We start from the raw sequence: 55,857 nt of genomic DNA, 5'->3' as shown, positions 1-55,857 counted from the left end.
AAGTGGTTCAACCCCGAGAAGGGGTTCGGCTTCATCACCCGCGAGAACGGCGAGAAGGACTGCTTCGTGCACCACAGCGCGATCCAGGGCTCGGGGTTCAGGACCCTGAACGAGGGTGAGCCGGTCGAGTTCGAGGTGGTGCAGGGCACGAAGGGCCCCGCGGCCGAGAACGTGGTGCGTCTCGACGCGCCCGCAGACGGCGGCGAGAGCGGCGGTGGCGGCAGCCGCGGCGGTGGCTACGGCGGCGGTGGTGGCGGCCGTGGCGGCGGCGGTGGCGGCTACGGCGGTGGTGGTGGCGGCCGTGGCGGCGGCGGCGGTGGCTACGGCGGCGGTGGGGGTGGCCGCGGCGGCTACGGCGGTGGCGGCGGCGGCGACCGTGGCTACGGCGGCGGCGGCGACCGCTGGTAAACAGCGCTCCACATCGGGAGAGAGGCCCGGGCAGGTGCCCGGGCCTCCCTTCTTTGGACAGAAGTGCGAGAGTGCGAGAATGCGGAAGTGCGTTGGGCGGTCGACAGACACATCATCGTCCCACCACCAGACGTCATCCTGAGGCCGGCCACACTGTAACATTCGCCGCACCGAATGCTGCAGGCCGAAGGATCTATCGCATGATCGCACGTCAGCCTGTGGATCACGCATGAATCCCGTCTGCGAACGCCGCGCCGACCGCAAGTCCTAAGCTGAATTTCCACTTGGGACTTGGGACTTGGGACTTGGGACTCAGGACTTCGGCTCCGGCACTTGTAGACGGCGGGAGAGTGGTTTACAATCCCTTGGCAGGCGCGACGCAATCCCCACCCGCGCCCCCGCCCCACCCCGCCGTTCGTGCGCGGAACCGCAGGAAATCTTCCGCGCTCCGGCCATCCATCTCCGCACGGCGGCACAGCTTCCCTCCCCTATTTCCGCGCGAGGTATCTCCATGGCAGACGCGATTCCGCCCCTGAGCTCCCGGGGGCTGCGAGTGTTCGGCGAAGGGCCCACCGACTTCGGCATGTACCTGCAGCCGGTCGGCACCATCAAGGCGGTGATGGTCTTCGTGGGCCACCCCGACGCGCCCGGCAAGGACGATCCCGGCGAGGTGGCCGACCGCCTGCTGGGCGGCGGGCAGGCGCAGCGGCTGTTCTTCAACCAGTCGCAGGGGAAGCTGGCGCTGCAGGTGGAAGTGAAGTCCGAGCTGGGATGGCGGCAGCTGGCGAAGCCGTCGGACCAGTACGGCAAGCTGGTCAACGGCGGCGTGGACTTCGTCAGCTTCGACCTGCACCGCGAGTACATCTCCGACGCGGCGGCGCTGTTCGCGAAGTCCGAGGTGAAGTTCTCCGAGTTCCAGGTGGTGATGATCGTGTCGCCGCGCGAGGCGAAGTTCTCCGTCTCGCCCGCGTTCATCGCCGACAAGGGGCACGCGGCGCAGACGCCGAGCGGCACCATCCGCCACGCGGTGACCTTCGGGCGCGACAGCTACAAGAACCGTTTCATCAACCTGGTGCACGAGGTGGGGCACCTGTTCGGGCTGCCGGACCAGTACCCGTTCGGCGCCGCCGCGCCCGCCGACCAGTCCGACGCCGGCTGCTGGTCCATCATGTCCGACATCTTCCGCGCGAACGGGTTCCTGGCGTGGGACCGGCGCAAGAACGGCTGGCTGGACACCTCGCAGATGCGCTACGTCTCCCAGCCCACGCGCGAGGTGGTGCGCCTGGCCCCCGCCACCGGCGGCGACGGCCTGCAGATGCTGGTGCTGCCGGTGGACGACCCCGCCTCGCCGTCGAAGGTGCTGGTCGTCGAAGTCGCGCAGCCCGGCGTGGACGACAAGCTGCAGCCGTCGGGGAGCGAGGGCGTGCTGGTGTACGAGGTCGACGGAACGGTGGACAGCGGCCACTCGCCGGTGAAGGTGGTGCCGCGCGAAGCCGGCTTCGACTCGCGCTTCGGCAACCTCTTCCGCGCGCCGTTCCAGGTGAACGACGACGTGCCGCTGGACCGCGGCAACGCCGCGATCTCCCTGCGCGTGCTGGGGAAGACGGGCGAGTCGTACGACGTGGAGGTGACGTACGACCGGCGGTAGGTCGAGAAGCAGAAGAAGTCCTAAGTCCTAAGTCCCAAGTCCTAAGTCCTAAGTCCTAAGTCCTAAGTCGTAGTTAACTTAGCACTTAGGACTTAGCACTTAGGACTTTTCTTTTGACGGCTCGCTTCGTGCGCCCGCCGGTCCTTCCATGCGCATCCGCCTGTCGTTCCGCACCGCCGCCATCGCCGTCGCGCTCGTGGAGGGCGCGCTGCTGGTTGGGGTGGTGACGTTCCTCGCGATCACCGGGAAGGCGCTCGTCGTCCGCTTCGCGCGGCCCGAGGAGCTGCGGCGCGCGGAGGCGGCGCCGCGGCTGGTGATCCCCGTGGCGGGCGTGCGCGCGGGGGAGCTGCGCGACAGCTTCGGCGCGGGGCGCTCCGGCGGGCGCAAGCACCTGGGGATCGACATCATGGCGCCGCGCGGCACGCCGGTGCTGGCCGCCGCGCCCGGCGTGATCGTGAAGCGCGACTCCAGCGCGCTGGGCGGCATCTCCATCTACGAGCGCGACTTGGACACGCGCACCCTCTACTTCTACGCCCACCTGCAGGGCTACCGCGCGGGCCTCGTCGAGGGCGAGCTGGTGCGCGCGGGCGACGTCATCGGCTACGTGGGAACGACCGGGAACGCGCAGGGCGGCAGCCCGCACCTGCACTTCGGCATCTACACCGTCACCGACCCCAACCGCTGGTGGCACGGCCGCGACCTGAACCCGTATCCCCTCCTCCGCGAAGCCACGCGTTGATCTGCCCCCTCGCCAGCCCCCTTCGAGCCGCCGGGATGCCGCGGCCGCAGTCCCGCAGGGACTTGGTGCTCTTGTTGCCCGCGAATTCCATTCGCCGGGTGCGATGGCCCGGGCTTGCATCCGCGCCGCCGGTAAGCGAGTGTCACCCGGAGCGCGGTCGTGGGCGAACGAGGCAACGGGAGGAGGACGGGGATGAAGGTGATCGTGATCGGCGGGACGGGGACCATCGGCGACCCGGTGGCGGACGCGCTGGTGGCGAAGGGGCACGAGGTCGTTCGCGCCGCCCGCAGCAGCGGCGACGTGCGCGTGGACATCACCTCCACCGCGTCCATCGAGGAGCTGTTCCGCGCGGTGGGGCGCTTCGACACGCTGGTGTCGTGCGCGGGCTCGGGCGCGTGGAAGCCGCTGGAGCAGCTCACCGACGAGGACTTCGAGACGAGCCTGCACAACAAGCTGATGGGACAGGTGAACCTGGTCCGCCGCGGGCTCGCGACCGTGGCCGACGGCGGCTCGTTCACCGTCACCAGCGGCGTGCTGGCGCACGACCCGATGCCGGGGAGCGCGGCGATCAGCCTGGTGAACGCGGGGCTGGAGGGCTTCGTGCGCGCGGCCGCGCTCGAGGCGCCGCGCGGGGTGCGCGTGAACGTGGTCAGCCCGCCGTGGGTGAGCGAGACGCTGAAGGCCATGGGGATGGACCCCTCCGGCGGGATGCCGGCGGCCGAGGTGGCGCGCGCCTACGTGGCGTCCGTCGAAGGGACGCAGAACGGCGCGGTGATCGACGCGAGGTCGTTCCGGTGAGCGCGCAGGATTCAGCGCTCCGCGAGCAGCTGGCGAAGGTGCTGGAGTGGGGCGAGGCGCACGTGGATTTCGACACGGCGGTGGAGGGCATTCCCCGCGAACTGCGCGGGCGCACGCCGGGCGGGCTGCCGTACTCGCCCTGGCAGCTGCTGGAGCACCTGCGCATCACCCAGCACGACATCCTCGACTTCTCGCGCAACCCGGACTACCGCGAGATCCGCTGGCCCGACGACTACTGGCCGGACTCCCCCGCCCCGCCGGACGCGGAGGCGTGGGACCGCAGCGTGGCCGCGTTCCGCGCCGACCGCGCGGCGCTGCAGGCCATGGCGCGCGACCCGTCCATCGACCTGTTCGCGCAGATCCCGCACGGCACCGGGCAGACGTACATCCGCGAGATCCTGCTCGCCGCCGACCACGCCGCGTACCACATCGGCGAGCTCGTGGCCGTGCGCCGGATGCTGGGCGCGTGGAAGAAAGCCAGCTGATCTCACGCGGAGACGCGGAGTCGCGGAGAACTCGGTGAATGCGATGAGTTCTCCGCGTCTGGCCGCAATCGCTGAAGGCGATTCGGCAGTGGTCCCACCCGACGTCATCCTGAGGCCGACGACGACGCAATCCGTGTCCACGCAACAGGTTGCAGGCCGAAGGATCTATCATCCGCACAGCACGTGAGCCGGGGAGACGCGCCTGCGCCTGCCCGCGTCACACTGCATCCGGACGAAGACTCGATGTGCCTCCCGGCTGACGTGCTGGACCGGGTATGGATCCTTCGGCCTGCAAGGTTCTGCGCGGAAACTGGTTGCGGCGTGGCCGGCCTCAGGATGACGTCAGGGAGACGGGCGCGGAAGGCCCGCTCTCCTTGCGGATTCGGTATCATATCAGTCCACCGCGCGCTGATACTGGACCGGCCAGTCCCCGGGCACGCCCAGCTCCTTCGCGGCGTGCAGCGGCCAGTACGGGTCGCGCAGGAGCTGGCGCGCGAGCAGGACCATGTCCGCGCGCCCCTCGCGCACGATGGCGTCCGCCTGCGGGGCGCTGGTGATGAGCCCCACGGCCGCCGTGGCCACGCCGGCCTCGCGGCGGATGCGCTCGGCGAACTCCACCTGGTAGCCGGGGCCGATCGGGATCCGCACGCGCGCCACGTTCCCGCCCGACGAGCAGTCGATCACATCCACACCCAGCGGCCCCAGCATCCGCGCGAGCTCCACCGACTGCTCGGCGTCCCATCCCCCTTCCACCCAATCGGTCGCGGAGATGCGGACGAAGAGCGGGAGATCGTCCGGCCACACCCGCCGCACCGCCTGGACTACGTCGCGCACGATGCGGGTGCGGTTCTCGAAGCTGCCGCCGTACGCGTCGTCGCGGTGGTTGCTGAGCGGCGAGAGGAACTGGTGCAGCAGGTAGCCGTGCGCCGCGTGGATCTCCGCCAGCCGAAACCCCGCTTCGCGCGCCCGCACCGCCGCCGCCGCGAACGCGTCCACGACCGACGCGATCCCCGCCGCGTCCAGCGCCTCGGGGACGGGCGCCTCCGCGTGGAAAGGAATCGCACTCGGCGCCCAAATCGGCCGCCAGCCGCCCTGTGCGGGATCGACGTAGCCGCCGCCTTTCCACGGCGGCGCGGTGCTCGCCTTCCGCCCCGCGTGCGCCAGCTGGATGCCGGCGACCGCGCCGTTGGCCTCGACGAAGCGCGCGATCGGCGCCAGCGCCTCGGCGTGCGCGTCGCTCCAGATCCCCAGGTCCGCGGGCGAGATGCGGCCGTCCGCGGTGACGGCGGTGGCCTCGGCGATCACCGCGCCCGCGCCGCCTACCGCGCGGCTCCCCAGGTGCACCATGTGCCACGGCGCCGCGAAGCCGTCCACGCACGAATACTGGCACATGGGGCTTACGCCGATCCGGTTGCGCAGCGTGACGCCGCGAATCGTCATCGGCGCGAACAGTCCGTCTTCCACCACGTCTCCTCCCGTCAGTCGTTAGAACGAATGCCGCGCCCCCGCGCAACGCCCGGGCCACATGCGGGGCATGAGCCGTAGCCGGCTGCCGAGCCGAACAGCCTCGCGCAGTTTGCGAGGCTTCCCGTGGTTGTTGCTGCGACTTCAGTCGCCGGTGGGAGGCCAGCTCCCATCCCCGAGGTTAGCTTCGATCCGCATCTTCTTGATCATCCACTGCCACCACCACCGCAGCCCGTGCCCGATCCCGCCATCTCCATCCTCCTCCCCTTCCGCGACGAGGCGGCGTTCCTGCCGGAGTGCCTCGCCTCCATCCGCGCGCAGACGGAGAGCGATTGGGAACTGGTCGCGGTGGACGACGGGTCGGCGGACGAGTCGGCGGCGATAGTCGAGCGTTGGGCAGATGATGATCCGCGCGTGCGGCTGCTGCGGCCCGGGCGCGTCGGCCTCGTCGCGGCGCTGAACCTGGCGATCGCGGAGGCGCGGGCGCCGCTCGCAGCGCGGATGGACGCGGACGACGTGATGCTCCCCGATCGCCTGCGGGCGCAGCGCGAGTGGATGGACGCGCACCCCGGCGCCGCGCTGTGCGGCACGCAGGTGGAGCTGTTTCCGCCGGAGGAGGTGCGCGGCGGCTACCTGGAATACGTACGCTGGCAGAACGAGTGCGTCGAGCCCGGGCAGATCGCCGCGAACCTCTACGTCGAGTCGCCGTTCGCGCATCCGTCGGTGATGGCGCGCACGGAGGTTCTGCGCGCGGCCGGCGGCTACGCGGACGGGCCGTTCCCGGAGGATTACGAGCTCTGGCTGCGCCTCCACGCGGGCGGGCACCGGATGGGCAAGGTGCCGCGCGTCCTCCTGCGCTGGCGCGAGCGCGGTGCGCGTACCAGCCGCACGGACGCACGCTACGCCCGCGACGCCTTCGACCGCCTGCGCGCGGACTACCTCGCGCGCGACCCGCGGCTGCACGCCGGGCGCGAGGTCGTCGTCTGGGGCGCCGGCCGCCGCTCCCGCCTCCGTGCGCGCCTGGCGATGGAGCGCGGCGTCGCCCCGTCTGCGTGGATCGACATCGATCCCGACAAGATCGGGCATCGCGTCTGGGGCCTGCCCGTGCACGCGCCGGAGTGGCTGGCGGAGCGCGATCCGCGCCCGTTCGTCCTCGTCTACGTGAACAACCACGGCGCCCGCGGCCTCATCTCCGCGCGGCTGGGGGAGATGGGGTATGCGGTGGGCGAGGATTGGCTGGGCGTGGGGTGATTGCCCTGAGGCTGAGGTTCCCCGAATGGAATTCGGGGGCAACAACGGCACAAAGTCCCTGCGGGACTGCGGCCGCGGCATTCGCGTGGGCTCCGCGAGCTTCTGCGGCCGTTGCGGTTCACCTCTCCCAGCTGTTTGGGAGAGGTCGAAAAATGAGAAGGGAGAGACGGCAGTTTTGTCTCTCCCTTCTCATTTTTTCGGGTGAGGGCCCGCGGTTCAATCCTCCGCGAACGCCGGGTCCGCGCCGACCGTGTCCCGCCCGTCGAGCTTGCGGAGCATGTAGCAGAAGGTCTCGCTCTGCAGCGGGTAGCGGATGCGGTACGCGCGCCGCCAGATGGCGAACAGCAGCCGCGCCACCTCGTGCCCGCTCACCTCCAGGCGCCCGTCGGCGATCGGCTCGCGGTAGAGGATGTACCGGCCCTCGGCGCGGAGCGGCATCCACGGGTGGAAGTAGCCGAAGTCGAAGGGGATCGCGCGGCCGCCGCGCACCAGCGTGCGCAGCCACGCGCTCTCACGGCGCACCTCGCCCACCGTCCACGCGGGCGGGCCGCCGTGCGCGCGCCGCGCGTCGTCGCGAAAGCACTCGACCAGGCGCGCGCGCAGGTCGCCGCCCAGGCGCTGGCCGCGCACCTCCTCGCGCACCGCCAGGTAGGTGATGAACCCCGCGTTCACCGACTCCAGGAACACCCCGGCCGCGGCCGCCACCGGCTCGCCATCCCCATCCACCGACGCGATCAGGTGGTAGTCGCCGCCCGAGGGAAGGGCGCGGCGGCTCTCCTCGATCTCCGAGAGAAGGTCCGCCGCCGGCTGCACGTCGCCGATCGACGTCTGGATGAGGTCGATCGCGGCCCGGGCGAGCTCCGTGCGCTCGTCCCGGACTTCGACGACGCGCGGCTCAGGCTCCGCCATCGTCCTGCTCCACGCGCACCTCGAACCCGAGGCGGAACACGCGCGCCGCGTTGCGCCACAGGATCCCGTCGCGCTCGGCGTCGGTCAGGTCCAGCCGCCAGACGAACGCCAGGTACCCGCCCAGGTCCGAGATCGGCCAGTCGCTGCCGAACATCAGCTTGTCCGGATCGTTCACGTAGGCCACGACCTCGTTGACCTTCTGTACCATCAGCCGCTCGAAGCGCGACTGCCAGTCGCCCACGGTGAAGCCGGAGAGGTCGCCGAAGACGTTGGGGTTCTTGTAGATGACCTCGGCCGCGTCGAGCAGCCACGGGTTCCCCAGGTGGCAGATGACGAAGCTCGTCTCGCGGTGATCGACCGCGATGTCGTCTACTTCCAGCGGGTGGGCGAAGCGCACCTTCGCCTTCGCGTCGAACGTGTCGCCCGTGTGGATCATCACGGGAACGCCGAACTCGGCCGCCAGGTCATACACGGGTCGCATCTCCGGCGCGGAGAGGCGGAAGGGCTCGTAACCCGGATACAGCTTCAGCCCCTTCACCCGCCCGCCCCGCAGCAGGTCGCGCAGGTGCGGCAGGTCGCGCGTGAGGTGCGCGTGCCGCACCCCCGCCACCACGCCCAGGCGCGCGTCGCCCTCCACGGCGGCCAGCACCTCCGCGGTGTCCGGCCGCTCGGGGTTCACGTCGTACGAGGTCAGCACCAGCGCATAGGCGATTCCGTGCGCGTCCATCGCCGCGCCGAGCTGCGCGTGGCGCTCCGCCAGCGTGGCCGGAAGGTCGGGCGTATAGCGGTTGAGATGCGTGTGGCAGTCGATGATCACGGATTCCGCCGGCTGTGGGTACGCCGCCGCCGGTGGCAGGGAGCGTACCAGCACGGCACGCCGGTGATCCGGATCGGCCGCGCGCGCCGCGGAGCATGGCGGTCCGGCCTGAGCGGCGGCATACTGTGCCTGAGCCGGGCCGCGGCGACCGGCTTCCACGGGATGGACCGCATCTCTTCCCCACCCAGGCGGAGAATCGCTCATGCTCGCGTTCCCCTTCCGGGCGCTGCCGGCGGCGGCGCTGGCGCTGCTCCTGACCGGCTGCGGCGGCGAGCGGGAGCGGCCGCGGCAGGACGGCGGCGCGCCCCCGGCACCGCCGCGGGCGGTCCGCATTCCCCATCGCTCGGACTTCGCCGATTCGGCGGCGGCCACCGTGCGGCAGGTGGTGTACGTGCCGGTGTACACGCACGTCTACGCCGCCGACGCGCAGCGCCGCTTCGCGCTCACCGCCATGCTGAGCGTGCGCAACACCGATCCCGACCATCCGCTGGTGGTGACGGCCGTGCAGCTGTATGCGACGGACGGGAAGTTCCTGCGCGAGTACCTGCGCGCGCCGCTGCGGCTGGCGCCCCTGGCCACCGCCGAGTACGTGCTTCCGGAAGGCGAGAGCGCCGGGTCCGGAGCGAACTTCATGGTCGAATGGACGGCCACGCAGAAGGTCACCGAGCCCGTGATCGAGGCGGTGATGGTGTCCGTCGCGGGAACGCAGGGGCTGTCGTTCGTGAGCGTGGGGCGGCCGCTCGTGCGCCGGTGAGATGAGAGTGCTGAGTGCTGAGTGCTGAGTGCTGAGTGCTGAGTGCTGAGTGCTGAGTGCTGAGTGCTGAGTGCTGAGTGCTGAGTGCTGAGTGCTGAGTGCTGAAGCCCCGTCCGATGACGCTGGCGCGTCACCGGACGGGGCTCGTCACGTTCCCGGCAGCGGGTTCGCCCTCGAGCCGGGGGGATGGCTCAGGCTTCGACGGGGCAGCCGATCTCCGTGCAGCCGCGCTCGGAGATGCACGCGTCCACGGCGGACGGGTCGCAGTCCGGGCCCTTGCTGCACCCGCGAGAGGTCGGGCAGTCCAGCGCGGCCGACGGGCAGTTGTCGCCCTGCGTGCGGCGGCACTCGTCCAGCTCGCTGCAGCCGCGCGCCGACGGGCACGCGTCCACCGCCGAGCAGTCCGTGTCCTGCAGTCCGGTGTTCCCCTTCTGCCGCCCCTGCACCGTGCCGAACCCCGGCCTCGCGGCGTCGGTCGCGAACGACTGCACCGCCAGCGCGTTCAGGTTGAGCGTGAGCTTTCTCATGATCTCCTCGCATTCCGGATGTGGATGAAAACCGCTGCCCCCGGTCGGCAGCGATGGTGGGCAGCTGCAATATTCGTCGGGTGACAGCGGGGGAACAAGAACGGCGTAATCGGCCCGACCGGGTGACCTTCACCATGAAGCGGGTCCGTCGAAGACGAGGGGCTGTAGCCCTCCGGCGAGCCGGTAGTGCACCGCCGCTGGCAGAGCGCGCACCAGGGGCGAAGCATCCCGTCCCTACGAAGCCCCGGGGCGAGCGAATCGCCCCGGGGCTTCGGTTCCACCGCGGCCACAGCCGACCAGGATTGCGCTACAGGGCGGTGTCCAGCCGAACGGTGAAGGCCTGATCGAGCACGCTGAAGGGAACCAGGTACATCTCGCCCTTGATGGCGCCGTTCTCCACGCGCAACCGGGTCTGCTCGATCGGGCCCTTCACCACGGCGATGAAGTAGAACCCGTCTGCCGTGTAGAACACCGGAAGCCAGGGCGCCGACCGGTACTCAGCGACGGTGATCCCGGACCAGAGCCGGCTGCACACGGCTGCGTCCTGCGCGTCGTTCAGCACGCGCAGGTGCGACGGGTCGACGAGAGTGGTGCCGGAAGTCTGGCGCTCTTCCTGGAATGCCGGGTCCACCAGGAACATGCCGGCCACGTCCCGCGCCTCGGAGTTGTCGGGCGGACACGCGGACTGCGCCGAGGCTCTCGCAGGCAGCGCCAGCGCGAGTACGGTCAGCATCCCACAGGCTATGTGAATCAACGGATTGCACTTCATTGCCTTCTCTCTGGACGTTCAGTACCCGCGCCGTGGGCCACAGCACGATGGAGTACTCGGCACCGGTCCGCACGATCCAGCCGCCGCAGTCGTGCCGCTCGTCCTCGGGCATGCGCGTGGCCTGCAACGGGGCGGAGACGGGGTGCTCTGGCGCCCGTTTCGCGCTCCCGGCATAGTTGGTAACGGCTCTCCTCTCTGCACGACAACCGCGCCTTCGACGATGACTTTCTCGCGTCGCGATTTCCTCTCGACTCTCAGCCGCACCGCGCCGGCCACGTGGCTCGCCACCGGCGGGCGCGACGAGCTGCGCGACATCGCGTACGAGCTGGCGCGCTTCGGCGGCGGGCCGGACGAGATCGCGCGCGACGAGCGGTTCTGGGTGCCGGTGCAGCAGGCGTTCACGGTCGACCGCAGCATCATCAACCTGAACAACGCCGGCGTCAGTCCCTCGCCGCGGCTGGTGCAGGATGCGATGAAGCGGTACCTCGACTACAGCAACGAGGCGCCGGTGCAAACCATGTGGCGCGTGCTGGAGCCGCAGCGCGAGACCGTGCGCGCCGGTCTGGCGCGAATGTTCGGATGTGAGGCGGAGGAGATCGCCATCACCCGCAACGCCACCGAGGCGCTGCAGATCCTGCAGATGGGCTTCGACCTGCGGGCGGGCGACGAGGTGGTCATCTCCACGCAGGACTATCCGCACATGATCGAGACGTGGCGCCAGCGCGAGCGCCGCGATCGTGTCGTGCTGCGGACGGTGGATCTCCCCATCCCCATCGACGACCCGGCGGAGGTGGTGCGGAGATACGAATCCGCCATCACCCCGCGGACGAAGCTCGTCCACATGAGCCACATGAGCTTCGTGAACGGACAGGTGCTTCCGGTGCGCGCCGTGGTGCGGATGGCGCGCGGCCGCGGCATCCCCGTGATCGTGGACGGCGCCCACGCGTTCGCGCACTTCCCCTTCCGCCACGCCGACCTGGAGTGCGACTTCTACGCGGCAAGCCTGCACAAGTGGATGTACGCGCCGCACGGAACGGGGATGCTGTTCGTGCGGCGGGAGAAGATCCCGGAGATCTGGCCGCTGCAGGCGAGCGACGAGGCGAAGCGCGCCGACATCCGCAAGTTTGAGGACGTCGGCACGCACCCTGCCGCCAACGCGCTCGCCGTCGCCGAGGCGATGGCGTTCACCCACGCGATCGGCGTCGCGAACAAGGCCGCGCGGCTGGCCTACCTGCGCGACCGCTGGGCCACCGCGCTCGCGGCGCATCCGCGCGTGCGGCTGCATACGAGTCTCCGCCCCGGCCACGCGTACGCCATCGCGCTGGTGCAGGTGGAGGGGATCGAGCCCGGGCGGATCTACGACGAGCTGTGGACGAAGCACCGCATCATCACCAGCCCCACGAAATGGGCCGGCGTCGAGGGCATCCGCGTAACCCCCAACGTCTACACCACGCTGGACGAGATCGACCGGTTCGTCGAGGCGATGCACGGAATCCTCGGCGGAGCACGTGGACGCGCCGCGGGCGACGCGGGGTGATTGAACGGCAGCACCGTGGAAGACGCCCTGGAACTCCTTCGAGCCGGACAGTACTTCCGCCCTCGACGACTTCGCGAAGAGCATCTTCCGGGAATCAGCCGAGCCGATCGCGCGCCCGTAGACTTCCCACAGTGCGGGCCGCGGTGACGGCCCAGTCGAACTCTGCCGCGCGCCAGCGAGGGCCCGCGAAGCACCGCCTGAAGGACCTCCACCCCTCCTCCAAAACCGCCTCCCGAACGCCCCGAGCAGCGTCCCCCACGTTCTTGCGCGGGTCTAGGTTCCTGCCGCTGAGAGAAGGGTTTTGACCGACCGGCAACAGCACTTCGGCGAGAGGCCGGCCGCACCACAGAGCCCCCTCTTACAGGTCATCCTGTTACAGGTGCTGTGAGTAGTGTGATCTATGTGATCAACAAAAGGCTGTTTTTGTTACTGTTTTAGCGAGTGGTGTGTTTGATGTTGACACAGTTTTAACTTACTTAACGTTTTTCTAATCTATTGTCCGAAACAACCCCACTCGCCGGGAGTACTGCTCAACGAAGGGCGCTCGCATTACGCCGGGACGTGAAAACGCCTGTTCCGCGCCTCCACCTCCCTCCGCCCTGCCCGTCCCCCTTCCGCTGCCGGCGACTCTCGCCGGCGCGTCCTGCCCCCACTTCACAAGGCAGGTGCTCCATGGCGTTCCCGTGCCCCCCACGAAACCTCCCCGCGGGCTGCGTACCGCCCGCACCCTGCACCACCGACCCGCCGACCCCAGCGGCCATCTGCAACGTGGGGTGCGAGATCGGTCCGTGCAGCCCGGAGGAACGGCAGGACCTCAGCCGGGCCGTGAAGCTGCAGGCGGCCAACGAGGCCAACTCGCCGCGCAGCCACCCCTGCAACTGCGACGAGATCGAGTTCCAGGCCTCGTTCCCCAACCGCTTCATCGCCAGCTACAGCAAGGGGCTGCCGCACAACAACCTGGGCGAGGTCGACAGCAACGAGTACTGCAAGCTGCTGCAGGCCATCGCCACCCGGAACCCCAACCTGTTCGAGGGAATCAACCTGGGGTGCTGCCCCGACTGCATGCCCGCCATCCCGTCGGGGGTGCCGCCGCAGCTGGAGTGCATGGCACGCCGGCGGCTGCTGGTGGACCCGCAGTCGGCGTTCGCGTTCGACCTGGAGGGCTTCGACTCGCACGCCCTCTGCCTTCCCCCGGCGCCCAAGTTCAGCAGCGCCGAGGAGATCTCCGAGATCGCGGAGCTGTACTGGCAGGCGCTGGCGCGTGACGTGGCCTTCACCCAGTACGCCACCGACCCGCTGATCACCGCCGCCCGCACCGACCTGGCCGGCTACGCCTGCATCTTCGCCCCCACCGCCAGCAACGACGTGCTCTTCCGCGGCATCACGCCGGGAAGCCAGGTGGGGCCGTACGTCTCGCAGTTCTTCTACATGGACACGCCGTACGGCGCGCAGCGCATCCCCGGGCGCATCCGCACGGTGCAGCCGGGGATCGACTACCTGACCGCCTACAACGAGTGGCTGGCGGTGCAGGACGGGTGCGACCGCGACCAGACGGCGTGCGACGACACGCGGCGCTGGATCCGCAACGGGCGCGACCTCACGGCGTTCGTGCACGTGGACTCGACCTTCAACGCGTTCCTGAACGCCGCGCTGCAGCTCTGCTCGCCCGCCGAGCCGCTGCGGCGGTGCGAGGAGGCGGCGGGGCGCGGGGTGGAGTACGCGCGCTGCCTGCCGTACGTGAACTCCGCCACGGCGTTCCAGCAGCAGTTCCCGGGGAAGTCGGTCACCCAGGAGGGCTTCTCCACCTTCGGCAAGCCGCACCTGATCTCGCTGCTGGTGGAGACGATGAACCGGGCGCTGAAGGCGGTGTGGTACCAGAAGTGGGCGGTGCACCGGCGGCTGCGCCCCGAGGAGTTCGGCGGGCGCATCCACAACCAGAAGGTGGGGGCCACGGCGTACCCCTTCCACGCCGCCAACTTCGCGCGGCTCGACGCCAACGTGCTGACGCCGCGGATCTTCCCGCACAACCTGCAGCAGAACGCCAACCTGCGGCGCTTCCCCGAGGGCGGCACCTACCTGCTCCCGCAGGCGTTCGCCGAGGGGAGCCCGCTGCACCCGTCGTACGGCTCGGGGCACTCCACCGTGGCGGGGGCGCTGGGAACCATCCTGAAGGCGTTCTTCCCCGGCGACTACCTGATCCTGAACCCGGTGGTGCCCACCGACGACGGGCTGGCGCTGACGCAGTTCGACCCCAGCGGCGACACCGCGCTGACGCTGGAGGGGGAGATCAACAAGCTGGTGGACAACGTCGGGATCGCGCGCCTGTGGGCGGGCGTGCACTGGCGCACCGACCACCAGGAGGCCGTCCGGCTGGGCGAGGACGTGGCCATCAGCATCCTGTGCAACCAGCGCAACGTCTACAACGAGGAGTACGAGATCCGTCTCCGGCGCTACGACGGCACGTACATCCGCATCCGGCCGGGCGGCATCTGCCCCGAGAACCTCGGAACCGACCCGCCGGGCTCGTGCCTGCGCACGCGCACGTCGTTCCTCTGCACCGGCGTTGGCGGAGGCGACCCGGAGCTGTGACCCCGCGCCGCGGCCGAGAATGGCGCGGCGTGACAGGCGGCGCCCCGGCTCATGTCCGAGCCGGGGCGCCGAGTCGTGCCATGCTGGACGCGCGCCTCGTTGCCGTTGCCGGGCGGGGCCGTGCGGGGATGTCGTGCCGCTGTGGAAGGGGCGGATCGGCACCCGGCCCGCTCGCTCCGGCCGTCTCAGGGCCGGTGCGGGCGCGGGTACCGCCGCGGAAGAGGACCGGGTTTGGGCCCGGCGGGGGGCAGGCGGGTGCGCCGGTGAGGAAGGAGGCCGAAGGGAACCGCTCTGGCCGATACCGGCGGCGTGGTCCGCGGAAGCAGTGTTCCGCGTCGGCGAGCCATAGGGCAATCGCCAGACCGGCCGCCGTGCCGTGGCTTCATCTCCATCTCCCGCAACCAGTTACGAAGAAACGGGAGACATCGGGAGATGAGTAGCAGAGTCGAATTCCGTGGCAAGTCTGGTACACGTGGGACAGATGATCCCCATCCCCCGCCGATGCATCGTCTCACCGAACACCGCAAGCTCTCACACCAAATCCGGGGATTCAGTTCGTGCATCCTCGCTGCGCCAACCCCGACGTCATCCTGAGGCCGGCCACGCCCTGACCAGAATCGGCGCAAGCGCTTGCAGGCCGAAGGATCTATCGCCGCCGCAGCACGTGACTCGGCGAGATGCACTGATTCTTCCGCCCGGATCTGGTATCGCAAGGGGCAAAGAGGTGACCTCGTGAGAGCCCTGCTGAAAAACCCGGGAGATGCGAGAAAGGATCGCGCGCGCCTACTCCTCCGCCGCGGCGACCTGCTCGATGCACTCGCCGTCGCGGACCTTGGCGCGGCCGCTGTTCATGGAGCGGCGCTCCTCGACGCTGCCGTCCTCGCGGCGCACGCGCAGGAGGACGTGCGCGGCGCGGGTGAGCGCCGGGTTCCAGGTGGCGGTGCGGCCTTCGTCGCTCAGGCGCGCGGGGATGGGCTCGGCCATGCGGCTTGCGGCGTGCGGGTTGGACGCGACTTGCGCGGGCCGGTATATTCCGGCGCCGCGCACCGTGCGCGCAACTGAACGAGAAAGATCGAGAGACGAAAGATGGCCGACGTCACGTGCGTGCGCTGCGGGCAGACCAGGCCGGGGCTCGCCTGGCCCCCGTTCAACAACGACCTGGGGAAGAAGCTGCAGGCCGAGGTGTGCCAGGACTGCTGGGCGCAGTGGCTGCAGCGCCAGACGGCGCTCATCAACCACTACGGCCTGAACCTGCGCGACCCGGAGTCCCGCAAGTTCCTCACGGACCAGACCACCGAGTTCTTCTTCGGCACCGGCGAGACCGAGAAGGTCGACACGTCCAAGCAGGGGACGGTGCAGTGGTGAACTGCAGGGGATAGGGAACAGGGACAGGGACAGACCACGAACCGCCGCCTCCGGAGCAACCGGGGGCGGCGGTTTTCGTGTGTCGCCAGCATCGGGCACGAGATGCTTGACAGATGTGAATTCACGTTCGCATATTCGATTTGCGAATCTTGATTCACATCTCACGCCCGCCGGAGACACCCCCGATGCTCCAACCGCTTCTCTGCACGGCTCTCCTGGCCGCCACCATTCTCCCGCATCTTCCCATGAGCGTCGCCACGATCGCTTCACCCGCACCGGCGGCCGCCGCGAACACGCTGGTGGCCGAGATCCCGTTCGTGCTGCGCGGCGACCACGTCATGCTGGACGCGTCGGTGAACGGGGTGCGCGGCTGGCTGCTGCTCGACACCGGCTCCAGCGTCTCGTCGCTCGACGCGGCGTGGGCTCCGTCGGCGGCGCACGTGCGGGTGCTTCCCGGGCGGGCGCAGGTGCAGGGGTCCGGCACCTTCGGCATCAGCCTGGGGCAGGCGGACTCGATCGCCGTGGGACCCGTACGGATGCGCGACGTGACGGTGGCGCTCGTCCCGCTCGAGGCCGTTTCGCGCTCGCGGGGCACGGACATCCGCGGCACGCTGGGATACGACTTCATCAGCCGGTACGTGGTGGAGATCGACTACGCCGCGCGCCGGCTGCGGCTGTACGACCCCGACGGCTACGAGTACCGCGGGCCGGGCGTGGAGGTGCCGGTGTCGCTCGCGCTGCGCATCCCCATGGTGCAGGCCCGGATCACGCCGGCGGGCGGCGCGCCGGTTTCCGCGCGGCTGCTCCTGGACCTGGGCTCCAGCGTGCTCGCGGTGCGGCTGACGGCGCCGTTCGTGGCCGCGCACGGGCTGCTCTCCGCCGCGGGATACGAGGCGCCCATCGGCACGGGCGTGGGCGGAACGGTCGTCGGCCGCATCACCCGGCTGGGCGCGCTGGAGATCGGCGGGCTGCGCGTGGCGGCGCCCACGGCGGGGCTGGCGGAGCGCGCCGAGGGTTTCTTCGGCAGCACGATGGCCGACGGCACCGTGGGCGCGCCGGTCTTCCGCCGCACCACCATGGTGCTGGACTACGCGCGCTCGCGGGTGATCTTCGAGGCTGGCCCCGCCTTCGCCGAGCCGTACGACACCGACATGAGCGGAATGGGGCTCGCCGCGGCTCCGGACCAGCCGGTGAGCGTGGAGTACGTCATCGCCGCGGGCCCCGCGGCGGATGCGGGAATCGCTCCCGGCGACGTCCTCCTCGCCATCGATGGCCGCCGCGCGGACGCCGGGTCGCTGGACGAGATCCGGGCGATGTTCAACGCGGACGGCGCGCACCGGCGCCTGACCCTCCGCCGCGGCACCACCATCCGCGAGGTCGTCCTCACCCTGCGGCGGATAATCTGACGGCGGCGGTGGAAGAAGCGGCTCCCGATGCGAACCGCCGCCACTCCGAACATCGGAGGGGCGGCGGTTCTGTGTTGGTGATGGCAACGACTCGGCGTTTCCGCTGTTGAAGCCTCGCGCGGTTTGCGAGGCTTTCCTGGTTGTTGCCGCGGCCCCGCGGCTTCAGCCGCCTTCTGTCCCTCACCCGCCCATCCCCGCTCGGCCCGCCCGCTTCCGCTCCGCCGCGGCCACGATCGCGCCGGCGAGCGGGGACGGGTCGAAGCGCACCGGGTCGGTCGCCGGGAGGCCGGTGGCGTCCTCCAGGCGGCGCGCCTCGTCGCGGGCCTGCTCGTCCGTCAGATCCCAGGTGTTCAGCGCGATCCCGATCACCCGCGACTCGCGCAGCGGGGCGATGGCGCTTTCGCAGATGCGGATCATCTCCGGCACGCTCGGGAGGCGCATCCAGTCGTAGCGGTGCGCGGCGTTCCACGGGCACTGGCGCGACGGCTGGTGGCACAGGATCATCGCGTCCGGCATCGACCCGTGCAGCAGCCCCAGCGTGACGCCCGAGTAGCCCGGGTGCACCAGCGAGCCCTGCCCCTCCACCAGCACCACGTCGTTCCCCTCCGCCGCGCGCAGCACCAGCTGCTCCGCCGCGCCGCCCACGAAATCGGCGACCACCGCATCCACCGAGATCCCCCATCCCTCGATCAGGATCCCCGTCTGCCCGGTGGCGGCGAAGCCCACGCGGGTGCCGCGGGCGGCCAGCGCGTCGCGGATCTGCAGCGCCGCCGTCATCTTCCCGATGTTGCAGTCCGTCCCCACCGTGTGCACCACCAGCGCGTCCACCAGCCGCGCCCGGCCGGTGGAGACGGGGAGTTGAGCCGGCGGCTTGCGCAGGTCGTGGATGCGCACGCCGCGCGCGGCCGCCCGCTCGCGCAGCTCCGCGTCGTCCGACAGGTGGAAGTGCAGCCCGCTGACCACGTCGAGCCCCGCGTCGATCGCCGCGTTCAGCATCGGCCGCCAGCTCCCGGGCAGCTGCCCGCCCTGCGGCGCGATCCCGATCAGCAGCGCCGTCGCGCCGCGCCCCAGCCCCTCCTCCACCGTCGCCAGCACGGGAATCGTCCCGCCGAAGCCGAGCACGTCCCCCACGCTCTCCCCGGCGTGGCGCGAGTCGATCACCGCCAGCACGCGACCCGGGAGGTAGCGGACCGCGCTGTTGGCCGTCTTGCTGGTCTGCGGGCCGAACATCCCCTCGGCCAGCACCAGGTAGCGGTAGCCGGACAGCGCGTCCTTGGCGTCGAGCATCGGGCGGTCGTCGTTTCGGTCGATGGAGACGTCAGCGCGGCGCGGCGCCGGCTTCCTCGAGGATGGCGGGGATGCTCACCAGCGCCGGGTCAACCCGCTGCACCCCGTCGGGGAGGCGGATCTCGGTGGGCGCGTCGCGGACGAAGCGGCGGAAGCCCTTCCCCTCCAGCAGGCGGTGGATGTAGATGCGGCGCACGATCACCATCGTGGTGGCCAGCACGGGGACGGCGACCAGCAGGCCGATGAAGCCCAGCAGCTCGCCCATCACCAGCACGCTGGTGATGGAGAGCACCGGCGGCAGGTGCACCCGGCGCTCCATCACGATCGGGTGGATGATGTTCCCCTCGATCACGTGGATCACCACGCCCAGCACCACCACCCCCAGCGCCTGCACGATCCCCCCCTGCCCGACGACCAGGATCGCCGGGAGGAGCGTCGACAGCAGCGAGCCGAAGAAGGGGACCAGCACGGCCACGCCGGTGAACACGCCGAACGCCAGGGCGAACGGCACCTTCAGGATCGACAGTCCCGCGAAGGTCAGCACGCCCAGGAAGAACATGGCCATCATCTGCCCGCCGATCCACGCGCGCAGGCTGCGCTTCAGGTCGGCCAGGATGTCGCGCACCAGCTCGCGGTGCACCGGCGGCGACAGCGCGATGATTCCCTCGCGGTACATCTCCGGGCGCGACGCCAGGTAGATCCCCATCACCAGGATGCCGCTGAGGTCGATGAACCCGTGCATGAAGTTCAGCACCGCGGGCACCAGCTTGGAGGCGTTCGCCATCATCCCCGAAAGCTGCCGCTGCACCTCGTCGGGGTGGATGACCGACTGCAGGATGGGGTAGCGCCCCACCATGGTGCGCAGCCCCTCGGTCCACCCGGTGATCTCGCGCGGAAGCGCGGCCACCAGCTCCTGCGTCTGCTTCAGCACGGGGGGGATGACCAGCCAGCCCACGCCGGCGGCCAGCAGCACGGTCAGCAGCATGGCGCAGGCGAGCCCCAGCCCGCGCGGCATGTTGGCCCGCGCCTGCAGGAAGTCGGCGATGGCGCCCAGGTACAGCGAGAAGAGCGCGGCCACGAACACCATCAGCAGCACGTCGGCCACGCTGTACACGAACAGCAGCAGCAGGACCGCGAAGATGGTGGCGATCAGCACGCTGTAGGGCGAGGGCGATTCCGACGGGTGCCGTGCGGGCATTGGGCTTGGGCGTGTGGGGGAGCCGGGCTGGCGCTGGCGAAAGCTATCGTACCCCGCCCGGCCACGGAAGCCGCGGCCGGATTTCGGGCGCGTGCCTGAGCACGGTGCAACTCCGCCGCCACGCCGTTCCCCCGCTGGCGCATTCCACCCGTCCGGAATCCCCATTGCGCCACCGGTGGAACAGCTTTATCTATCGATCAGATTAGTACTTGACGCGAGCGAACCACAGCCTTACCGTCCACTTCCGGCAAGCGAATCGACCATGGCGAGGAGGAAGCGGATGCGGATAGGAACCGTTCGATCGAGGTGGAGGGGATCCACGCCGGGCACGCGCGATCTTGGCCTGCGAAGGCCGCGCCTGCGCGGGCGCTGGCGGGACGAGACGGCCCACCTGCTGCGGAATCCCGCGAGCGCGAAGCTGCTGCTGGATTCCATCGCGGAGCTGGACCGCTGGGCGGCGATCCTCGATGCACCTCCCGCGCATCGCCACGATGACGCCGCCTGGCCGGCCGCGCACCGACGGTCCGGAAGAGGAAACGCCGCTGGTCGTATCTACTCAGTTCCTGCTGGACCTGGCGAAGTGGGTCGCCGAGGCTCCGCGGACCGCGGCGAAGGTGCTCCACCTCATGCTCGAGATCGCGCGCGATCCGCGGGAGGGGATCGGAAAGCCGAAGCCGCTGAAGCACTCGTTAGGCCGCTGACAAACATCGCGGCAGCCGCAGGGAGCGCGTCCCGCGGCTGCCGTGTGTTCTATCCTAATAGGTAGGTGCGCAAAAGTCTTGTCGACTTTCAGGGGCGAGTTTCCGCAGCCCGCTCCAAGAATTGCCGCTGACGGGATACTCCATGGACGACGTTGCGGCCGCATTTGGAGTGAGCCTCAACCTCGCCCGACGGTGGCGGGCGGAAGGCGGCCGTCATCGGCCGCGCCCTGGCTGGGAGCAGACGCTGGCAGAGATGGCGCGTGCTGGGGCGAAAGCAAGCCGCGAGCGGGCGGATGCTGCCGAGGCACTTGCGATGGAACTTGAAGGCTCGTAGATAGCTTGGAGAATCGCAAAGATTGCCTGTAAAGCAATCCGCGACTACAATCGAATTGGGTTACTTCCAGTGAGATCGCCATGAGCAACGAACTTGCCCGGATCATGATCATCACGTCTGCACAGGAGCTACATACGGGCTCCGACACGCGTGGTGTACTCTCTCAAGCGCAGCGGCTGGCGACTACGATCGGGATAGCGTCTCCTGACGTTCTCGCACAGAATCTTGTTGCGTTCTGCGGCAGTATTGGAGCAGTATTAACGAGGATCGAAGATTTCGGGTCCAACTTCATTCTAGACCAAGTTGAACTACAAATCGAAGTGACTGCCAAAGGTGAGATCAGGTTGATTGGATCTGCATCGACAGAACTTGCAGGTGGTGTCAAGCTGTTGTTTCGGCGGAACGAGAGAAAATAGTGGGTGTTGTCGGCACGAACCATGTTCTCCAGAGAACTCAAATGAACTGGGATGATCATGCTGTAATCGTAGGGATCAATAGGTACCCCGGCCTCCGGGATCTACAGGGGGCTGAAAATGACGCCCGAGCATTCGAGAATTGGATTCGCCAGAGCGCTCGCGTTCCTGCCGAGAACGTGAAGATGATTCTATCTTCACAATTTCCTCAACCACTCAAGCCTCAGGATGCTCGGCCGATGGTTTCAGAAATCGACATGGTTTTTGATAATATCATCGAGCGATCTGAGGAATTGGGTTTTGGGGGTCGTCGACTTTACATGTTCTTCGCGGGCCACGGCTTCGCAAGGACATATGAAGATGCATCGCTTCTTACCGCAGAAGCGCGGCCTCGTAGCACCGGATTTCACATCCCAGCGCGCGATTACGCTAATTGGTTTCGTGCGTCGGGCTATTTTCAAGAGATTGTTCTCATTATGGATTGCTGCCGGGAATCTTATATCACTGCACCGGCCCGCCCGGTTCCTTGGGAACCTAAGGTAGATAGACGTGGAACCTCGGTTAGGTATGCTTTTGCATTCGCGACGCGGTGGTCCATGGAAAGCCGAGAGAAGTTTATCGCCCGGTTCAGTGAGATCCGCGGCATTTTCACGGTTGCGCTTTTGGAAGGCCTCAGTGGAGCTGCAGCAACAACGTCGAGTTCTATCACGACAGAGCGGCTGGACACGTTTGTGCATCAGTACATGCCGGAGCTTTGCGCACCTTCTGAGTATATCGAACCGAGGTTTGAATACGACCGTCGGAATGATATCATCTTGGTCGAATCTGAGACCCCCCGGTCGTTAACACGGGTTCACACCGATTGTTGGGCTATTGAGTTATACGACCATCGGAATATGTTGATTGATCTTTATCCATCTAGGACAGAAGCGAATGTGTGGGAACAGGAGCTTACGCCAGGATTGTACGTCCTTCGATGCGATCGGAAACCAGATAAGGTCATTCAAGTGACGGGAACGGAGGAGCAAAATGTCGATTTCTGAACCGCCTCCTTACACGCCCACAATTCGGGGGGCGCCAGCCGATAATCAGGTCCAGCTTACGGTTACGGCGGATACACCTCTGACAGAGATTTCGGTGTTTGATGGGAGCTTCACGCTCTTGTCACGTGCCATTGGCAAAATCGCGATCGGACTCAACCCAGGCCCATACAAGTTACGATTTCGAATCGGCTCATCAGTACAAGATGAACTTGTGTACCTTTCGCCTGAAATGGATTCCTATCCCGTTTCGGGGCCATATATGGAGATATTCTCGCCTTTTCCGCTGGACCGCCACTCGATGAGCGCGCAACAAGCACAGCGGCTGACGGATCTCGCCAGAGTTCCAGGAAAGTCTCTGGGCCATGGTGGCGAATTGGTAATATTCATCAGACAGCAGGGAGAAGTCAATCCTACTCTTTCCCCACCGAACGCGAGCCTATTGAGACCAGATGGCTCCCTCGTCGATCACCTTCTGCTAGATGGAGCCGGTACGCGTTGGGGAACGGAGGGCTGGAGCGGCGCTTCCACCAGCCTTAATCCGGGATATTATTTCCTACGTTGGACGCAGCAGAATGGTCACCAAGTGGACCAACCTCTATTTATCCAGAATGGATGGCAATCCTCGGTTACATACCTAATGAGTTCGGTGGGAGCCCAAATGGTCGGGGCGATTCCGGAGAACGTCGCTATTTCGTATGTCGAGCTGGGAGCACGCGTTTCCTTGGAGTCGCGAGAAGTCCGGTGGACAGAAGTCGCACGCCAACGGTTGCTAAACGGGGAGAAGCTTCCAGCCATTGATAGGATCGGAGAACTCGACGATACCGCTCGTCGTTCACCGATGCTCGCCCTATTCCTCCACGCCCTATCAGATCATCAGTACGCGTTAGTGAACAACGCTACAATCTCTCAATTTCACGATCATCCTGACGTGCGTGCTTTACAACTTCTTGCTACGGATACTCCGTTCTTGCGCTTTTCCCTTCCACCCATGCTGCGATCAAGTTGGGACGCCGTTGTGAATCAGTCGTGCACAGATATTTCCTTGGTACCGCTTGGATCTCCATCAGCCGTCGCTGCAGAAACTATCTGGGGTGGTGGACCATGGCTGCAGTGGCTTCCATCAACCTCACGACGCAAGCACCACATTCGCAGCGTGCTTGATATAACACATTTGGATATCGAACTCTATTTTCGAAAGCTAATCCGATCTCTCCCGGGTGAGTTTCGGATTGACGCTGTTGGTGGGACAGTCGGGCGAGGGGAATCTGCGGAACGGCTACAGCGTTTCGCCCATGGTGCTCGTTTAACCACCCTAGAGCTACACCTGTTGGATTTCGCACTCTGGCATTCTCGAGCGGTGAACTCTCGTACCGCGTCGGCGTTAGATGCTACGAATATTGGATCGCGCGAAAGTCTTCGTGATACTCTGGTTACGAAATCTGGCGTTCCAAGCAGTGTAATCGGTGCGCATTTGTTTACGTTACGAAGGAAAGTTGCCGAATACACTCGACGTTCAGGGTCTTGACAATCATCAGGTCTTCGCGCAGAGGATTTGTTGACCTAAAGGCAGGATGTGTGTGTGCGTAGTTTCTGTAGTTTCGGAAAATGGCAAGCACTTTCGCGAGGCTCGCGGCGGTTCGCTGGGCGTATAGTGCCTTAGCTTCGCCGAACACGGCCTAACAATCGGCTGCAGGGGATGCGGGGCCATCTATGATTTCGCTGACGACAGGTTTTCGCGCCCGCCCCGCACCCCTGACCCTTGGGGCGTTGGGCGGCTAATGGTCGCGGCGCATCACGGACGAGCACCGGCTCGTCTACCGGATGCGCAACCACCGGATCGAGTTCGCCCGGGCGCGCGATCAGTACACGTGAGATGATGGAACGAGAAGAAGCCCCTCGACCGCGAAGATGCGGGCGAGGGGCTTCCTGCGTGGGGAGATGCCGATCGGGCCGGCGCCGGATCAGGCGCGGCCGCGCTCCTCCTCTTCCAGCGCAGGACCGCACGACCCTGGTGATCAGGCGTCCCCCCGCTGGCGCATTCCACCCGTCCGGAATCCCCATTGCGCCACCGGTGGAACCGCTTTATCTATCGATCAGATTAGTACTTGACGCCAGCGAACCACAGCCTTACCGTCCACTTCCGGCAAGCGAATCGACCATGGCGAGGAGGAAGCGGATGCGGACGGGAACGATTCAACCGGGGTGCCGGAGAACGCCCCCGGGCGGGCACGACCTCGGCCTGCGGCGCCCGCGCCTGCGAAAGCGCTGGCGGAGCGACTGGGAATATCTGATGAGCTCACCCGCGAACCGGGCCTGGATCGAGGAATCAATCGCGGAGCTCGACCGCTGGAGGGAAGCGCGCGGCGCCCGGCCGTTCCCTGCGCGCGATGGCCATGAAGAGGCGCGCTGACGCGAAAGAACGCGGTTCCGCCCGCAGGCCTCACACGCTGGTCGTGGCAATACGATTTCTGCACGACCTCCAGCACTGGGTGGCAGTCGATCCGAGGACGGCGCTGCGCATACTGCGGATCATCCTCGACATCGCGCGGAATCCGCGGGAAGGGATCGGAAAGCCGGAACTGCTGAAGCACGACCGATCGGGCAACCGGTCGCGACGCATCGACAAGACACATCGGCTGCTGTACCGGGTCGACGACGAGGCGGTCGAGTTCATCTCCGCCCGATTCCACTACGAGTGACATGCCGGAGCGTCACGGGAGATGGGTCGTCGATTACGCCCTGCGCAGGCTGCGGCCGCGCGGTGACTCGCAGTACCTCTTCAGCAGCCCGGAAAACGCCGCGCGTCTCCACCGCGCAATCGAAGACTCGCTCGCCGAACGGACGCACGAGTTCACGATGGACGAGCTGTACGCGCTCTTCGGCAAGCGAAGATTCGGCGAATGAGGTGACCTCGCCCGCCGACGAAAAAACCCCTCGCCCGCGAAGATGCGGGCGAGGGGCTTCGTGCTTCGGGAGATGCTGGCGCGGGTGCGGCTCAGGCGCGGCCGCGCTCCTCTTCCTCCAGCGCCTCGAACTCCTCCAGCAGCTCGGCCTCGTGGATGGGCGGGCCGCCGGCGGGCTGCGCGATGGGCTGCTGCGTGGCGGGGGCGCCGTTCCCCGCCGCGGGCGGCGCGGGGGCGGACGCGGCCGCCGCGGGGGCGGGCTCCGCCGGGGCCTGCTCGCCGGCGCCCAGCGCGCGCTGCTCGGCGGGCGCGGCGGCGGGAAGCATCCCCATCTTCTGCTTCATCTCCAGCAGCCGGTAGTCCACGTCGGTGCCGTCGCCCTTTTCCAGCTGCTTGAAGTCGCGCTCCAGCTGGTCGCCGTGCAGCTCCTCGCTCACCGAGGCGGCGGCCAGCGCCATCCGCTCGTTCTGCTCGATGCGCTCGGCCATGCGGTCGAACGCCTCGAACGCCGACGAGTCGCTGAGCCCCGACATGGTCTCGTGGATGCGCCGCTGGGCCTGCGCGCGCCGCTGCTTGGCGATCAGCAGGTTCTTCTTCCGCTGCGCCTCCTGGATCTTCTCGTTCAGCTGGCGCAGCGCGTCGCGCAGGCGGTCGGTGTCTTCCTGGTGGCGCTGCCAGGTGCCGAACAGCTCCTGCGCGCGCACGGCGTGCTCCTGGTGGCGGATCAGCGCCTGGCGGGCCAGGTCGTCGCGCCCCTGGCGCACCGCCAGCATGGCGCGCTGCTCCCAGTCCTGCGCCTGCTTCTGCTCGTCGTCGGCCTGCTTCTTGAGCTTGGCCGCGTCGGCGATGGCCACCGCGACTTCCTGCCGGGCCTTGGCCAGCTGGCCCCGCATGTCCTCGATGACCTGGTTGAGCATCTTTTCCGGGTTCTCGGCCCGGGCGATCAGGTCGTTGATGTTCGACCTGAACATGGTGGAGAAACGATCGAAGATTCCCATGTGGATCCTTCCGGGGGTTCAGGCCTGGGCCGGGGCGCAGTCGCGGAAGCCCGACAGCGCCTCCAGGTGCGAGGCGAGCGCCATCTGGAACGAGTCGATCGTGGCCTGGAACTCGTTGAAGTCCAGGTTCTCCACCTCCAGCGACTCGGTGAGGATCACGTCGCCCACCTCGAGCGCGTAGGCCGCGTGCACCAGGTCGGTGGCGTTCAGCTCCAGCAGGCGGCGGAAGAGCGCGGCGCAGCGCGGCTCCTCGGCGGGCAGGTCCATCACCTTCATGCGGAACACCAGCAGCGGCGGCGACAGGTGGATGACCACGCCGGCGTCGGCCGCTCCGGCGCGCACCAGCCACATCCCCTCGCTGATCTCTTCGTGGTCGAGCCCTGCGCGCAGCAGGTAGCTCTCCACGTCGTCACGTGTGACCATGGGTCAGCCCTTCTCGGGTTCGTCGGTCGGGACATCGGGGTCCTCCTCGGCGGCCGGGAGCGCGGCTGCATCGCCGCGGCTGCCGTCCGTGAGGAGGCGCATCATGAACGACTGCTCGTCCTGCATGCGCACCACCTGGGCGGTGAGCGTGTCCACCTCTTCGCGGAGCCGCGCCAGCTCGGCGGTGTGCTGCGCCTCGAGCTGCTGGCTGCCGCCGCCGCGCGCCAGCCACCCCGACGCGGTCCAGCGCGTCAGGTAGGCGACGACGAAGAGGATGAGGATCAGTTCCCACATCGGTCGTTCGGGTGAAGGCTACGCGCCCGGAACGCTCAAAGTTTCATCCGGCGGGCGCGCTGTCCATCCCCGGATCCCCCTCCTGCACATCCCCGATCATGCTGGGAGACGATCGGGAAGCCGGCACAATCTCCCTGCATCCGCTCGATCCCGGCGCGCCGCGGAAATGCCGGGACCGCGAGTCCGCGAAGGCGGACTTCGGGCCGTTGTTGCCGCGAATTCATTCGCCGGGAGGATGCCGGCGCGACGCCGGGAAGCCCGTCCTCCCGCCTACCAGCCGACGCCCTACCGGCTGATCCCGCTCGGCCGCGAGGTCGGGCGGATCTGCACCAGCCGCCGGGCGCTGGGGGTCGCGGCCAGGCCGCCCATCGCGGTCTCGCGGTAGGCGCTCGGCATGCGGCGGCCCACCTCGCCCATCACGTCGATCACCTCGTCGGCGGTCACCGGGAAGTCGAGCCCCGCGAGCGCCATCTCCGCCCCCGCGATCGCCTGCATGGCCGCCGAGGCGTTGCGGTAGATGCAGGGGATCTCCACCAGCCCGCCGATGGGGTCGCAGATCAATCCCAGCATCCCCTGCAGCGTCAGCGCGACCGCGGTGGCGATCTGCTCGTGCGACCCGCCGCTCAGCCACGCCACCGCCGCCGATCCCATCGCCGCCGCCGTTCCCGTCTCGGCCTGGCAGCCGCCCTCCGCGCCGGCCAGCGAGGCGCGCTGGGCGATCACGCCGCCCACGCCGCCGGCCACCAGCATGGCGTCGACCAGCTTCTCCTCGCCCAGGTGCTGGAACTCGTCGATGCTGACCAGGACCGCGGGAAGGACGCCCGCCGCGCCGGCGGTCGGCGCGGCGACGATCAACCCCATCGCCGCGTTCACCTCCAGCGTGGCGATGGCGCGCGCCAGCGTCTCGGTCACGCGCTGGCCCAGGAGCCGCGGGCCGTTCTCCCACAGCCGCCGCGCGCGGCCGCCGGTCAGGCCGCTGGCCGAGCGCACCTCGCCCTTCAGCCCCTCGTCGATCGCGCCGCGCATCACCTGCAGCGTGCGGGCGATGCGCGCGCGGATGTCGGCCTCGGGCACGCCGCGCTCGGCGGACTCGGTGGCCAGGACGACCTGCGGGAGCGGGCGGCCGCTTTCCTCCGCGTCGCGGATCAGCGACTCGATGGACTTGTGCATCGGTCAGGCGATCTTGGGAACCATGCGGGCCCACCGCACCCACGGGAACCCGCGGATCGCGTCGAACGCGGCGTCGGCGATGGGCTCGTCGGCCTCGATGGTCATCAGCGCGTCCTGGTGGCGGCCGGTGCGGTCCACGCGCATGGTCGCGAGGTTCACGCGGTGTCCGGCCAGCACCGTGGCCACGGCAGCGATCGTGCCCGGCTCGTCGTGCGCCTGGATCACCAGCGTGTGGTAGTCGCCGCCCAGCTCCACGGGGAAGCCGTCCAGCTCCGTCACCTCGATGCGCCCGCCGCCCAGCGACGCGCCGCGCAGCGTGGTCTCCTCGCCGTTCAGCCAGGTGGTGATGATGGCGGTGTTGGGGTGCGCGTCGTCGCCCAGCTCCACGTCCTCGAAGTCCCAGGCCAGCCCCGCGGCCTCGGCCTCGTCGTAAGCGTTGCGCAGGCGCAGGTCGTCGGGCGGCAGGCCGATCAGGCCGCCCACGATGGCGCGGTGCGTCCCGTGCCCCTCGCCGGTGGCGGCGAACGAGCCGTGCAGCCGGATGTGCGCGCGCTCGGGCATGCCGCCGGCCACGGAGCGCGCCATCTGCCCCAGGCGGCAGGCGCCCGCGGTGTGCGATGAGCTGGGACCCACCATCGTCGGGCCTAGGATGTCGAAGAGCGATACCATGTTGCGGAAAATAAAGGGGACAGGGGACAGGGGACAGGGGACGCAATCCGTCATCAGCCGCCTGGAGGATGCCGATTACGAGGGCCACTCGATGGCGATGCTGCAACGCATCGCGAACGCGCTGGGGCAGCGGCTCACGATCGGCATGACGCCGCGCGAATCAGCCGAGCGGCGGCGAGCGTAGCCAGCGACACCACGTCAGCGGGAAGCCGCGCCCGGTCGGACCGGGCGCGGCTTCCTTGTTGTGTCCGGTCACGCGACGGCGACGCGCTACGCCAGCGGCAGCCCCGAGGTAGCGCGGGTCTGCTCGTCGTGGAGCGCGCGGAGGGGGGCGATGTCGGGGTGCTCGGCGCCGGTGCCGATCTCCTCGACGAAGCGGCAGGTGGCGCGGCCGGCGGAGGCCTGCTCGTAGCGCGACTCCCAGTCGCGCATGGCGCGCTCGTCGCCGGGGCCGTCGAAGGGGAAGCGCACCGGCGGCGTCGGCATCCCGATGCGCCACGGCTTGGGCGTGAGGCGCGCGCGGAAGCTCTTCTGCACCTGGCACAGGCGGACGTAGTGCGGGTCGGCGCCCATCGCGGCGAGCGCCGCCTGCGCGTCCGCGCCGGTGGGCTCGAACGGCGCATGCGTGACCAGGTAGCGCAGCCCCGCGTAGGTACGGTACACGCGCACCCGCCACTCGGGGCGCGCGGCCACGAACCGGCGCAGGCGGTCCAGCGCGGGCCCGGTCGCCGCGTCCGCGGGAGCCGGCGCGGGGGCGGGAGTGGGCGGGGGCGGCGCGGACGGCGCGGGCGAGGACGGGCGGAACGCGCCCAGGAACGATTTCAGCCCACCCGGGAGCGGGAGCGAGTCCACCGCGTTCCAGAGCGACTGTGCCGCGTCGCCGATGGCCTGCGCCGGGTTCTGGGGCGGGTGCTCACCGCTGGAGCCGGAACTCGCGCCCGGCTCCGAACCGGCCACGTCGACGTCGATGAAGAACGCGTGCGCGGCGTTCAGCACCAGCGCGCCATAGATGTTGCGCGTGATCGCCGCGTCGGGCGCGTCGGGGCCGCCGGAGCCCTGGATCTCGCGCACCACCTCCTCGCGCAGCGGGCGGTCGCCGTAGGTGTACTTCTCGGGGAAGCCCATCCCGCTCTGGATGCGCTCGGCCACGCGCACCACCGCCTGCTCCGCGAGCACCTGCGCGTCGGCGGGGCTGCCGCGCGAGCCGCGCCAGACGTGGAAGCGCACCGGCTGGCCGTCGGGCTTCACCGCCTGGGAGTCCGCGCGGTGCCAGTAGCGGGGGATCAGCATCGGAGCTCCATGGGCTGGAGGTGGAAACGGACGGTGGGATGACGATCAACATCTTTCCCGCGCGGTGGCTTCGCAAGACATCACCGCGGCTCGGGAATTCGACGGATCGCATCGGCCGATTTCCACGAAAAGCGGAGCGCTCCGATGGCCGGAGCGCCCCCGCATCTTCATCTCCCGTCCGTAAACCCGAAGCCGCCAAGCGATTCAGCGCGGACTGCCGGCTGACGTGCGGCCTCGGTTATGGATCCTTCGGCCTGCAGGCGCTTGCGCGAATCAGCTTGCAGTGTGGCCGGCCTCAGGATGACGTCAGGTCAGGGTCGGGCGCAATCGGCGAGCATTTATTTCGCCGCAGCCAATCACCGGCGACTGAAGTCGCAGCAACAACTACGGGAAGCCTCGCAAACTGCGCGAGGCTGAACGATCGATCTCTACGGTCACGACGCGCCGCGCAGGGCGTCGACCTCGCGCTCGATCGCGCGGAAGCGGCGGCCCAGAGAAATGGCGTAGCCGAACACCAGCAGCCACGCCAGCGCGAAGGCGATGAACACGTGCCAGTAGGCGCGCAGCGTCCGCGGCGGCCCCGCCTCGGCGGAGAGCGCGGGGCCGCCCAGCGGCTGCTCCGCGGGGGCGGGCGCCTGCGTCGAAGCGGCGGCCGGTGGCGCGTCCTGCGCGGCCAGGCGCGGCGCGGGCGAGAGCGCGAGCAGGGCGGCGGCGAGCGCCGCGCGGGCGAATCGGATCGGGCGCATCGGTCGGATTTCTCCCGGAAACGGAGGCGTCAGCGGGGCGCGGCGCGCAGGGCGTGCACGCGCTGCTGCAGGCGCTCCATCCCGTAGCGGATCAGCAGGAGCGAAAGGAACAGGAAGGTGAAGGCGAACAGGCAGACGAAAAGCGTCTGCAGGATGGCCGGATCGGCCTGCGCGCCCTCGGGGCGCATCACCACCGGCTTGGGGTGCTGCGAGCGCCACCACTGCACGCTCAGGTGGATCAGCGGGATGTCGACCGCCGCCACGATCCCCAGGATCGCGGAGAAACGCCTGCCGCGCTCGGGGTTCTCGGCCGCGCCGCGGAGCATGAAGTAGGCGACGCCCATGAACCAGAGCAGCAGCGTGAGCGTGAGCCGCGGCTCCCACACCCACCACGCGCCCCACGCCACCCGCGCCCACAGCGGCCCGGTGAGCAGCACCAGCGTGGCGAACAGCAGCCCGATCTCCGCCGCCGAAACGGCGATGGCGTCGAGCTTGGGGTCGCGCAGCCACAGGTAGCCGGCCGAGCAGAGCGCCACCAGCCCGAAGGCCAGGAACATGGTCCACGCGCTGGGCACGTGCACGTAGAAGATGCGCTGCACGATGCCCATCTCCGCCTCGGTGGGGGCGTAGAAGAACACCATCCACAGCCCCCACAGCAGCAGCCCCATCCCCACCACGCCGAACCCCGCCGCCCAGCGGCGCGTTCCGGCGAGCGAATCGTCCATCCCCGCCGGGCCAAGGCGGGCGAGCGCGGGCGATTCCGGCCGAGTCGTCGTCTCCATCTACTCCTCCACAACGGCGCCGAAAAGGGCCGTGCACACGAACAAAAAGATCAGCGCGAAGGCGCCCAGCATCTTCAACTGGCTCACCACGTCGCTCACCGGGCGGCCCACCAGCAGGCGCTGCGTGGCCGCGCAGGCGAAGATCACCACCGGCGTCAGCAAGGGCAGCAGCAGGATGGGGATGAGCGTCTCGCCCAGCCGCGTGTGCGCCGCCACCGCGCCGAAAAGGGTGCCCAGCGCCATGAACCCCGCCGTCGCCAGAACCACCACCGCCGCGAGCGCCGGGAGCGAGCCCTGGAAGCTCAGGGTGAAGAAGAGCGCGAACACGGGAAAGATCAGCGCCTCCACGGCCAGCACGATGGCCATGTTCGCCAGCCACTTCCCCAGGAAGAGCGCGCCGCGGTCCACGGGGGAGAGGAGGACGCCGGTCAGCGCGTCGGCCTCCTTCTCCAGCGCGAACGAGCGCCCCAGCCCCAGCGTTCCCGCGAACAGCACCGTCACCCAGATCATGGCCCCGGCGATGGAGCGCGCGCGGATGCTGGGGTCCACCGCGAAGCTGAAGACCACGGCCACGAGCACGGCGAAGGTCCCCATCGACAGCACCCGCTCGCGCGAGCGTGCCTCCAGCAGCAGGTCCTTCCGCGCCACCGCCCACACCTGCGCCAGGAACGAGGCGCCGGCGGGTTCGGAAGATGCCGTATCGTCCGCCACCCGGGGCTCGGCGCGCTCCGCGACGGCCATCTCCGTCACGAGCCCCCCCGGCCGCGGCATCTCATCGGCGCGCGCATCACACCGCCGCCGCGACGCGGGCGGTGTACAGGCGCTCGAAGGCGGCGGCGTCCACCGCGGCGCGCGGCTCGTCGCTCACCCAGCGGCCGCCCACCTGCACGGCCACGCGGTCCGCCTGCTCCAGCCCCTGCGACAGGTTGTGCGTCACCAGCACCACCGTGGTCCGGCCGTCGCGCAGGCGCTCGAGCGCGGCGCTCAGCATGGCGGCGGCGTGGGGGTCCAGGCCGGTGTACGGCTCGTCCAGCAGCACCACCTCGGGGCTGTGCAGGAGCGTCCGCGCGAGCGCCAGCCGCTGCTGCATCCCGCGCGAGAAGGTGCGCACCCGGTCGTCCCGCCGCTCGCGCAATCCGACGGAGTCCAGCGCCGCGTCCACGACCTCGCGCCGCCCCTTCAACCCGTAGAGCCGGCCGTAGAAGTCCAGGTTCTCGGCCGCCGTCAGCCCCGGGTAGAGAAAGGTCTGGTGCGAGAGGAGGCCGATCCGGCGCCGCGCCGCCTCGTCGCCCACGTCCCCCCCGGCGACGAGGACGGAGCCGCGGGTGGGCCGCACCGCGCCGCAGAGCATGCGCAGGAGCGTGGTCTTCCCCGCCCCGTTGGGGCCGAAGACGACCAGGAACTCGCCGCGGGCCAGCGTGAACTCGATCCCGCGGACGGCGGGGAGCGGCCCGTACCACTTCTCCAGCGCGCGTGCCTCCAGCGCGGGCGCCGTCACCGCAGGCGCTTTCCGCAGCCCGCGCAGAAGCGGCTGGCGGGCGGGTTCACGAAGCCGCAGGCGTGGGTGATGCTCTCGCCCGCGACCACGATCCCGTCCACCACCCCCACGCCGGCCGCGGCCTGCGCCGCCTCGGCCGCGCGGATGGCGGCCAGCGCCTCGTAGCTCAGCCGGTCGCGCTGGGCCAGGTAGTCGGCCTGGTCCAGCTTTCCGCCCAGGAAGTCGTACTCCAGGTCCTTCAGCGCGGCCAGCGTGGACCGGCGCCGCGCCTCGGCGTCCAGCAGCGACCCCGGCGCCGCGTCCGCCAGGATCGCCGTCCGCCGCGCGACCACGGGGCGGACGACCAGGACTCCGACGACCGTCGCCAGCAGGGCGGAGAGGAGAACCAGCGTCATCCCGCCGCCTCCCCGCGCTCGAAGCGGCGGAGCGCGGCCTCCACCTGCGCGCGGTCGCCGTCGCTCAGCGTGGCGGGGGCGATGGGAACGATCCCGCGCCGTCCGCGCTTCAGCTGCGCCAGCCGCATCGCCACCACCCCCGCGCCGATGACCAGGATGGACGGCGGGAGGATCCAGGCCCAGAGCCCGACGCCGCTCTCCTTCGGCAGGATGCGCATCTGCTCGCCGCGGCGGGCGATGACGCCCTCCACGATCTGCGAGACGGAGCGCCCGGCCAGCGCCTCGGCCATCACCGTGTCGCGGAGGGCCGAGGCCTCGGGGCTGGGGCACATGTCCAGCGTGTGCGAGGGCGTCACCGGCGAGCGCAGCTGCTCCTCGGCCGCGCGCGCGGTGGCCACGGCCGCGGGGTCCTGGGCCGAAACGGGCGCCGCCGCCCGGAGCGCGGCGGCGGCGATGGCGAGGACCATCAGTCTCCCACGCATCGTCAGATCCCCATCAGCTCGGGCTCGGCGGCCGGCGCGCGCTGCGGCTTCCGCGCGGGCACCGTCGCCCGGACGACTTCCGGGGCGGGCCAGAGCGCCACCAGCGTGCCCATCGCCATGATGAACCCGCCCAGCCAGATCCAGGGCACCAGCGGGTTCACCAGCACCTTGAAGGTGGCCACGGGGCGGGGGTTCGTCCCCTGCATGAGGCCCTCGGCATTGTCGACCCCGGCCAGGATCAGGTACAGGTCCTCGTTCCACACGCGCCGGATGCCGACCTCGGAGGTGACCTCGTCGCGCTGCTTGTAGGCGCGCTTCTCGGGCGCCATCAGCCCGGCGGGGCGGCCGTCCTTCTTCACGTCGACGGAGGCGACGATCTTGGTCATGTTCTGCGCCGGGTACCAGCTCATGGCCTGGTACGTCAGCGTGTACGTGTGCCCGAAAGGCGAGCGGATGGACACCGCCTCGCCCGGCTTCAGCGCCACCTGCTTCTCGGCGTTGAACGCCTTTCCCGCGAAGCCGCAGAAGCAGACGATGAAGCCGGCGTGCACCACGTAGCCGCCGTAGCGGCGCCGGTTGCGCTCGAAGAGGTGCACGAAGGCGGTGAAGGGGTTCTCGCCCTCGATCTTCGCCCGCGCCCGCGTTCCCTTCCAGAACTCCACCACGATCGTGGTCATGCTGAACGCGGCGAGGCCGAACGTGGCCAGCGCGTAGGGATGCGACACCCCCGTGGTCCACATCAGCCCGGTGACGCCCAGGCCGGCGGCCAGCGGAAGGGTGAAATTGCGCTTCAGGTTGCGCGGCGTGGCCTTGCGCCAGGCGATGACCGGCCCCACGCCCAGCAGGAAGAGGAGGATGAGGCCCAGCGGGACGTTCACCCGGTTGTAGAAGGGCGGCCCCACGTTGATCTTCTGCCCGAAGATCCCCTCGCTGATGAGCGGGAACGTGGTCCCCCACAGCACCGCGAACATCACCGAGACGAACGCCAGGTTGTTCACCAGGAACGCCGCCTCGCGCGACAGGAAGCTCTCCAGCCGGTTCTCGGGCGCGAAGGCGTGGCGGCGCCACCAGACCAGCGCCGCGCTGGCCAGGATCAGGGAGCCCAGGAAGCCCAGGAAGATGTAGGCGATCGTGGTGTTCTCGGCGAACGAGTGCACGCTCTCGATGAGCCCGCTGCGCGTCAGGAACGTCGCGAAGATGGAGAGGAGGAAGGTCCCGATCACCAGCAGGACGTTCCACATCTTCAGCATCCCCCGCTTCTCCTGGATCATCACCGAGTGCAGGAACGCCGTCCCCGTGAGCCAGGGGAGGAGCGACGCGTTCTCCACCGGGTCCCAGAACCAGTATCCCCCCCACCCCAGCTCCACGTACGCCCACATCATTCCGAAGATGATGCCGCAGGTGAGGAAGAACCACGCGAGCAGCGTCCACCGCCGCGTCGTGGTGATCCAGCGCGTGTCCAGCCGTCCGCTGAGCAGCGCGGAAACGGCGAAGGCGAAGGGGATGGTGAAGCAGGTGAAGCCCAGGTACAGCGTGGGCGGATGGATGGTCATCCAGTAGTTCTGCAGCTGCGGGTTCAGCCCGCGCCCGTCGGGCGGGACGAAGTCCATCAGCTGGAACGGGTTGCTGGCGAAGACCACCACCACCATGAAGAAGGCCAGCACGGTGAGCACCGTGCCCGCCACGTACGGCATGAACTCGCGGTTGCGGCGGCGGTTCTGCAGCATCACGATGGAGCCGAAGAACGAGAGCAGGAGCGCCCAGAACACCAGCGACCCCGTCTGCCCCGCCCACAGCCCCGTGATCTTGTAGAAGAGGCCGAGCTCGCGGTTGGAATACCCCGCCACGTACTTGTAGCGGAACTCGCTGCGCAGGAAGGCCGCGATGATGGCGATGGATGCCGTCACCAGCAGCCCGAACACGGCGTACACCGAGCGCTCGGCGCTCAGCACCAGGTCGCCGCGGCCCTTGCGTCCGCCGTAGAAGCCCAGCGTGGCCCCCCAGCCGGCCACCAGCAGCGCCAGCCAGAGAGCGACTTCGCCGATCTGCGTCACGACTGCTTGCCCTTGAAGTCGGATTCGGCGGCCTCGTAGCGCGAGCCGCACTTGGTCAGCACCTGCGCGGCCTCGAACGTCCCGCCCTTGCGGTAGCGCCCCTCGACCACCACGTCGCGCCCCTCCTTGAAGGTGTCGGGGAGCGGGCCGTTGTAGTGGACGGGAAAGGTCTCGCGCCCGGTGGCGATGTCGACCATGGTGAAGCGCAGGTCCAGCGTCTTCTGGTCGAAGCTCACGCTTCCGGGCACCACGCGGCCGCCCACCCGCACCCCCGCGTCTTCGGCGAAGGTGGGGTTGGCCACGAGGCGCGCCGAGAGCTCGGCGGGCGTCAGGTAGTAGGTCATCGAGTCCTTCATCCCGGTGACCATGAGATAACCCACCACGCCGGCCAGCAGCACGCCGCCCGCGACAAATCTGCTCTGCTTTTTCACAGGAATCTCTCCCGCGAGAATGTACGCTCCGGAGTGCGGCAATATACACCCGAAAAAGCTGTGCAGAAAGGCTTTCCGCGCGGTCGCGGAGATTAGCGGACGGTGAGCCGCCCGCGCGCCAGGTGCGCAACGGCGCGCGGGCGTGCACGCGAGGTCGCCCCGGTGCCGGTGGACAAATCGCGCGCGGCGAGCGGGTTGCGCCGGAAACGCGCGGTGGAGCGCTCCGCGCGCTTCCACCGCCGTCCCGCCTCCGGGGCGCTCTGCCGCCGGCCCCGCTACAGCGACTTCAGGTACTCGACCAGCTCCGCCCGCTCCTGCGCGGTCAGGTTCAGCCCCAGGACGGTGTCGTAGTGCCCCACCACGTCGGCCAGGGTGGGCGCGCTCCCGTCGTGGAAGTAGGGCGCGTGCTGCCACAGGGCACGCAGCGGCGTGGTGCGGTACTTCCCCGTGGTGCCGCGCTCGGCCCACGTGGGCTCCATCCCCGTCTCGGCCGGGGCGTGCAGCCGCGCGCCCGCGTCGGTGAGGGCGCTCCCCGAATGGCAGCCGGAGCAGCGTCCCTTCCCCTCGAACACCACCCTGCCGCGCGCCGCGGCCCCCGCGTCGAAGCTCCCCGCCGGCGGCGCGGGCGCCTGCAGGCTGTGCTGGTAGTCGCGCAGCACCGCCAGCACGGGGTCCACCAGGTCGGGCGACTGCTGGATGTCCAGGTGCAGGCGTTCGTCGCGGAACGAGCCCTGCCCGTGCATCTGCGTGACGGCCACGTAGCGGTTCCAGTAGGAGATGGGCCCCTCGCCGGTGTACGTCTCCAGCGCCACGTCGTGCAGGCCGTACGCGGGCGGGATCACCACCGGCCCGTTGCGACCGTCGATGTTCCAGCGCGCGTCGTAGCGCCCGGGCCCCCACGAGAGCAGCACCGCCTGCACCGCCGGGTCCTTCAGCGCGGGCGACAGGGAGAGGATCTTCCCCGGGTCCAGGTCGTGGTTCGCCCACCCGTCCATCCGCCGCCCGATCCCCGGCGCCACCGAGTTGTCCACGTTCGAGTGGCAGAGCGCGCAGGTCACCCCCATGCGCGTGATGTGGTTGTTCGCGTCGACCTGCGCCTTCACGCCCACCACGGCGTCCAGCTTCAGCAACGCCACCGTGGTCGCGGGGCTGTGCAGGTCCACCTGCCCCAGGATCCCCGGCGGCAGCTTGTCGGCGTCCACCTTCAGCCCCACGGCCAGCGCGGTGACCGGGTCCACGGCGGACTCGATCACCTGGTTCATGTGCAGCGTGTCGGTCCAGAACCTCTCGTTGCCGAAGGTGTTGTTGCGGAACACGTCGCGCCCGCGGGCGAGCGTCTCCTCAGACGGAGCGTCGGGCCCGTCGCTGCACGCCCCCAGCAGCGTGAGCGCGGCAATCGAAAACAGAATGGCCCTTCGGTGCGGCGAACGGACGGTGCGGCCCTGCATGGCGTCCTCCCTGGTTCCGGGCCGGCCGCCGCGCGCGCCCCTCTGCGCCCGCGGCGGCGGCCGCTGTCCTCCTCCCCCTCAGCGCCCCGGCGGCGCGTGCGCCAGGCGCAGGAACTCGTCGCGCGTGCGGCCGTCGTCGCGGAACACGCCGCGCAGCGCGCTGGTGATGGTCGACGAGTTCTGCTTCTCCACGCCGCGCATCATCATGCACAGGTGCGCGGCCTCCACCACCACACCCACGCCGCGCGGCTGCAGCACCTCCTGGATGGCGTCGGCGATCTGCTGCGTCAGCCGCTCCTGCACCTGCAGCCGGCGCGCGAACACCTCCACGATGCGCGGCAGCTTGCTGAGGCCGATGATCTTGCCGTCGGGCACGTAGGCCACGTGCACCTTGCCGAAGAAGGGGAGCAGGTGGTGCTCGCACAGCGAGTACATCTCGATGTCGCGCACCATCACCATGGCGTCGTGCGACTCCTCGAACACGCCCTGCCCCACCACGTCGCGCACGTCCATCGCGTAGCCGCTGGTGAGCGCGGCCAGCGACCTGGCCACGCGCTCGGGCGTGCGCAGCAGCCCGTCGCGCTCCGGGTCCTCGCCGACCAGCTCCAGCTGGCGCCGCACGAGGTCCGCCATCTCCTCCCGCGCCGCGTCCACGTCGAAGATGCGCCGCGCGCGCAGGTCGTCCGTCCCCTCCAGCCGCGCCGCCGCGGATGTGCCGATCGCCATTCCCATCCCTCTTTCGGTTGAAAGTCGTTGGAACGAATACAGATCCGGATTCGAGCCCCGGCGTGTCTGGTCGATGTCGATCACCGGGCCTGGAAACTCAGCGCAATCGGGGCGATGGAGGGTTTCCGCGGCTCTCGCGCCGCCCTCTCCCCGCGCCTTGGAGCGCTCGCCCTCTCCCGTACCGGGCGAGGGGGGCTGCCACGCCATCGGCGCAGCCTGCAACCTATCCTCACGCCGACGCTTCGGAGTGCCGGAGAGGCGTGGAAGCTACCTCTCCCGGTACGGGAGAGGTGGACGGCCTAAGCCGGCCGGAGAGGGCGCGATGCCGCGGACGCGCACCATCGCCATCCCCCGATCCCGATCCCCGATCCCTCTCGTCATCGCCGATGTTCACCCGACGCCCGCCGCCGCGCGCGCGTCCCCGCGGATCGCGGCCTCGACGGCGGCGAGGTCGGCGGCCTCGATCCCCGCCTCGGCGCACAGACTGGTGCGGTCGCGGGCGATGGTGGCGATGGCGAGCGGCTTTCCGCCCTTGCGGTAGACGGCCGTGCAGTCGTTCGCGCGGGGGTCGCCGTCGATCTCGATGGCGTCCCACTTCTCCGCGTGGCCCACGTAGCTGATGGTTACGTCGTAGTGCGTGCTCCAGAAGAACGGCGCGGCACGGAAGGCCTCGCGGCGGCCCAGCATGTTGCGCGCGGCGGTCTGCCCCTGCCGCTGGCCCACCACCCAGTGCTCGGAGCGGATGTTCTGCCCGGTCCACGCGTCCGGCCAGCGGCACACGTCGCCCGCCGCCCAGATCCCCGGCGCGCTGGTGCGCAGGAACTCGTCGACCACGATCCCGCCCTCCACCTTCAGCCCGGCCCACTGCCCCAGCGCGATCCCCGGCCGCACGCCGATTCCCACCACCACCAGGTCGGCCTCGAGCGACGGGCCGCTCTTCAGCGTCACCGTCTTCCCGTCGATCGCCTGCACGCCGTCCTTCAGGTGGAACTTCACCCCGTGGTCCTGGTGCAGCCGCTGGATGTTCCAACCCAGCTCGGGCCCAAGGATGTTGCCCAGCGGCAGCGGCTCGTGGCTGACCACGTTCACCTCCAGCCCCCGCGCGCGGAGCGACGCCGCCACCTCCAGCCCGATGAAGCTGCTGCCGACCACCACCGCTTTCTTAGCCGATTCCGCGGCGCGGATGATGGCGCGGCTGTCGGCCAGCGAGCGCAGGTAGAACAGGTGCGGCACCTCGCGCTGCGAAACGGGAAGGCGCACCGGCTCCGAGCCCGTGGCGATCAGCAGCGCGTCGTAGCCGCAGGTGCGGCCGTTCATCAGCTTCACGCGCCGCTCCGCCGCATCGATCCCCACCACGCGGGTGCCGAGGACCAGGTCGATGCGGTTCTCGGCGTACCACTCGGGCGGGAAGAGGGGGATCCACTCCTCCGGCGCGTTCCCGGCCAGGTAGTCCTTGGAAAGATTCGGCCGGTCGACGGGCCCGTCCGCCGTCGCGTCGATCATCGTCACCGCGCCGGCGAAGCCCTCGCGGCGCAGCATCTCCGCGCACGCGCTTCCCGCCGCCCCCGCGCCGACGATGACGATGGAGCGCGGCATCTCGGCCGGCGCGTCGACCGCCGGCGCCTTCGGCTGCGCGTCGCGCCTGCCGGTGACGAAGACGCGGCCCTCGCGCACCTCGGCGTTCCAGCACCCGGCCGGGCGCAGCGCCGGCGCGGCTACGGCCTCGCCGGTGCGCAGGTCGAAGCGCGAGTGGTGCGCGGGGCAGCGGATGGTCCCGTCCACCACGACCCCGCCGCCCAGCGGCACGCCGTAGTGCGTGCAATTGGCGTCCAGCGCGAACACCTCGCCGCCCGTGCGGACGACCACGACCGGCTCCCCGTTCGCGTGCCCGGTGAGGATCCCGCCGTCGCCGATGTCGTCCAGCGGCACGCCCTGCATCAGGTCCGGGCCTTCCAGCTCCTGCTTCTCGCCGCCCATCCAGCGCCTCCGCGTTGTGGTGTGGAGATAAGCCTACGCTGCCTTACCACAGTTTGTCAACGTTTTCTTTGACATATTCTGAAAGATGTGTTTCGATGCCGAATCCGGGGATCACGCAATCCGGCAGTGCACGGGCGATCTCGCCTGTAGGTCCTTCGGCCTGCTGCCGCTCGTGCGCGGGCAACGATGGTGTGGCCGGCCTGAAAGGAAAGTTCCGCGCGCGGCCGGCCACCGGCGACTGAAATCGCAGCAACAACCACGGGAAGCCTCGCAAACTGCGCGAGGCTGATCCGCTCACTCCGCGGCATCGGCGCTCACCACCGATCTCCTTTCATCCTCAACCGGTATGGTTGGGAAGACAGGACAGCAGGATCACGCGGAGAAGCGGAGCACGGAGGAGTTCCCTCCGCCGCTCCGCTTCTCTGCGTGCGATCCGGCAGCGCTTTGGGGACTACGTGGCTTCGCTCGCGCGGGCGACCTCGACGTACAGGTCCCAGCGGCAGCTGGCGCAGGTCACCTTGTGCGGGTTCCCCATCCGCCCCAGCTCGGTGAAGTCCTGCACGGTGCCGCACTTGGGGCACGGTCCGTGGAGCGACAGCAGCGTGCGGTACTCGCGCATGTGGTTGAACGCGCGGAACGCCGCCACCGCCGCGACCACGATCGGCCAGGGAAAGTGCGGGGGAATCCAGATCACGATGGGGATGAGGAGGAGCAGCGCCAGGTCCTTCAGCATCTGCGCGCGGCGCCAGTGGCCGCTCCGCTCCAGCACCCTGGCCCTCGCCTCGCTCGCCTGCCCGCCCATGAACACCAGCCGCGCGGGCACCTCGGGTATCGCCTGCAGCTCGCTCTGCTCCATCCGCCGTCACCGTCTCGTGTGGACCGCCCGAACCTACTTCGCCTGTGCGGAAACGACGGTGGCAAAGCCGACACCGCCCAGGTCCCACGCGAGGTCCAGAACCGAGGCCGTGTCACGTGGATCGCGCGTATCGAGCAGCTCCTTGGCCACGCCGGCCGCCGCGCCGGTCCCCGCGCCCACGATCAGGCTGGTGCGGTGGTCCGCGCCCGCCAGCCGCGCGCCCGCGCCCGCCAGGCTCGTCACCAGGAACGAGGCGAAGAAGTGCTGGAGCTTGTCCTCGCCGAACAGGCGGTCGCCGGGTTGGCGGGCGGCGGCGCCGTGTTGGCCGCCCAGCGAGAAGCACAGGCAGAGCAGCAGCTTGTCCATCGTCATCCCCCTCCGTTTGCCCAGGCGCACGCGGCATCCACCGCGCGCTGCCACCCCGCGAGCACCTCCGCCCGCGCACCGTCCTCCATCCCCGGCTCGAACGCCGACTCCTCCGGCCGCGCCGCGTCGAACTCCTCGGGACTCGCCCAGAACCCCGTGGCCACGCCGGCGAGCCCCGCCGCGCCGCGCGCCGTCATCTCCACCAGCCGCGGCCGGCGCACGGGGATGCCCAGCACGTCGGCCTGGAACTGCATCAGCCAGTCGTTGGCCGCCGCGCCGCCGTCCACGCGCAGCTCCGGCATGCGCACGCCGGCGTCGCCCTCCATCGCCTGCACCACGTCGTGGGTGGAAAAGGCCATCGCCTCGAGCGCGGCGCGGGCCAGGTGCGCCCGCCCGGTGCCGCGCGTGAGCCCGAAGAGCGTTCCCCGCGCGCGCGGCTCCCAGTGCGGCGCCCCCAGCCCGGTGAAGGCGGGGACCAGGTAGACGCCGTCGTTGGATTCCAGCGACCGCGCCAGCGCCTCGGTCTCGGCCGCGTCGTGCAGGATGCCGAGGCCGTCACGCAGCCACTGGACCGCCGCGCCGGCGATGAAGATGGAGCCCTCCAGCGCGTACGCCCGCTCCCCGCGCGGGCCGCACGCCGCCGTGGTCAGCATCCCGTGGCGGCTGGGGACGCGCTTGTCGCCCGTGTGGACCAGGAGGAAGGCGCCGGTTCCGTAGGTGTTCTTCCCTTCCCCCGGCGTCCAGCAGCCGTGGCCATACAGCGCCGCCTGCTGGTCGCCCGCGATCCCGGCCACCGGCGCCTCGCCCTCGAACGCGGCGCCGTCGGTGGCGCCGTACACCTCGGACGACGAGCGGATCTCCGGCAGAACGGCGGCGGGGATGCCGAAGAGATCCAGCAGCGCGGGGTCCCACGCGTCGTCGTCCAGCGAGTAGAGGAGGGTGCGGCTGGCGTTGGTGCGGTCGGTCAGGTGGAGGCGGCCGCCCGTCATCTTCCAGACGAGCCACGTGTCGATGGTCCCCGCCGCGAGCTCCCCGGCCTCCGCGCGTGCCCGCGCGCCGGGGACGTGGTCCAGCAGCCAGGCCAGCTTGGTCGCGCTGAAGTACGGGTCGATGACCAGCCCGGTGCGCGTGCGGACGTCGTCCTCGCGCCCGTCCTCCTTCATCTTCCTGCAGAGCTCCGCGGTGCGGCCGTCCTGCCAGACCAGCGCGTGGTGCAGCGGCTCGCCGGTCGCGCGGTCCCACAGCACCACCGTCTCGCGCTGGTTGGTGATGCCGATCCCCGCGAGCGCATCGACGGTCGTCCCCGCGTGCGCGGCGGCCACGCGCGCGACGCGCTTCGTCACCTCCCAGATCTCGGCCGCGTCGTGCTCCACCCAGCCGGGGCGGGGGAAGTGCTGGGTGAACTCGCTGTACGCCCGCCCGCGCACCCGCCCGTCGCGGTCGATCACCAGGCACGTGGTGCCCGTGGTACCCTGGTCGATGGCGAGGATCATCGGCCGTCTCCTCCGTCCGACCAGCGCGAGGGCACGTCCGGCTCTTCACCTCGTTCCTCGCACAGCGCCAGGTAATCGTCCACGGCTTCGACGAACGCCGGCTGAACCTCGTCGACGGAGGAAGCGTGAAACGTGACGACATCCCGGATATTTTCGAGACGGCCGTGGAGCACCATCTCGTCGGAGTCGAATTCCACCGTAGCCGTGTAGCCTTCGTAGGGCTGCGTCATCGCGGTGCCTCGCGTTCCTCTGCAGTTCGAGCCGGTTAGATGATATGGCGGATTCCCGACCTGCGGCATCGGTGCGAGACCACCCTCGGCCCGCACCTGCCCATCGCAGTTGAAGCCTCGCGCAGTTTGCGAGGCTTTCCGTCGTTGTTGCCGCGGCTTCAGCCGCCTTTCGCGGAGCAGTCCTCTCCGATTTCTCCGTCTCTCGCCAAGTGTCACCCCCGCACCAGCCGCCCGAAGCCGTACCGCCATCCGAAGCGCTCGATCAGCGCCAGCATGCGCACGACGGGGAGGCCCATCACCGCGAAGTAGTCGCCCTCGATGCCTTCGACGATGGCGCTGCCGAAGCCCTGGATGCCGTAGGCGCCGGCCTTGTCCATCGGCTCGCCGGTGGCCACGTACGCCTCGCATGCCTCGCGGTCGAGCGTGCGGAAGCGGACGCGCACCCGCTCCAGCCCACTCTCCACGCGGCCGTCCATGGCGATGGCGACGCCGGTGCACACCTCGTGGTCGCGGCCGGAGAGGCGCATCAGCATGTCCACCGCCTGTTCGCGGTCGCGCGGCTTGCCCAGCACCGCGCCGTCGATCACCACGATGGTGTCGGAGCCCACCACCAGCGCGTGCGGGTGCGTGGCGGCGATGGTCTCCGCCTTCTCGCGCGCCAGGCGCTCGGCGTGCTCGGGGGGCATCTCGCCGTCGCGGTAGCTCTCGTCGATGTCGGCGGGGAAGACCTCGAACTCCAGCCCCAGCCGCCCGATCAGCTCGGCGCGCCGGGGAGACTGCGAGGCCAGCACGATGGGCGGCGGCGTATCCGTATCCGTCATCGATTCGTCGGAAGAAGCGTGGTTTGCGGTCAGCGGCCGCCGCGCGCCGCGGGCTCGGCCTCCAGCGCGCGGCGGAGGCGGCGCGTCTGGTCGCGCAGGCCGTGCAGCCCGGAGAGGCGGTTCGACGCCGCCGCCTGCAGGCTGAAGAGCACCTCCACCGCCCGCGGGTCGGCGCGCAGGCGGGCGACGTCCACCCCCGCCGCGCTGACGTCGTGCAGGAACACGCGGCGCATGAACGGGAAGGCGAGCGTCATCGGCCCTGCCTGCGCCGTGATCGTCTCGCGGAGCTGCCCCTGGCGCGCGCCCTCGCTCTCCAGCGACGAGGCGTACGACGCGAGCAGCGCGCGGAGCGAGTCGTTGCGCACCAGCCGCAGGTCGCCGGTGCCGACCAGCGCGCGGTAGTTGCCGTCCAGCGGCTGGTAGCTGCTGGCGGCGCCCGCGCCCGTCACCCACGCCACCATCGAATCCGGCGCGGCGAGGCGGCCGGCGGGGCCGGTGAGCGCGTCCACCGCGCGCCCCGTCACCACCGCGGCGATGCTGTCGGTGCGGATGGCGTCGTCCAGGCGGCGCTCGTTCTCGCGCGTGTCGGCCAGGAGCTGGCGCAGGTAGTCGCGCTCGCGGCCGCGGTCCTCGCGCCCCTGCCACCACGCCTGCGCCACCAGCGCGCACATCACGCCGGCCACGATCACCGCGAACTCGCGCAGCGCCGCGCGCCACCCCCGGTGCTCGGCGAGGACGTGGACGCGCGAAGCACGCTGCGGCGGCGGCACGTCCGCATCTCCCGGCGCCACGGCATCGGTGGGAGACGCGGCGTCCGCGCGCTCTGCGGAGATCGTCGGCGGCATGGCTATCTCTCCAGGATCAGCGTCACCGGGCCGTCGTTCACCAGCTCCACGTCCATCATCGCCCCGAACTCGCCGGTCGCCACCGGGCGGCCGGTCTGGCGCAGGAGGGCGACGAAGCGCTCGTACAGCGGGATCGCCACCTCCGGCCGCGCGGCGTCGATGAAGCTGGGGCGGTTCCCCTTGCGCGCGTCGCCGTAGAGGGTGAACTGGCTGACGACCAGGATGGCGCCGTCCGCCTCCTCCACCGAGCGGTTCATCTTCCCCTCGTCGTCGGGAAAGACGCGGAGCTGCACCACCTTCTTCACCATCCACGCCAGCGCGCCGTCCGTATCGCCATCGGTGAAGCCGGCGAGGAGCAGGAGTCCGCGCCCGATCTCGCCGGTCACGCGCCCGTCCACCGTCACCTTCGCGCGCGACACGCGCTGCAGCACGATTCGCATGGAGGGAGAAGAGAAGGGGGATGGAGATGGGGCGCAATGGCCGCATCAACGCTCGCAGCCGCGCCCGGGACCCCGAAACCGCGGCGTAGCCAAAACATCGCGGGATCTCACGCGGAGACGCGGAGACGCGGAGGCGCATGCCGAGCCACCTCCGCGTCTCCGCGTCTCCGCGTTAGGTCCAGCTGAGCTTGGGAGCCGCAGAAAAGCAGGCACCCCGCCCACCGAAGCTCGGCGGGCGGGGCGCGTCGTGATCGTCAGGGACGGCGACAGGTCGAGGCTTTCCCTGTCCCTGTCCCCTACTGCTTGCACTCCCCGTGGGGATCCGGCTTCGGCTTGTCGACCACCAGCCGGTCCGGGCGGTTCGCCACGTGCTCGGCCACGTCGGCCACCAGGCTGGCCACGCGCGCCAGCTTGGTGTAGTCGATGTACTCCGGCTCGTCGGTCAGCATGTGGTAATCCGCATGCCCGCCGGTGGTGAAGAAGGTGATGGGAATCCCCCACCGCGCGTAGCTGTAGTGGTCGCTGCGGCAGTAGATGTTGGCCGGGTGGTTGTTCGCGTCGATCGAGTAGTCGAACGCCAGCCCGTGGTTCCCCGTGCGGTTCACCTCCTCGATCAGGTCGCCCAGCTGCGTGGACAGGCGGCGCGAGCCCACCAGCTGCAGGTAGTTGGGCCCGCCGTGCAGCACCACGCTGTCCTTGGTCATCCCCGTCTCGTCGCTCGCCGCGCCGCGCCCGATCATGTCCATGTTCAGCTGCGCCACGATCGAGTCGCGGCTGACCGCCGTGGTGGGGTGCTCGGTGAACCACGACGAGCCCAGCAGCCCCTTCTCCTCGCCCGTGTGCCAGACGAAGAGCACGGAGCGCTTCGGCCGGTGCGCCGCCATGTACTCGGCGATCTCCAGCACGCCGGTGGTCCCCGAACCGTCGTCGTCCGCGCCGTTGAAGACCGAGTCGCGCCGCGCCGGGTGCGCGCGGTGCAGCGAGTCGGTGAGCGCGCGGATGCGGGCCGACTGCGCGGGGGTGGGCGTCTCGGCCTCGCCCTCCAGCCCGCCGCGGCGCAGCACCAGGTTGAAGGCGCGCAGCGAGTCGTGGTCCACCGCCTCGTGCGTGGTCCCCACGTGGTCGTTGTGCGCGCCGATGGCCACGAACTGCCCGCGCAGCGCCGGGTCGGTGCCGCGCAGGATGCCCACCACGTTGCGCGCCGGGAAGGCCGACGGCTGGTCGTAGAAGGCCACCCGCCCGTTCACCGTCTGCCCCGCGGCGCCCGTCTGCAGCCCGTCCAGCGGGCGCCCGAACAGCCGCTCGGCCGCGGCCACGCTCACCAGCAGGCCGGCGGGCGAGGCCACGCGGGCGTGCGGCTCGGACGGGTCCACCAGCGCCTCCTGCGGCTCGGCCAGGTAGCCGCGCAGCCCCTCGGGCACGTAGTCCAGCACCGCGAAGGCCACCCCCGCCGCCGCGGCGTAGCGGTCGAACGAGCCGCCGGTCCAGAAGCGCCAGCTGCGCGTGCCGTTCACCATGGCCCCGTCGAACACCACCAGCTTGCCGGCCGCCTGCGCGGGGTCGATCAGGTTCATCGTTCCCAGCCGGCCGCCGTACACCACGGGAACGTTGCTGGCGAGCAGGGTGTCGCGGAAGGAGAAGGCGCCCTCGATGGAGGGGAGGAGGACGAAGTCCGTCCCCGGCTTCATCGTGGCGCCGCCCACCGTGAGCGACGACGCCGGGTCCATCCCCTTGCGGCGGAGCGGGATGGTCTGGAAGAAGGTGCCGTTCTCGCCCGCCGGCTCCAGCCCGATGCGGCGCGCCTCGCGGGCGATGTAGTCGGTGCCCTTCACGTTCCCGGCCGTTCCCGCTTCGCGCCCCATCATGCTGTCGTCGGCCAGCACGTACAGCCGCGTCATGGCGTCGGCGGCGGTGATGGCGGGGGTGGTGGGCTGCGGCGTGTGCTTCAGCGGCTGCTGCGGCGCCTGCGCCAGCGCGGGCACGGCGGCGGCCAGCGCGAGCACGGCGGCCAGCGCGCCGGTGGAGCGTACGTGCGTTCTCACGATCGGTGGATTTCGTTCGGGTGAAAGGACGGAAACGGCGCGTCCGCCGCTGCCGTGTGGTACGGGTGGATCCTGCGGCTCACCCGGCGAATGAATTCGCGGGCAACAACCGCACAAAGTCCCTGCGGGACTGCGGCCCCGGCATCCCGGCGGCTCCGGAGGCGCCGGAGCGTCGTCGGCTAAGACATGGCATGAGCACCCTCTCCCGGCATGGGGAAAGGGTGCTCGTCCGGCATCCGCTCAGATGCCGGTGTGGCTGGCTTCGCGCGCGGGGGTGGCGCGGGCGGCCGCGGCGGCGTGGGCCAGCGCCTCGGCCTGGTTGTGCGCGCCGCGCAGCAGCCCGAGCGCCGTCTGCAGCTGCGTGTCGCGCGGGACGCCGCGGCGGAACTGCGCCGAGTCGCCGAACGCCAGCGACGAGATGCGCCCCTCCAGCATCCGGTCGACCACGCTGGCGCCCGCGTCCCAGGTGCGGCGGTCCACCTGCACGCCGTCGCGCTGCAGCCGGCGGTACAGCTCCTCGCGCCAGGCGGGAGTGACCGCGAAGTCCGGCCGCACGCCCGCCTTCAGCTCCAGCGTGTACTGGCTCAGCACCTGGTTGGTGGCCGTCGCCTTGGTCGACAGCGCGCGCAGCAGGGCGCGCTCGGGGGCCGAGAGCGTGTCCTCCTTCACCACCACGTCGGGGGTGATGCCGCCGCCGCCGTACACCGGGCGCCCGGCGTCGCTGTGGTACACCGGGCGTGCGGCCAGCGCCGAGTCGCTGGGCGGCAGCGTGTCTTCCTGCGCGAAGGTGCCGTCGGGGTTCACCTTGCGCGGGCGCTGGATGCTGCGGCCGCTGGGCGTGTACCACCGCCCGGTGGTCAGCTTCATCGCCCACCCGCCCTCGAGCGGGAAGAGGTCCTGCACCAGCCCCTTGCCGAACGAGGTGGTGCCGACCACCACCGCGCGGTCGTGGTCCTGCAGCGCGCCCGCCACGATCTCCGACGCGCTGGCGGTCCCCTCGTCGGTCATCACCACCACCGGCTCGGGGCCCAGCAGCGGCTCGTCTTCCGCCCGATAGACCTCGGCCGGGGCGTTGCGGTAGACCACGCGCAGCACCTCCGTCCCCTTCTTCAGGAACAGGTTGGAGATGCGGATGGACTGCTCCAGGCTGCCGCCGCCGTTGCCGCGCAGGTCGACGACGAAGGCGCGCGCGCCCTGCTGGCGAAGGCTGTCGATCGCCCGCGCCAGCTCCTCGCCCGAGCTCTCGCTGAAGCGGTCGAGCGGCACGTAGCCCACGTTGTCCTGCAGCATCAGCGCGTACGGGACCACGGGAACATGCACGACCGCGCGGCGCGCCTCGATGCGGATCGGCTGCTCCACGCCGTGGCGCACGAGCGTGGCGCGGACGGAGGTCCCCTGCGGGCCGAGGAGGCGCGCGGTCACCTTGTCCAGCGAGATGCCGGTGACCTTCTGCCCGTCGACCTCCACGATGCGGTCGCCCACCTGCACGCCGGCGCCCTCGGCGGGGGTGCGGGGGTACACGCGCATGACCGTGGCGGTATCGCGCACCAGCTCCACCAGCATCCCCATGCCGCCGTAGCCGTTGCGCAGGCTTTCGCGCTGGAACTCGGCCAGCTCCCGCGGCGAGTACAGGTCGGCGTACGGGTCGCCGATGCGGCGCAGGAGGCCGCGGGCGGCCAGCGCGTACAGGCTGTCCTCGGGAACCGAGTCGACCCCGAACGCGGCCACGCGGGTGAGCACTTCCTGGAAGAGCTGGCCGTTTTCCGAAACGGCGCTCTGCAGCATGAAGCCGCCCACCACCACCGGCAGCACCAGCGCCGCCAGCGCGGCGCGCTTCACCCGGCGCGTCTTTGCCCCGCGGGGCGTGTTGCGATCAGCCATGAATCCATCCGTGGGCGCCGCCAGTCCGCGGCGCAAGGCTCGTCCGTTCGGACGAGCGTTCCATCGCCCGTCCGGCCGCGGGGTTGGGCCGGTGAAGGGGTCGGCGAACTTACCCCGGAACGCGGGTGGAAGATCCGCGCCCGCGCTCCGGAACGGGAACGCGCCGCCCCCGCCGCGTCTGACGCCCGCCGGCCCGCACGGACCGCGCCGCGGGCTTTGTATCGCGAGTGGACGTCCGATAGCGGAATAGCCTTGAGACTGATTGGGATGTGGCGTCTAGCTCCGGATCCACCGCGACTCAGGGGCTCCCTCGGGCGGCGGGCAGCGGAGCCGCATCAGCTCGTGAAGCACTTCGCTGATGCGGTCCAGCGTCGCCCGGCTGACCTCGCCCACGCGCCGCTGGAAGCGGTCGAGCGCGACGGAGCGCATGTGCTCGCAGAGGAAGACGCTCGGCGAGCGAAGGCCGCCCTCCGGCGGATAGACGGGCACGTGCGACGGCACCCCGCGGAACCGCGTGGTGGTGGGGATGGCGATCACGACCGGATAGGGCACTTCGTCGCGGCTCGTCATCACCAGCACCGGCCGCACGCCGTCCTGCTCGTGGCTGCGGACGGGGCTCAGGTCGGCATACCAGAGTTCACCCGGCAACGGGCGCACACACCCTCCGTGGAAAGGGGACACGACGCGGCTGCTTCGCCCGGGCGGAGAGCCGGGCGAACGATGAGTTCAGGATTTCGGTGAAGAGATGGAGCGAGCGGCTCGCCTGCATGGCCGGATGCGGCGAGCTATGAAGCGGACGTCACAAAGCAGTGTCGGACGGACGCGGCGCGGCGGCGCGCGTCTTCTCCCGTGCCTCCCAGTAATCGTGCGAGACGAGCAGAGGATCGATCGAAGCGCACTCCTCCATCCACTCGTTCCACGCGACTGGATCGGCGCGCAGGCGGTCGTACGATTCCCTCATCCGCCGCGCGAAGTCGGAGGTTCGCTCGGACGGATCGTACGGATGCACGCTCCGCAGCCGCGGGATGCGCCGGAGCCGGAGCTGGGGCTTGGTTCGTTTGACCGTGGTCACGCGGCGTTTCCTCACGATTCCACCTGTGTGAGTGCGTGATTAGAGAATACCCGAACGGTCACCAGTCGTCAATCCCGTCCAGATCTTGCCACCGGTGCTCCCGTCGCGGCAGTTTTGATCCAGCCCGATCCAACAATCATCGGGTATCCCGCTCCGCTCGCGTCACCGGCAGCATGCATCGCGTTCGCCATGCATTCCTAACTGCGTCATCAGGAACACAGCACGCCGCAGCTGCGTCGCACGATTCAATCATCATCCCCCCGAAGATTCCGCGATAACTCATCGCACCCTGAGCCTTCCCCAACGTTCCCGCTGGATTTTCGAGGCCAATGCTCGGCTGCCGCGTTCGCGCGAGAGTGGATCACCGCATCCTCGCATGGATGGGGACGGCGAGCCGTGGAGGGTTCGGCATGCGATGAGTATCGCGGATTTTTTCGTGAGACACACATCGGCGGCGCGCGATCGTGTCCTCATCGCCATCGCCCCTGATCGAATCGGTCTGGATGGGTTGAGACGGCGCGGACGCTGGCCCCCTCACCGGCGGCTGAAGCCGCAGCAACAACTACGGGAAGCCTCGCAAACTGCGCGAGGCTGTTCGGCTCGTCAGCGGCTACGGCTCGCCTTCATCTTCCCTGGGCGCGCGCAGCGCGGGGACGACTCAGGATGAAGTCGGCGGGGAGATGCGGGGATGCCGATGTTCCGCGGGCGGTCAGTGGGCGAGGGTGTAGAGGTACGCGGCGATGTCGCGGGCCTGGCGCTGGGTGACGCCGGTGCGGGGCATGGCGGTGGCGGAGTCGATGCTCTGCGGGTCCTGGATCCAGGCGATCAGGTTGTCGGGCTTGTTCTCGGTGACACCGCCGATGAACAGCCGCGCCGTCACGTTGTCCAGCGGCGGCCCCACCCGCCCGCGCGCGCCGGGAATCCCCGGGACGACGTGACATCCGCCACAGCCATAGTTCTCCATCCACTGCCGCCCCAGCTCCGCGCGGCCGCCGCGGGTCAGCTGCATGGCCTGGGCGTCGCTCAGGCGGTCCTGCGTGCAGGCGGACGCCAGCGCGAGCGCGGCGAGGGCGGCGGCGGAGCGGAGGCGCGGGCTCATGCGGAGCACGGGCTGAAGAGGGCGGTGGCCAGCCACATGGCCAGCACGATCGCGGCGAAGAACGGGTTCGCGACCATCCCCGAGAAGGCCATGAACCGGGCCCGGTGCTCCGGCCCGGGCCGCTCGTCGGGTTCGCTGCGTCCCAGCCGCGCCCACTCGCGGCGGCAGAGCAGGAACGCGCCGGCGATCAGCAGCAGGGCGACCGCGTGCACCATGTGCACGAAGAGGCTGCTCTGCCGCGCGCAGGCATCGGGGACCAGCGCGTACGCCACCCACTGGCCCAGCAGCACGATCACCGGGCCGGAGAGCAGCCCCAGCCAGAGCTGCACCGTGGCGCCGCTGGGCGGCGCGGACTGTTCGGCGGTCTGCACGGGCATGGTCACATCACCCGCGGCAGGAGGAAGACCATGGCGTAGAGCGGAAGCCACGACAGGCACATGAAGTACCAGTACATCGCCAGGTCGGCGGTGTCGGGGAAGTGCTTCTCCTCCCAACGGCCGGTGAACGCGATCAGGGCGAACACCGCCAGCTCGCCCACCTCGGCCAGCAGCAGGGTGCCGTGCACGAGCATCACCAGCCAGGCGGACGACCCGTAGGCGTTCTCGTCCCACCGCACGTGCAGCTGCGCCAGCTCGAACCAGCGCAGCGCCGCGAACGCCGCGTTGAAGGCGATGGCCACGAGCAGCAGGAGGCGGACGGCGGGAAGGTCCTTGCGGTGCGCCGCACGGCTCAGCAGGGCGATGGGGACGAAGCTGACCAGCATCAGCACGACTTCGATCGTGGCCAGCGTCAGCCCCGGAACGGCCACCCGCGCCGGCGGCAGCGAGGCGAAGTTGCGGCGGAGATAGAGGTACGTCCCCGCGCACATGGCCAGCGTGGTGCCCTCGATGGCCATGAACGCCACCGTTCCCCACCACACCAGGTTGCGGTAGCCGTAGGTGATGTCCGGGAGCCCGGATACGTCGACGGCCGACGGGGGGCGCCGCGTGCTCATCGCACCCCTCCCGCGTCCAGCTTCCACGCCTTCTCGGGGTGGCGCGGCCACGCCCAGGCGAACAGCGCCAGCCCCAGCGGGATCGCCCCGATCCAGAGCGCCTGGAAGGTGAAGACCAGCAGGACCAGCAGGAACCCCGTGGCCACCGCGGCCAGGAAGGGCACGGGCGTGGGGCCGGGCGACTCCTGCCGGTTGTCGGGGTCGGCGTCCATCACCGTGGTCACCAGCACCTCGCGGTGCGTCTCGTCCAGCCCGGTCACCACGGGGCGGTCGGGCGTCATCGCCCAGAGCGCGGCGCGCCCCTGCACGATGGGGATGCGCGCGTGGTTGTACGGCGGTGGCGGCGAGGGAATGGCCCACTCCAGCGTGTCGGCCAGCCAGGGATCGGGCCCCGCGGGCGCCCCGAAGCGCCAGCTGCTGGCGATGTTGAAGAGGAAGACGATCACCCCCGCGGCGATGACGAACGAGCCGACCGTCGATAGCAGGTTCAGCCATCCCCATCCCGTGCCCGGCAGATAGGTGTACACCCGCCGCGTCATCCCCATCAGCCCCAGGAAGTGCATGGGGAAGAAGGTGACGTTCACGCCGGTGAAGATGAGCCAGAAGCCCAGCCTCCCCAGCCGCTCGCTGGCCATCCTCCCCGTGACCTTGGGGAACCAGTAGGTGATGGCCCCCAGCAGCGGGAACACGCCGCCGCCGATCAGCACGTAGTGGAAGTGGGCCACGATGAAGAAGGTGTCGTGCGCCTGCAGGTCGAAGGGCACCGAGGCGATCATCACCCCGGTCAGCCCGCCGATGACGAAGATGACGATGAAGCCCAGCGCGTACAGCAGCGGCGTCCTGAACACCGGCTTCCCCAGCCAGAGCGTGGCGATCCAGCAGAAGATCTGCACCCCGCTGGGAATGGCGATGAGCATGCTGGCCGCGGTGAAGAAGCTCTCGCCCAGCTGCGGGATGGGGGTGGCGAACATGTGGTGCACCCACAGCCCGAAGGCGATGAAGCCGGTGGCGATGGGCGACAGCACCATCGCCACGTAGCCGAACACGGGGCGGCGGGTGAAGGTGGTGATGATGGACGAGACGAACCCCAGGCCGGGGATGAAGATGATGTAGACCTCGGGGTGCCCGAAGAACCAGAACATGTGCTGCCAGAGGAGCGGGTCGCCCCCCTCGGCGGGGTTGAAGAACTGCGTGCCCACCAGCCGGTCCATCGCCAGCAGGAAGGTGCTGGCCACGGCGACCGCGGGCATGGCGAAGATGACCATGAACGCCACCACCAGCATCGACCACACGTACAGCGGCAGGCGGTTGAGCGACATCCCCGGCGCGCGCTGCTTGAAGATGGTCACGATCAGCTGCACCGCGGCGATGAGCGCCGCGATCTCGGTGAAGGTGACCATCTGCGCCCACGTGTCCACCCGCTTCCCCGGCGAGTACTGCGGCCCCGACAGGGGGACGTAGGCGAACCAGCCCACGTCGGTGCCCGTGTTCAGCACGAACTGCACGTAGATGAAGAGCGCGCCGATGAGGTAGACCCAGTAGCCGTACGCGTTCAGCCGCGGGAAGGCCAGGTTGCGCGTGCCGATCTGCTGCGGAACGAGGTACAGCCCCCACGCGAGCATCACCGGCACCGCGAACAGGAACATCATCGTGGTGCCGTGCATGGTGAAGAACTGGTTGTACTTGTCGGGACCCAGGAACCCGTTCTGCGGCCGGGCCAGCTGGATGCGCATGGCCAGCGCCTCGAGCCCCGCCAGGAGGAAGAAGCTCATGGCGGTGATGATGTAGCGCTTGCCGATGCGCTTGTGGTCGACGGTGATGAGCCATCCCCACAGCCCCCGCGGCTCGTGCCACGAGCGCTCCAAGGCGGCCAGCTCCGCGGCCTCGCCCGGCCCCCCGACCACGTCCCGTTCGACGCTCGCCATGGTCTACCGGAGGCTCTGGAGGTAGGTGAGCAGCGCCTGGAGCTCGTCGGGGCGCATGTCGTTGGGCGGCATCTTGGCGCCGGGCTTGATCCCCTGCGGGTCCATCACCCATCCCCCCAGCCAGCCGCGGTTGTTGGGGACCATGGCCGCCGCCAGCGTGTGGCGCGTGGCCAGGTGGGTGAGGTCAGGCCCCACGCGACCACCCGCGTCGGTGCCGCGGATGGTGTGGCAGAGGACGCAGCCGTGGCTCATGAACACGTTCTTTCCCGTGCTCTGGAGGGTGTCCGTCGGCGGCATGTTGTCGGCGAGCTGGTTCTCGTACCAGCGGGCGAACTGCGCGGGCGGATCGGCGACGACCAGCAGCGACATGTTGGCGTGCTGGTGGCCGCAGAACTCGGCGCACTGCCCGCGGTAGACGCCCGCCCGGTCGGCGCGGAACGACGTGGTGGTCGAATAGCCCGGCACCAGGTCCTTCTTCCCCGCCAGGTTGGGGACCCAGAAGGAGTGGATCACGTCCTGGCTGGTCATCTTCACCACCACCGTGCGGCCCACGGGAACGTGGATCTCGTTGGCGGTGGTCAGGCTGCGGCTGTTCACCGAGTCCGAGTACTGCACCTCCCACCACCACTGGTGCCCGATGAGCGTGATCTGCAGCGGGCGCCCGGCATCGGGGGTGACGGCGTACGCGCGGCCGACGAGGAAGCTGACCACCACCGTGGCCACGAGAATGATCCCCGTCCCCGCCACGGCCAGGATCACCGTCCGCCGCGCCCTCCCCTCCCCCGCCTCGCTCACGTCCGCGTCCACCCGCCGCCGCGAGCGCAGCAGCGCCATCGCCAGCGCCACCATCACGGCGAGAAAGACGACCGCCGCGGTGATCCACAGGTAGCTCCACAGCCCGAAGAGCCGCGCGGCCTGCGGCCCGGCCGGGTTCAGCGCGGACTGGTTCGGCGTGCCCTGGCAGGCGGACAACAACAGAAGTGCGGAAGTGCGGAAGTGCGGGAGTGCGCAGGTGCGGACGCGCACGAACGCCTCCCCCGCGCGAAAGCCGAACGCACTTCCGCA

General features: G+C 69.6%; 56 protein-coding genes and 1 pseudogene (1 of these 57 only partly in view). 17 read left to right on the top strand and 40 right to left on the bottom strand.

Annotation, left to right across the window (positions count from 1 at the left end; all coding sequences use genetic code 11):
• From VLK66_RS25330 to VLK66_RS25310, 5 genes and pseudogenes are all read left to right on the top strand, one after another.
• Positions 1-183: pseudogene (locus VLK66_RS25330) on the top strand (cold-shock protein); its annotated part reaches 24 nt to the left of the window's first position; the annotation flags it as partial.
• A 736-nt stretch (positions 184-919) separates the two neighbouring features.
• The gene (locus VLK66_RS25325; RefSeq protein WP_325312294.1) at positions 920-2,056 is read left to right on the top strand and encodes a hypothetical protein; all 1,137 of its coding nucleotides are present in this window, start codon (positions 920-922) and stop codon (positions 2,054-2,056) included.
• Between the two features lie 148 nt (positions 2,057-2,204).
• Positions 2,205-2,795, top strand: a complete 591-nt coding sequence (locus tag VLK66_RS25320) for a M23 family metallopeptidase (protein ID WP_325312293.1) — start codon at positions 2,205-2,207, stop codon at positions 2,793-2,795.
• Between the two features lie 192 nt (positions 2,796-2,987).
• Positions 2,988-3,593 (top strand): short chain dehydrogenase, encoded by a 606-nt coding sequence (locus VLK66_RS25315; protein ID WP_325312292.1) that lies wholly within the window; start codon positions 2,988-2,990, stop codon positions 3,591-3,593.
• Complete coding sequence (locus tag VLK66_RS25310) at positions 3,590-4,078, top strand: DinB family protein (RefSeq protein WP_325312291.1); 489 nt, start codon at positions 3,590-3,592, stop codon at positions 4,076-4,078. The genes VLK66_RS25315 and VLK66_RS25310 overlap by 4 nt, the downstream gene beginning before the upstream one ends.
• Positions 4,079-4,471: 393 nt before the next feature.
• Here VLK66_RS25310 and VLK66_RS25305 read toward each other — a convergent pair whose 3' ends face one another.
• Positions 4,472-5,518: an NADH:flavin oxidoreductase/NADH oxidase gene (locus VLK66_RS25305; RefSeq protein WP_349260546.1), complete on the bottom strand. Its 1,047-nt coding sequence runs from the start codon at positions 5,516-5,518 to the stop codon at positions 4,472-4,474.
• Between the two features lie 258 nt (positions 5,519-5,776).
• On the opposite strand from VLK66_RS25305, the gene VLK66_RS25300 reads away from it, so the two are divergent.
• A complete protein-coding gene (locus VLK66_RS25300; RefSeq protein WP_325312289.1) occupies positions 5,777-6,793 on the top strand; it encodes a glycosyltransferase family 2 protein in 1,017 nt (338 codons plus the stop codon).
• Positions 6,794-7,009: 216 nt separating this feature from the next.
• Here VLK66_RS25300 and VLK66_RS25295 read toward each other — a convergent pair whose 3' ends face one another.
• Entirely contained in the window at positions 7,010-7,702 is a 693-nt protein-coding gene (locus VLK66_RS25295; RefSeq protein ID WP_325312288.1) for a hypothetical protein, read from the bottom strand.
• On the bottom strand, positions 7,689-8,519 hold the full coding sequence (locus tag VLK66_RS25290) for an amidohydrolase family protein (RefSeq protein WP_325312287.1): 831 nt from the start codon (positions 8,517-8,519) through the stop codon (positions 7,689-7,691). Before VLK66_RS25290 ends, VLK66_RS25295 begins: the two co-directional genes overlap by 14 nt.
• A gap of 202 nt (positions 8,520-8,721) precedes the next feature.
• Between VLK66_RS25290 and VLK66_RS25285 the strand changes: the two genes are divergently transcribed.
• Positions 8,722-9,273: a DUF3124 domain-containing protein gene (locus VLK66_RS25285; RefSeq protein WP_325312286.1), complete on the top strand. Its 552-nt coding sequence runs from the start codon at positions 8,722-8,724 to the stop codon at positions 9,271-9,273.
• 191 nt (positions 9,274-9,464) lie between these two features.
• Here VLK66_RS25285 and VLK66_RS25280 read toward each other — a convergent pair whose 3' ends face one another.
• Together VLK66_RS25280 and VLK66_RS25275 are read right to left on the bottom strand one after the other, a co-directional pair.
• Positions 9,465-9,800 carry a hypothetical protein gene (locus VLK66_RS25280; RefSeq protein WP_325312285.1) on the bottom strand — a complete coding sequence of 112 codons (336 nt, stop codon included), beginning with the start codon at positions 9,798-9,800 and terminating at the stop codon, positions 9,465-9,467.
• 307 nt (positions 9,801-10,107) lie between these two features.
• On the bottom strand, positions 10,108-10,533 hold the full coding sequence (locus tag VLK66_RS25275; protein ID WP_325312284.1) for a hypothetical protein: 426 nt from the start codon (positions 10,531-10,533) through the stop codon (positions 10,108-10,110).
• A 256-nt stretch (positions 10,534-10,789) separates the two neighbouring features.
• Here VLK66_RS25275 and VLK66_RS25270 point away from each other — a divergent pair, with 256 nt between their 5' ends.
• A complete protein-coding gene (locus VLK66_RS25270) occupies positions 10,790-12,106 on the top strand; it encodes an aminotransferase class V-fold PLP-dependent enzyme (RefSeq protein WP_325312283.1) in 1,317 nt (438 codons plus the stop codon).
• Positions 12,107-12,931: 825 nt separating this feature from the next.
• The gene (locus VLK66_RS25265) at positions 12,932-14,695 is read left to right on the top strand and encodes a vanadium-dependent haloperoxidase (protein WP_325312282.1); all 1,764 of its coding nucleotides are present in this window, start codon (positions 12,932-12,934) and stop codon (positions 14,693-14,695) included.
• Between the two features lie 783 nt (positions 14,696-15,478).
• Here VLK66_RS25265 and VLK66_RS25260 read toward each other — a convergent pair.
• The gene (locus tag VLK66_RS25260) at positions 15,479-15,679 is read right to left on the bottom strand and encodes a hypothetical protein (protein WP_325312281.1); all 201 of its coding nucleotides are present in this window, start codon (positions 15,677-15,679) and stop codon (positions 15,479-15,481) included.
• Between the two features lie 102 nt (positions 15,680-15,781).
• On the opposite strand from VLK66_RS25260, the gene VLK66_RS25255 reads away from it, so the two are divergent.
• Both VLK66_RS25255 and VLK66_RS25250 read left to right on the top strand, forming a co-directional pair.
• A complete protein-coding gene (locus tag VLK66_RS25255) occupies positions 15,782-16,060 on the top strand; it encodes an oxidative damage protection protein (RefSeq protein ID WP_325312280.1) in 279 nt (92 codons plus the stop codon).
• 185 nt (positions 16,061-16,245) lie between these two features.
• The gene (locus VLK66_RS25250; RefSeq protein ID WP_325312279.1) at positions 16,246-17,466 is read left to right on the top strand and encodes a retropepsin-like aspartic protease; all 1,221 of its coding nucleotides are present in this window, start codon (positions 16,246-16,248) and stop codon (positions 17,464-17,466) included.
• A 180-nt stretch (positions 17,467-17,646) separates the two neighbouring features.
• On the opposite strand, the gene VLK66_RS25245 is transcribed toward VLK66_RS25250, so the two are convergent.
• Both VLK66_RS25245 and VLK66_RS25240 read right to left on the bottom strand, forming a co-directional pair.
• The gene (locus VLK66_RS25245; protein ID WP_325312278.1) at positions 17,647-18,753 is read right to left on the bottom strand and encodes a DUF1611 domain-containing protein; all 1,107 of its coding nucleotides are present in this window, start codon (positions 18,751-18,753) and stop codon (positions 17,647-17,649) included.
• A 31-nt stretch (positions 18,754-18,784) separates the two neighbouring features.
• On the bottom strand, positions 18,785-19,951 hold the full coding sequence (locus tag VLK66_RS25240) for an AI-2E family transporter (protein ID WP_325312277.1): 1,167 nt from the start codon (positions 19,949-19,951) through the stop codon (positions 18,785-18,787).
• A 467-nt stretch (positions 19,952-20,418) separates the two neighbouring features.
• On the opposite strand from VLK66_RS25240, the gene VLK66_RS25235 reads away from it, so the two are divergent.
• From VLK66_RS25235 to VLK66_RS25215, 6 genes are all read left to right on the top strand, one after another.
• Positions 20,419-20,652 carry a type II toxin-antitoxin system YoeB family toxin gene (locus VLK66_RS25235; RefSeq protein WP_325312276.1) on the top strand — a complete coding sequence of 78 codons (234 nt, stop codon included), beginning with the start codon at positions 20,419-20,421 and terminating at the stop codon, positions 20,650-20,652.
• A gap of 414 nt (positions 20,653-21,066) precedes the next feature.
• The gene (locus VLK66_RS25230) at positions 21,067-21,402 is read left to right on the top strand and encodes a Pepco domain-containing protein (protein WP_325312275.1); all 336 of its coding nucleotides are present in this window, start codon (positions 21,067-21,069) and stop codon (positions 21,400-21,402) included.
• Positions 21,403-21,443: 41 nt separating this feature from the next.
• Positions 21,444-22,442: a caspase family protein gene (locus VLK66_RS25225; protein ID WP_325312274.1), complete on the top strand. Its 999-nt coding sequence runs from the start codon at positions 21,444-21,446 to the stop codon at positions 22,440-22,442.
• A gap of 1,791 nt (positions 22,443-24,233) precedes the next feature.
• Positions 24,234-24,314, top strand: a complete 81-nt coding sequence (locus VLK66_RS28690) for a hypothetical protein (protein WP_414676536.1) — start codon at positions 24,234-24,236, stop codon at positions 24,312-24,314.
• A 521-nt stretch (positions 24,315-24,835) separates the two neighbouring features.
• Complete coding sequence (locus VLK66_RS25220; protein ID WP_325312273.1) at positions 24,836-25,141, top strand: Txe/YoeB family addiction module toxin; 306 nt, start codon at positions 24,836-24,838, stop codon at positions 25,139-25,141.
• Between the two features lies 1 nt (position 25,142).
• Positions 25,143-25,346: a hypothetical protein gene (locus VLK66_RS25215; RefSeq protein WP_325312272.1), complete on the top strand. Its 204-nt coding sequence runs from the start codon at positions 25,143-25,145 to the stop codon at positions 25,344-25,346.
• A gap of 91 nt (positions 25,347-25,437) precedes the next feature.
• Here the strand turns inward: VLK66_RS25215 and VLK66_RS25210 are convergent, their stop codons facing one another.
• The 32 genes from VLK66_RS25210 to coxB all read right to left on the bottom strand — a co-directional run.
• Positions 25,438-26,343 (bottom strand): PspA/IM30 family protein, encoded by a 906-nt coding sequence (locus VLK66_RS25210; protein ID WP_325312271.1) that lies wholly within the window; start codon positions 26,341-26,343, stop codon positions 25,438-25,440.
• Positions 26,344-26,361: 18 nt separating this feature from the next.
• Positions 26,362-26,766: a YbjN domain-containing protein gene (locus tag VLK66_RS25205; RefSeq protein WP_325312270.1), complete on the bottom strand. Its 405-nt coding sequence runs from the start codon at positions 26,764-26,766 to the stop codon at positions 26,362-26,364.
• A gap of 3 nt (positions 26,767-26,769) precedes the next feature.
• On the bottom strand, positions 26,770-27,060 hold the full coding sequence (locus tag VLK66_RS25200) for a hypothetical protein (protein WP_325312269.1): 291 nt from the start codon (positions 27,058-27,060) through the stop codon (positions 26,770-26,772).
• A gap of 285 nt (positions 27,061-27,345) precedes the next feature.
• Positions 27,346-28,230 (bottom strand): L-serine ammonia-lyase, iron-sulfur-dependent, subunit alpha, encoded by an 885-nt coding sequence (sdaAA, locus tag VLK66_RS25195; RefSeq protein WP_325312268.1) that lies wholly within the window; start codon positions 28,228-28,230, stop codon positions 27,346-27,348.
• A gap of 3 nt (positions 28,231-28,233) precedes the next feature.
• A complete protein-coding gene (sdaAB, locus tag VLK66_RS25190; protein WP_414676534.1) occupies positions 28,234-28,866 on the bottom strand; it encodes an L-serine ammonia-lyase, iron-sulfur-dependent subunit beta in 633 nt (210 codons plus the stop codon).
• A 303-nt stretch (positions 28,867-29,169) separates the two neighbouring features.
• Entirely contained in the window at positions 29,170-30,189 is a 1,020-nt protein-coding gene (locus VLK66_RS25185; RefSeq protein WP_325312266.1) for a hypothetical protein, read from the bottom strand.
• A 434-nt stretch (positions 30,190-30,623) separates the two neighbouring features.
• A complete protein-coding gene (locus VLK66_RS25180) occupies positions 30,624-30,935 on the bottom strand; it encodes a CcmD family protein (protein ID WP_325312265.1) in 312 nt (103 codons plus the stop codon).
• 29 nt (positions 30,936-30,964) lie between these two features.
• Complete coding sequence (locus tag VLK66_RS25175) at positions 30,965-31,717, bottom strand: cytochrome c biogenesis protein (RefSeq protein ID WP_325312264.1); 753 nt, start codon at positions 31,715-31,717, stop codon at positions 30,965-30,967.
• Complete coding sequence (locus VLK66_RS25170) at positions 31,718-32,488, bottom strand: heme exporter protein CcmB (protein WP_325312263.1); 771 nt, start codon at positions 32,486-32,488, stop codon at positions 31,718-31,720.
• A 16-nt stretch (positions 32,489-32,504) separates the two neighbouring features.
• Entirely contained in the window at positions 32,505-33,215 is a 711-nt protein-coding gene (ccmA, locus tag VLK66_RS25165) for a heme ABC exporter ATP-binding protein CcmA (RefSeq protein ID WP_325312262.1), read from the bottom strand.
• Positions 33,212-33,610, bottom strand: coding sequence for a zinc ribbon domain-containing protein (locus VLK66_RS25160; protein WP_325312261.1), 399 nt, complete (start codon positions 33,608-33,610; stop codon positions 33,212-33,214). The genes ccmA and VLK66_RS25160 overlap by 4 nt, the downstream gene beginning before the upstream one ends.
• Positions 33,607-34,092, bottom strand: coding sequence for a cytochrome c-type biogenesis protein (locus VLK66_RS25155; RefSeq protein ID WP_325312260.1), 486 nt, complete (start codon positions 34,090-34,092; stop codon positions 33,607-33,609). The genes VLK66_RS25160 and VLK66_RS25155 overlap by 4 nt, the downstream gene beginning before the upstream one ends.
• 2 nt (positions 34,093-34,094) lie before the next feature.
• Positions 34,095-36,146, bottom strand: coding sequence for a heme lyase CcmF/NrfE family subunit (locus tag VLK66_RS25150; RefSeq protein ID WP_325312259.1), 2,052 nt, complete (start codon positions 36,144-36,146; stop codon positions 34,095-34,097).
• Positions 36,143-36,577, bottom strand: coding sequence for a cytochrome c maturation protein CcmE (locus VLK66_RS25145; RefSeq protein ID WP_325312258.1), 435 nt, complete (start codon positions 36,575-36,577; stop codon positions 36,143-36,145). Before VLK66_RS25145 ends, VLK66_RS25150 begins: the two co-directional genes overlap by 4 nt.
• A 275-nt stretch (positions 36,578-36,852) precedes the next feature.
• Positions 36,853-38,025, bottom strand: coding sequence for a c-type cytochrome (locus tag VLK66_RS25140; RefSeq protein WP_325312257.1), 1,173 nt, complete (start codon positions 38,023-38,025; stop codon positions 36,853-36,855).
• Positions 38,026-38,103: 78 nt separating this feature from the next.
• Positions 38,104-38,757, bottom strand: coding sequence for a GTP cyclohydrolase I FolE (gene folE / locus VLK66_RS25135; protein ID WP_349260545.1), 654 nt, complete (start codon positions 38,755-38,757; stop codon positions 38,104-38,106).
• Between the two features lie 384 nt (positions 38,758-39,141).
• On the bottom strand, positions 39,142-40,728 hold the full coding sequence (locus VLK66_RS25130) for an FAD-dependent oxidoreductase (RefSeq protein WP_325312256.1): 1,587 nt from the start codon (positions 40,726-40,728) through the stop codon (positions 39,142-39,144).
• Positions 40,729-41,179: 451 nt separating this feature from the next.
• Complete coding sequence (locus VLK66_RS25125; protein WP_325312255.1) at positions 41,180-41,584, bottom strand: hypothetical protein; 405 nt, start codon at positions 41,582-41,584, stop codon at positions 41,180-41,182.
• Positions 41,585-41,617: 33 nt separating this feature from the next.
• Positions 41,618-41,956, bottom strand: coding sequence for a hypothetical protein (locus VLK66_RS25120; RefSeq protein ID WP_325312254.1), 339 nt, complete (start codon positions 41,954-41,956; stop codon positions 41,618-41,620).
• Positions 41,953-43,443, bottom strand: coding sequence for a glycerol kinase GlpK (glpK, locus tag VLK66_RS25115; protein ID WP_325312253.1), 1,491 nt, complete (start codon positions 43,441-43,443; stop codon positions 41,953-41,955). The genes VLK66_RS25120 and glpK overlap by 4 nt, the downstream gene beginning before the upstream one ends.
• Positions 43,440-43,673 (bottom strand): type II toxin-antitoxin system HicB family antitoxin, encoded by a 234-nt coding sequence (locus VLK66_RS25110; RefSeq protein WP_325312252.1) that lies wholly within the window; start codon positions 43,671-43,673, stop codon positions 43,440-43,442. Before VLK66_RS25110 ends, glpK begins: the two co-directional genes overlap by 4 nt.
• Positions 43,674-43,885: 212 nt before the next feature.
• Positions 43,886-44,494: a Maf family protein gene (locus tag VLK66_RS25105; RefSeq protein WP_325312251.1), complete on the bottom strand. Its 609-nt coding sequence runs from the start codon at positions 44,492-44,494 to the stop codon at positions 43,886-43,888.
• Between the two features lie 29 nt (positions 44,495-44,523).
• Complete coding sequence (locus tag VLK66_RS25100; RefSeq protein WP_325312250.1) at positions 44,524-45,339, bottom strand: hypothetical protein; 816 nt, start codon at positions 45,337-45,339, stop codon at positions 44,524-44,526.
• A 2-nt stretch (positions 45,340-45,341) separates the two neighbouring features.
• Positions 45,342-45,779: a D-aminoacyl-tRNA deacylase gene (gene dtd, locus VLK66_RS25095; RefSeq protein WP_325312249.1), complete on the bottom strand. Its 438-nt coding sequence runs from the start codon at positions 45,777-45,779 to the stop codon at positions 45,342-45,344.
• A 296-nt stretch (positions 45,780-46,075) separates the two neighbouring features.
• Entirely contained in the window at positions 46,076-47,821 is a 1,746-nt protein-coding gene (locus VLK66_RS25090) for a M28 family metallopeptidase (protein ID WP_325312248.1), read from the bottom strand.
• 240 nt (positions 47,822-48,061) lie between these two features.
• Positions 48,062-49,702: a S41 family peptidase gene (locus VLK66_RS25085; protein ID WP_325312247.1), complete on the bottom strand. Its 1,641-nt coding sequence runs from the start codon at positions 49,700-49,702 to the stop codon at positions 48,062-48,064.
• 276 nt (positions 49,703-49,978) lie between these two features.
• Complete coding sequence (locus tag VLK66_RS25080) at positions 49,979-50,350, bottom strand: type II toxin-antitoxin system PemK/MazF family toxin (protein ID WP_325312246.1); 372 nt, start codon at positions 50,348-50,350, stop codon at positions 49,979-49,981.
• 1,133 nt (positions 50,351-51,483) lie between these two features.
• Positions 51,484-51,873 (bottom strand): c-type cytochrome, encoded by a 390-nt coding sequence (locus VLK66_RS25075; protein ID WP_325312245.1) that lies wholly within the window; start codon positions 51,871-51,873, stop codon positions 51,484-51,486.
• A complete protein-coding gene (locus VLK66_RS25070; protein WP_325312244.1) occupies positions 51,870-52,250 on the bottom strand; it encodes a hypothetical protein in 381 nt (126 codons plus the stop codon). Before VLK66_RS25070 ends, VLK66_RS25075 begins: the two co-directional genes overlap by 4 nt.
• Positions 52,251-52,252: 2 nt before the next feature.
• Positions 52,253-52,867: a hypothetical protein gene (locus VLK66_RS25065; protein ID WP_325312243.1), complete on the bottom strand. Its 615-nt coding sequence runs from the start codon at positions 52,865-52,867 to the stop codon at positions 52,253-52,255.
• Positions 52,864-54,792 (bottom strand): cytochrome c oxidase subunit I, encoded by a 1,929-nt coding sequence (gene ctaD / locus VLK66_RS25060; protein ID WP_325312242.1) that lies wholly within the window; start codon positions 54,790-54,792, stop codon positions 52,864-52,866. Before ctaD ends, VLK66_RS25065 begins: the two co-directional genes overlap by 4 nt.
• A gap of 3 nt (positions 54,793-54,795) precedes the next feature.
• A partial coding sequence (coxB, locus tag VLK66_RS25055; RefSeq protein WP_325312241.1) for a cytochrome c oxidase subunit II occupies positions 54,796-55,857 on the bottom strand: 1,062 nt, incomplete at its 5' end.

The organism is Longimicrobium sp. (assembly GCF_035474595.1).
In the GTDB taxonomy this organism is placed as follows: Bacteria; Gemmatimonadota; Gemmatimonadetes; order Longimicrobiales; family Longimicrobiaceae; genus Longimicrobium.
The sequence above is the reverse complement of the archived record's forward strand: the minus strand, read 5'-3'. Positions and strand labels throughout refer to the sequence as shown.

Bases quoted from the DNA above. Each gene is read 5' to 3' on its own strand.
- VLK66_RS25140 (WP_325312257.1), bottom strand. From the start codon at position 38,025: ATGCAGGGCCGCACCGTCCGTTCGCCGCACCGAAGGGCCATTCTGTTT.
- VLK66_RS25065 (WP_325312243.1), bottom strand. From the start codon at position 52,867: ATGAGCACGCGGCGCCCCCCGTCGGCCGTCGACGTATCCGGGCTCCCG.
- VLK66_RS25215 (WP_325312272.1), top strand. From the start codon at position 25,143: ATGCCGGAGCGTCACGGGAGATGGGTCGTCGATTACGCCCTGCGCAGG.
- VLK66_RS25205 (WP_325312270.1), bottom strand. From the start codon at position 26,766: ATGGTCACACGTGACGACGTGGAGAGCTACCTGCTGCGCGCAGGGCTC.
- VLK66_RS25280 (WP_325312285.1), bottom strand. From the start codon at position 9,800: ATGAGAAAGCTCACGCTCAACCTGAACGCGCTGGCGGTGCAGTCGTTC.
- VLK66_RS25220 (WP_325312273.1), top strand. From the start codon at position 24,836: ATGAAGAGGCGCGCTGACGCGAAAGAACGCGGTTCCGCCCGCAGGCCT.
- VLK66_RS25105 (WP_325312251.1), bottom strand. From the start codon at position 44,494: ATGACGGATACGGATACGCCGCCGCCCATCGTGCTGGCCTCGCAGTCT.
- VLK66_RS25085 (WP_325312247.1), bottom strand. From the start codon at position 49,702: ATGGCTGATCGCAACACGCCCCGCGGGGCAAAGACGCGCCGGGTGAAG.
- VLK66_RS25270 (WP_325312283.1), top strand. From the start codon at position 10,790: ATGACTTTCTCGCGTCGCGATTTCCTCTCGACTCTCAGCCGCACCGCG.
- VLK66_RS25250 (WP_325312279.1), top strand. From the start codon at position 16,246: ATGCTCCAACCGCTTCTCTGCACGGCTCTCCTGGCCGCCACCATTCTC.
- VLK66_RS25075 (WP_325312245.1), bottom strand. From the start codon at position 51,873: ATGAGCCCGCGCCTCCGCTCCGCCGCCGCCCTCGCCGCGCTCGCGCTG.
- VLK66_RS25200 (WP_325312269.1), bottom strand. From the start codon at position 27,060: ATGTGGGAACTGATCCTCATCCTCTTCGTCGTCGCCTACCTGACGCGC.
- VLK66_RS25235 (WP_325312276.1), top strand. From the start codon at position 20,419: ATGCACCTCCCGCGCATCGCCACGATGACGCCGCCTGGCCGGCCGCGC.
- VLK66_RS25225 (WP_325312274.1), top strand. From the start codon at position 21,444: ATGAACTGGGATGATCATGCTGTAATCGTAGGGATCAATAGGTACCCC.
- VLK66_RS25240 (WP_325312277.1), bottom strand. From the start codon at position 19,951: ATGCCCGCACGGCACCCGTCGGAATCGCCCTCGCCCTACAGCGTGCTG.
- VLK66_RS25110 (WP_325312252.1), bottom strand. From the start codon at position 43,673: ATGACGCAGCCCTACGAAGGCTACACGGCTACGGTGGAATTCGACTCC.
- VLK66_RS25315 (WP_325312292.1), top strand. From the start codon at position 2,988: ATGAAGGTGATCGTGATCGGCGGGACGGGGACCATCGGCGACCCGGTG.
- VLK66_RS25230 (WP_325312275.1), top strand. From the start codon at position 21,067: ATGAGCAACGAACTTGCCCGGATCATGATCATCACGTCTGCACAGGAG.
- VLK66_RS25160 (WP_325312261.1), bottom strand. From the start codon at position 33,610: ATGACGCTGGTTCTCCTCTCCGCCCTGCTGGCGACGGTCGTCGGAGTC.
- VLK66_RS25305 (WP_349260546.1), bottom strand. From the start codon at position 5,518: ATGACGATTCGCGGCGTCACGCTGCGCAACCGGATCGGCGTAAGCCCC.
- sdaAB (WP_414676534.1), bottom strand. From the start codon at position 28,866: ATGGTGGGTCCCAGCTCATCGCACACCGCGGGCGCCTGCCGCCTGGGG.
- ctaD (WP_325312242.1), bottom strand. From the start codon at position 54,792: ATGGCGAGCGTCGAACGGGACGTGGTCGGGGGGCCGGGCGAGGCCGCG.
- VLK66_RS25175 (WP_325312264.1), bottom strand. From the start codon at position 31,717: ATGGAGACGACGACTCGGCCGGAATCGCCCGCGCTCGCCCGCCTTGGC.
- VLK66_RS25155 (WP_325312260.1), bottom strand. From the start codon at position 34,092: ATGCGTGGGAGACTGATGGTCCTCGCCATCGCCGCCGCCGCGCTCCGG.
- VLK66_RS25255 (WP_325312280.1), top strand. From the start codon at position 15,782: ATGGCCGACGTCACGTGCGTGCGCTGCGGGCAGACCAGGCCGGGGCTC.
- folE (WP_349260545.1), bottom strand. From the start codon at position 38,757: ATGGGAATGGCGATCGGCACATCCGCGGCGGCGCGGCTGGAGGGGACG.
- VLK66_RS25130 (WP_325312256.1), bottom strand. From the start codon at position 40,728: ATGGGCGGCGAGAAGCAGGAGCTGGAAGGCCCGGACCTGATGCAGGGC.
- VLK66_RS25320 (WP_325312293.1), top strand. From the start codon at position 2,205: ATGCGCATCCGCCTGTCGTTCCGCACCGCCGCCATCGCCGTCGCGCTC.
- VLK66_RS25325 (WP_325312294.1), top strand. From the start codon at position 920: ATGGCAGACGCGATTCCGCCCCTGAGCTCCCGGGGGCTGCGAGTGTTC.
- VLK66_RS25180 (WP_325312265.1), bottom strand. From the start codon at position 30,935: ATGCGCCCGATCCGATTCGCCCGCGCGGCGCTCGCCGCCGCCCTGCTC.
- VLK66_RS25295 (WP_325312288.1), bottom strand. From the start codon at position 7,702: ATGGCGGAGCCTGAGCCGCGCGTCGTCGAAGTCCGGGACGAGCGCACG.
- VLK66_RS25070 (WP_325312244.1), bottom strand. From the start codon at position 52,250: ATGCCCGTGCAGACCGCCGAACAGTCCGCGCCGCCCAGCGGCGCCACG.
- VLK66_RS25185 (WP_325312266.1), bottom strand. From the start codon at position 30,189: ATGCTGATCCCCCGCTACTGGCACCGCGCGGACTCCCAGGCGGTGAAG.
- dtd (WP_325312249.1), bottom strand. From the start codon at position 45,779: ATGCGAATCGTGCTGCAGCGCGTGTCGCGCGCGAAGGTGACGGTGGAC.
- VLK66_RS25260 (WP_325312281.1), bottom strand. From the start codon at position 15,679: ATGGCCGAGCCCATCCCCGCGCGCCTGAGCGACGAAGGCCGCACCGCC.
- VLK66_RS25120 (WP_325312254.1), bottom strand. From the start codon at position 41,956: ATGACGATGGACAAGCTGCTGCTCTGCCTGTGCTTCTCGCTGGGCGGC.
- sdaAA (WP_325312268.1), bottom strand. From the start codon at position 28,230: ATGCACAAGTCCATCGAGTCGCTGATCCGCGACGCGGAGGAAAGCGGC.
- glpK (WP_325312253.1), bottom strand. From the start codon at position 43,443: ATGATCCTCGCCATCGACCAGGGTACCACGGGCACCACGTGCCTGGTG.
- VLK66_RS25245 (WP_325312278.1), bottom strand. From the start codon at position 18,753: ATGCTCGACGCCAAGGACGCGCTGTCCGGCTACCGCTACCTGGTGCTG.
- VLK66_RS25210 (WP_325312271.1), bottom strand. From the start codon at position 26,343: ATGGGAATCTTCGATCGTTTCTCCACCATGTTCAGGTCGAACATCAAC.
- VLK66_RS25125 (WP_325312255.1), bottom strand. From the start codon at position 41,584: ATGGAGCAGAGCGAGCTGCAGGCGATACCCGAGGTGCCCGCGCGGCTG.
- VLK66_RS25100 (WP_325312250.1), bottom strand. From the start codon at position 45,339: ATGCCGCCGACGATCTCCGCAGAGCGCGCGGACGCCGCGTCTCCCACC.
- VLK66_RS25170 (WP_325312263.1), bottom strand. From the start codon at position 32,488: ATGCCGCGGCCGGGGGGGCTCGTGACGGAGATGGCCGTCGCGGAGCGC.
- VLK66_RS25275 (WP_325312284.1), bottom strand. From the start codon at position 10,533: ATGCTGACCGTACTCGCGCTGGCGCTGCCTGCGAGAGCCTCGGCGCAG.
- VLK66_RS25285 (WP_325312286.1), top strand. From the start codon at position 8,722: ATGCTCGCGTTCCCCTTCCGGGCGCTGCCGGCGGCGGCGCTGGCGCTG.